This window comes from Caulobacter sp. Root487D2Y (assembly GCF_001427165.1).
Taxonomy (GTDB): Bacteria; Pseudomonadota; Alphaproteobacteria; order Caulobacterales; family Caulobacteraceae; genus Caulobacter.
The window spans coordinates 165,070-222,313 of the sequence record NZ_LMFD01000013.1; the positions used below are offsets into that span (position 1 = coordinate 165,070).

The 57,244-nt window shown below is 69.4% G+C and carries 46 protein-coding genes and 1 pseudogene (1 of these 47 cut by a window edge); 29 read left to right on the forward strand and 18 right to left on the reverse strand.

The window, feature by feature from the left end:
- The 7 genes from ASD38_RS19765 to ASD38_RS19790 all read left to right on the forward strand — a co-directional run.
- On the forward strand, window positions 1-388 hold the 3' portion of the coding sequence (locus ASD38_RS19765; RefSeq protein ID WP_056462762.1) for a heme lyase CcmF/NrfE family subunit. The gene continues 1,589 nt to the left of window position 1, outside the view; only the last 388 of its 1,977 coding nucleotides appear in the window; its start codon lies off the left edge, out of view; its stop codon occupies window positions 386-388.
- Entirely contained in the window at window positions 385-849 is a 465-nt protein-coding gene (locus ASD38_RS19770) for a cytochrome c-type biogenesis protein (protein ID WP_056462765.1), read from the forward strand. Before ASD38_RS19765 ends, ASD38_RS19770 begins: the two co-directional genes overlap by 4 nt.
- 145 nt (window positions 850-994) lie before the next feature.
- Entirely contained in the window at window positions 995-2,566 is a 1,572-nt protein-coding gene (locus ASD38_RS19775) for a trypsin-like peptidase domain-containing protein (protein ID WP_056442754.1), read from the forward strand.
- A gap of 140 nt (window positions 2,567-2,706) precedes the next feature.
- The gene (locus ASD38_RS19780) at window positions 2,707-3,378 is read left to right on the forward strand and encodes a response regulator transcription factor (protein WP_056442753.1); all 672 of its coding nucleotides are present in this window, start codon (window positions 2,707-2,709) and stop codon (window positions 3,376-3,378) included.
- Window positions 3,379-3,425: 47 nt separating this feature from the next.
- On the forward strand, window positions 3,426-3,647 hold the full coding sequence (locus ASD38_RS19785) for a hypothetical protein (RefSeq protein ID WP_056442751.1): 222 nt from the start codon (window positions 3,426-3,428) through the stop codon (window positions 3,645-3,647).
- Complete coding sequence (locus ASD38_RS23520; RefSeq protein ID WP_082560821.1) at window positions 3,648-3,962, forward strand: type II toxin-antitoxin system RelE/ParE family toxin; 315 nt, start codon at window positions 3,648-3,650, stop codon at window positions 3,960-3,962. It begins immediately after the preceding gene.
- A gap of 3 nt (window positions 3,963-3,965) precedes the next feature.
- The gene (locus ASD38_RS19790; protein ID WP_056442748.1) at window positions 3,966-5,372 is read left to right on the forward strand and encodes a sensor histidine kinase; all 1,407 of its coding nucleotides are present in this window, start codon (window positions 3,966-3,968) and stop codon (window positions 5,370-5,372) included.
- A 24-nt stretch (window positions 5,373-5,396) separates the two neighbouring features.
- Here the strand turns inward: ASD38_RS19790 and ASD38_RS19795 are convergent, their stop codons facing one another.
- From ASD38_RS19795 to ASD38_RS19805, 3 genes are all read right to left on the reverse strand, one after another.
- Window positions 5,397-5,948, reverse strand: coding sequence for a hypothetical protein (locus ASD38_RS19795; protein WP_056442745.1), 552 nt, complete (start codon window positions 5,946-5,948; stop codon window positions 5,397-5,399).
- A 113-nt stretch (window positions 5,949-6,061) separates the two neighbouring features.
- The gene (locus ASD38_RS19800; RefSeq protein ID WP_056462767.1) at window positions 6,062-6,961 is read right to left on the reverse strand and encodes a M56 family metallopeptidase; all 900 of its coding nucleotides are present in this window, start codon (window positions 6,959-6,961) and stop codon (window positions 6,062-6,064) included.
- Window positions 6,951-7,319: a BlaI/MecI/CopY family transcriptional regulator gene (locus ASD38_RS19805; protein ID WP_035078147.1), complete on the reverse strand. Its 369-nt coding sequence runs from the start codon at window positions 7,317-7,319 to the stop codon at window positions 6,951-6,953. Before ASD38_RS19805 ends, ASD38_RS19800 begins: the two co-directional genes overlap by 11 nt.
- Window positions 7,320-7,453: 134 nt before the next feature.
- On the opposite strand from ASD38_RS19805, the gene ASD38_RS19810 reads away from it, so the two are divergent.
- The 4 genes from ASD38_RS19810 (at window position 7,454) to msrQ (ending at window position 13,293) form a co-directional block, all read left to right on the forward strand.
- Window positions 7,454-8,584, forward strand: a complete 1,131-nt coding sequence (locus ASD38_RS19810) for a threonine aldolase family protein (RefSeq protein WP_056462771.1) — start codon at window positions 7,454-7,456, stop codon at window positions 8,582-8,584.
- Window positions 8,585-8,623: 39 nt separating this feature from the next.
- Window positions 8,624-11,512, forward strand: coding sequence for a bifunctional [glutamine synthetase] adenylyltransferase/[glutamine synthetase]-adenylyl-L-tyrosine phosphorylase (locus ASD38_RS19815; RefSeq protein WP_156390813.1), 2,889 nt, complete (start codon window positions 8,624-8,626; stop codon window positions 11,510-11,512).
- Between the two features lie 219 nt (window positions 11,513-11,731).
- Window positions 11,732-12,652, forward strand: a complete 921-nt coding sequence (gene msrP, locus ASD38_RS19820; RefSeq protein ID WP_056442734.1) for a protein-methionine-sulfoxide reductase catalytic subunit MsrP — start codon at window positions 11,732-11,734, stop codon at window positions 12,650-12,652.
- Window positions 12,652-13,293, forward strand: coding sequence for a protein-methionine-sulfoxide reductase heme-binding subunit MsrQ (msrQ, locus tag ASD38_RS19825; protein ID WP_056462775.1), 642 nt, complete (start codon window positions 12,652-12,654; stop codon window positions 13,291-13,293). Before msrP ends, msrQ begins: the two co-directional genes overlap by 1 nt.
- Before the next feature lie 132 nt (window positions 13,294-13,425).
- Here msrQ and ASD38_RS19830 read toward each other — a convergent pair whose 3' ends face one another.
- From ASD38_RS19830 to sfsA, 4 genes are all read right to left on the reverse strand, one after another.
- Entirely contained in the window at window positions 13,426-14,676 is a 1,251-nt protein-coding gene (locus ASD38_RS19830; protein ID WP_056462777.1) for a dipeptidase, read from the reverse strand.
- 199 nt (window positions 14,677-14,875) lie between these two features.
- On the reverse strand, window positions 14,876-15,637 hold the full coding sequence (gene radC, locus ASD38_RS19835; protein WP_056442723.1) for a RadC family protein: 762 nt from the start codon (window positions 15,635-15,637) through the stop codon (window positions 14,876-14,878).
- A 92-nt stretch (window positions 15,638-15,729) separates the two neighbouring features.
- Window positions 15,730-16,560, reverse strand: a complete 831-nt coding sequence (gene map, locus ASD38_RS19840) for a type I methionyl aminopeptidase (protein WP_056442720.1) — start codon at window positions 16,558-16,560, stop codon at window positions 15,730-15,732.
- A 12-nt stretch (window positions 16,561-16,572) separates the two neighbouring features.
- Complete coding sequence (sfsA, locus tag ASD38_RS19845) at window positions 16,573-17,286, reverse strand: DNA/RNA nuclease SfsA (protein WP_056462778.1); 714 nt, start codon at window positions 17,284-17,286, stop codon at window positions 16,573-16,575.
- A 167-nt stretch (window positions 17,287-17,453) separates the two neighbouring features.
- Between sfsA and ASD38_RS19850 the strand changes: the two genes are divergently transcribed.
- Complete coding sequence (locus ASD38_RS19850) at window positions 17,454-18,215, forward strand: competence/damage-inducible protein A (RefSeq protein WP_056462781.1); 762 nt, start codon at window positions 17,454-17,456, stop codon at window positions 18,213-18,215.
- Here ASD38_RS19850 and ASD38_RS19855 read toward each other — a convergent pair.
- Window positions 18,212-18,661: a helix-turn-helix domain-containing protein gene (locus ASD38_RS19855; RefSeq protein WP_327020191.1), complete on the reverse strand. Its 450-nt coding sequence runs from the start codon at window positions 18,659-18,661 to the stop codon at window positions 18,212-18,214. The genes ASD38_RS19850 and ASD38_RS19855 overlap by 4 nt on opposite strands.
- A 58-nt stretch (window positions 18,662-18,719) precedes the next feature.
- Between ASD38_RS19855 and ASD38_RS25170 the strand changes: the two are divergent.
- The 4 genes and pseudogenes from ASD38_RS25170 to ASD38_RS19870 form a co-directional block, all read left to right on the forward strand.
- Window positions 18,720-18,908, forward strand: a pseudogene (locus ASD38_RS25170) (LuxR C-terminal-related transcriptional regulator); the annotation flags it as partial.
- A gap of 175 nt (window positions 18,909-19,083) precedes the next feature.
- Entirely contained in the window at window positions 19,084-19,443 is a 360-nt protein-coding gene (locus ASD38_RS19860) for a hypothetical protein (protein ID WP_056462784.1), read from the forward strand.
- A gap of 199 nt (window positions 19,444-19,642) precedes the next feature.
- Complete coding sequence (locus tag ASD38_RS19865) at window positions 19,643-19,987, forward strand: hypothetical protein (protein ID WP_056442708.1); 345 nt, start codon at window positions 19,643-19,645, stop codon at window positions 19,985-19,987.
- Between the two features lie 61 nt (window positions 19,988-20,048).
- Window positions 20,049-20,495 (forward strand): hypothetical protein, encoded by a 447-nt coding sequence (locus ASD38_RS19870; RefSeq protein WP_056462787.1) that lies wholly within the window; start codon window positions 20,049-20,051, stop codon window positions 20,493-20,495.
- A 20-nt stretch (window positions 20,496-20,515) separates the two neighbouring features.
- Here the strand turns inward: ASD38_RS19870 and ASD38_RS19875 are convergent, their stop codons facing one another.
- The 5 genes from ASD38_RS19875 to bcsA all read right to left on the reverse strand — a co-directional run bounded on the left by ASD38_RS19875 (window position 20,516) and on the right by bcsA (window position 30,413).
- Window positions 20,516-20,800, reverse strand: coding sequence for a hypothetical protein (locus ASD38_RS19875; protein ID WP_056442702.1), 285 nt, complete (start codon window positions 20,798-20,800; stop codon window positions 20,516-20,518).
- An 85-nt stretch (window positions 20,801-20,885) separates the two neighbouring features.
- Window positions 20,886-21,980 carry a glycosyl hydrolase family 8 gene (locus ASD38_RS19880; protein ID WP_200946027.1) on the reverse strand — a complete coding sequence of 365 codons (1,095 nt, stop codon included), beginning with the start codon at window positions 21,978-21,980 and terminating at the stop codon, window positions 20,886-20,888.
- 26 nt (window positions 21,981-22,006) lie between these two features.
- Window positions 22,007-22,519: a cellulose biosynthesis protein BcsD gene (gene bcsD / locus ASD38_RS19885; protein ID WP_056442699.1), complete on the reverse strand. Its 513-nt coding sequence runs from the start codon at window positions 22,517-22,519 to the stop codon at window positions 22,007-22,009.
- On the reverse strand, window positions 22,516-26,070 hold the full coding sequence (locus ASD38_RS19890) for a cellulose synthase subunit BcsC-related outer membrane protein (protein ID WP_082560822.1): 3,555 nt from the start codon (window positions 26,068-26,070) through the stop codon (window positions 22,516-22,518). The genes bcsD and ASD38_RS19890 overlap by 4 nt, the downstream gene beginning before the upstream one ends.
- A complete protein-coding gene (gene bcsA, locus ASD38_RS19895) occupies window positions 26,067-30,413 on the reverse strand; it encodes a UDP-forming cellulose synthase catalytic subunit (RefSeq protein WP_056462794.1) in 4,347 nt (1,448 codons plus the stop codon). The genes ASD38_RS19890 and bcsA overlap by 4 nt, the downstream gene beginning before the upstream one ends.
- A 187-nt stretch (window positions 30,414-30,600) precedes the next feature.
- Between bcsA and ASD38_RS19900 the strand changes: the two genes are divergently transcribed.
- Window positions 30,601-31,404: a TOBE domain-containing protein gene (locus ASD38_RS19900; RefSeq protein WP_056462926.1), complete on the forward strand. Its 804-nt coding sequence runs from the start codon at window positions 30,601-30,603 to the stop codon at window positions 31,402-31,404.
- 112 nt (window positions 31,405-31,516) lie between these two features.
- Here ASD38_RS19900 and ASD38_RS24770 read toward each other — a convergent pair whose 3' ends face one another.
- Window positions 31,517-31,948 carry a helix-turn-helix domain-containing protein gene (locus ASD38_RS24770; protein WP_235523905.1) on the reverse strand — a complete coding sequence of 144 codons (432 nt, stop codon included), beginning with the start codon at window positions 31,946-31,948 and terminating at the stop codon, window positions 31,517-31,519.
- 227 nt (window positions 31,949-32,175) lie between these two features.
- Between ASD38_RS24770 and ASD38_RS19910 the strand changes: the two genes are divergently transcribed.
- Window positions 32,176-32,853: a FadR/GntR family transcriptional regulator gene (locus ASD38_RS19910; RefSeq protein WP_056442687.1), complete on the forward strand. Its 678-nt coding sequence runs from the start codon at window positions 32,176-32,178 to the stop codon at window positions 32,851-32,853.
- On the opposite strand, the gene ASD38_RS19915 is transcribed toward ASD38_RS19910, so the two are convergent.
- On the reverse strand, window positions 32,824-33,417 hold the full coding sequence (locus ASD38_RS19915; protein WP_235523906.1) for a gluconokinase: 594 nt from the start codon (window positions 33,415-33,417) through the stop codon (window positions 32,824-32,826). The two genes, ASD38_RS19910 and ASD38_RS19915, sit on opposite strands and share 30 nt — an antisense overlap.
- Window positions 33,418-33,584: 167 nt before the next feature.
- Here ASD38_RS19915 and ASD38_RS19920 point away from each other — a divergent pair, with 167 nt between their 5' ends.
- The 5 genes from ASD38_RS19920 to ASD38_RS19940 all read left to right on the forward strand — a co-directional run bounded on the left by ASD38_RS19920 (window position 33,585) and on the right by ASD38_RS19940 (window position 45,515).
- A complete protein-coding gene (locus ASD38_RS19920) occupies window positions 33,585-36,593 on the forward strand; it encodes a glycosyl hydrolase family 28-related protein (protein WP_056462797.1) in 3,009 nt (1,002 codons plus the stop codon).
- 29 nt (window positions 36,594-36,622) lie between these two features.
- Complete coding sequence (locus tag ASD38_RS19925; RefSeq protein ID WP_056462800.1) at window positions 36,623-39,673, forward strand: glycosyl hydrolase family 28-related protein; 3,051 nt, start codon at window positions 36,623-36,625, stop codon at window positions 39,671-39,673.
- Window positions 39,674-39,865: 192 nt separating this feature from the next.
- Window positions 39,866-42,871 (forward strand): TonB-dependent receptor plug domain-containing protein, encoded by a 3,006-nt coding sequence (locus ASD38_RS19930; protein ID WP_056462802.1) that lies wholly within the window; start codon window positions 39,866-39,868, stop codon window positions 42,869-42,871.
- A 273-nt stretch (window positions 42,872-43,144) separates the two neighbouring features.
- Window positions 43,145-44,227, forward strand: coding sequence for a LacI family DNA-binding transcriptional regulator (locus tag ASD38_RS19935; RefSeq protein WP_056462804.1), 1,083 nt, complete (start codon window positions 43,145-43,147; stop codon window positions 44,225-44,227).
- Window positions 44,220-45,515, forward strand: coding sequence for an MFS transporter (locus ASD38_RS19940; protein WP_056442674.1), 1,296 nt, complete (start codon window positions 44,220-44,222; stop codon window positions 45,513-45,515). Before ASD38_RS19935 ends, ASD38_RS19940 begins: the two co-directional genes overlap by 8 nt.
- A 25-nt stretch (window positions 45,516-45,540) precedes the next feature.
- Here ASD38_RS19940 and ASD38_RS19945 read toward each other — a convergent pair whose 3' ends face one another.
- Together ASD38_RS19945 and ASD38_RS19950 are read right to left on the reverse strand one after the other, a co-directional pair.
- Window positions 45,541-46,533 carry a dipeptide epimerase gene (locus ASD38_RS19945; RefSeq protein ID WP_056462807.1) on the reverse strand — a complete coding sequence of 331 codons (993 nt, stop codon included), beginning with the start codon at window positions 46,531-46,533 and terminating at the stop codon, window positions 45,541-45,543.
- Between the two features lie 136 nt (window positions 46,534-46,669).
- Complete coding sequence (locus ASD38_RS19950; protein WP_056442669.1) at window positions 46,670-47,338, reverse strand: helix-turn-helix domain-containing protein; 669 nt, start codon at window positions 47,336-47,338, stop codon at window positions 46,670-46,672.
- 241 nt (window positions 47,339-47,579) lie between these two features.
- On the opposite strand from ASD38_RS19950, the gene ASD38_RS19955 reads away from it, so the two are divergent.
- From ASD38_RS19955 to ASD38_RS19965, 3 genes are read left to right on the forward strand one after another with little or no spacing between them, the layout of a single operon-like run.
- On the forward strand, window positions 47,580-49,670 hold the full coding sequence (locus tag ASD38_RS19955; protein WP_056462810.1) for a TonB-dependent receptor: 2,091 nt from the start codon (window positions 47,580-47,582) through the stop codon (window positions 49,668-49,670).
- Between the two features lie 19 nt (window positions 49,671-49,689).
- On the forward strand, window positions 49,690-51,672 hold the full coding sequence (locus tag ASD38_RS19960) for a serine hydrolase domain-containing protein (protein WP_200946028.1): 1,983 nt from the start codon (window positions 49,690-49,692) through the stop codon (window positions 51,670-51,672).
- Between the two features lie 7 nt (window positions 51,673-51,679).
- Complete coding sequence (locus tag ASD38_RS19965; RefSeq protein WP_056462817.1) at window positions 51,680-53,068, forward strand: peptide MFS transporter; 1,389 nt, start codon at window positions 51,680-51,682, stop codon at window positions 53,066-53,068.
- A 33-nt stretch (window positions 53,069-53,101) separates the two neighbouring features.
- Here ASD38_RS19965 and ASD38_RS19970 read toward each other — a convergent pair whose 3' ends face one another.
- Window positions 53,102-54,115 carry an AraC family transcriptional regulator gene (locus ASD38_RS19970; protein ID WP_056462820.1) on the reverse strand — a complete coding sequence of 338 codons (1,014 nt, stop codon included), beginning with the start codon at window positions 54,113-54,115 and terminating at the stop codon, window positions 53,102-53,104.
- 134 nt (window positions 54,116-54,249) lie between these two features.
- On the opposite strand from ASD38_RS19970, the gene ASD38_RS19975 reads away from it, so the two are divergent.
- From ASD38_RS19975 to ASD38_RS19985, 3 genes are read left to right on the forward strand one after another with little or no spacing between them, the layout of a single operon-like run.
- Window positions 54,250-55,224, forward strand: coding sequence for a quinone oxidoreductase family protein (locus ASD38_RS19975; RefSeq protein WP_056442655.1), 975 nt, complete (start codon window positions 54,250-54,252; stop codon window positions 55,222-55,224).
- Between the two features lie 17 nt (window positions 55,225-55,241).
- Window positions 55,242-56,129, forward strand: a complete 888-nt coding sequence (locus ASD38_RS19980; RefSeq protein WP_056462823.1) for a TauD/TfdA dioxygenase family protein — start codon at window positions 55,242-55,244, stop codon at window positions 56,127-56,129.
- Window positions 56,130-56,182: 53 nt separating this feature from the next.
- The gene (locus ASD38_RS19985) at window positions 56,183-57,238 is read left to right on the forward strand and encodes a 3-keto-5-aminohexanoate cleavage protein (protein ID WP_056462825.1); all 1,056 of its coding nucleotides are present in this window, start codon (window positions 56,183-56,185) and stop codon (window positions 57,236-57,238) included.
- The last annotated feature ends 6 nt before the right edge of the window (window positions 57,239-57,244 follow it).

Consider the following 57,244-nt stretch of genomic DNA (forward strand, 5'->3'; position numbering starts at 1 on the left):
GAAGCTGGGCGCCTATGAGCTGGTGCTGACCGACGTCGGCACGGTCGAGGGCTCCAACTACATCGCCGAGCGCGGAACCGTGAGGATCACCCGGGACGGCGCGCCGGTCTGCGAGGCCAAGCCCGAGCGCCGGTTCTATCCCGCCGGCCGCCAGACCACCTCGGAGGTGGCGATCTGCCCCAAGGTGCTGGACGACCTCTATGTCGTGCTGGGCGAGCGCCGGGCGGGCGAGGGCGGCCAGCCGGCCTGGCTGGTGCGGGCCTTCGTCAATCCGTGGGTGCGGCTGATCTTCCTGGGCCCGCTGGTCATGGCGATCGGCGGCCTGGTGTCGTTGTCGGACCGCCGGCTGCGGTTCGGCGTGGCCAAGCGCGCGGAGACGGCGGCGTGAAGCGGCTGCTGATCGCCCTGGCCGCCATCGCCTGCATGGCCGGCGCCGCCGCCGACCCGGCCGAGCGTCTGCCCGACCCCGCCCAGGAGGCCCGGGCCCGCGAGATCTTCCGCGAGGTGCGCTGCCTGGTCTGCCAGAACGAGTCGATCGATGATTCCGAGGCCGCCCTGGCCGGCGACCTGCGCCAGGTCGTACGCGACCAAGTGAAGCAGGGACGCAGCGACCAGCAGATCCGCGCGTTCCTGGTGGAGCGCTACGGCGAGTTCGTGCTCCTCAAGCCGCCGTTCTCGCCCGGCAACGCGCTGCTCTGGGCCACGCCCGGGATTGCGCTGATCTTGGGCGGCGTGCTGATGGTGCTGCTCCTGCGCCGGCGACCCACGCCGGCGGCCGACGGTGAAGATGCGCAGACACTTTCCCAGGTGGAGGAAGCGCGTCTTCAGGTGTTGTTGAAGGACGAATGACACGATTGCGCCGCGATGACGCCGCAAGACCATCTTGAGCGTGGGCGCATGATCTCTTCGAAGACCATTGCGCCTTTCGCCAGCGCAACTAGGTTCTCAAGCCAAGGACCCGGCGCCGCGCGCCGTGGGTGAGGAAAGACGTAAGATGGCTGCTAGGAAGTCTGGTTTCTTTGTCGGTGCGGTCGCCGGCGCGGGCGTGGCCTGCGCGGCGCTGGCCGGGGTCGGCATGCGCATGGCGCCCGCTGGGGCGGCCGAGCCGGCCCAGGTGATCCGCACCTCGGGCGCTCCGGCCCCGATGTTCGCGCCGCCGCCCGGCGCGCCGATGTCGTTCGCCGACATCTTCGAACAGGTCTCGCCCGCCGTGGTGCAGATCGACGTGACCTCCAAGGCCGCCGCGGCCCCGCGCCTGCGCATCCCCGGCCTGGAAGGCTTCGACATCGTGCCGCGCGGCCAGAAGCCGGGCGAGGAGGGCGAAGAGCCCGCGCCGGGGCCCAAGCAGCAGTCCTCGGGCTCGGGCTTCTTCATCTCGGCCGACGGCTATCTGGTCACCAACAACCACGTCGTCGCCGACGCCGATGACGACGGCATCAACGTCGTCCTGAAGGACGGCCGCGAGCTGAAGGCCACCATCGTCGGTCGCGACGAAGGCACCGACCTGGCCGTGCTGAAGGTCGTCGATCCCAAGGCCAAGGGCGCGGCGTTCCCCTATGTGAACTTCGAGAACCAGGCCAAGCCGCGGGTCGGCGACTGGGTGATCACCATCGGCAACCCGTTCGGCCTGGGCGGCACCGCCACGGCCGGCATCATCTCGGCCTACAACCGCGACCTGGGCGACAGCTCGTCGACCTTCGTCGACTACATCCAGATCGACGCGCCGATCAACCGGGGCAATTCCGGCGGTCCGTCGTTCGACATCTACGGCCGGGTGATCGGGGTCAACACCGCGATCTTCTCGCCGACCGGCGGCTCGGTGGGCATCGGCTTCGCCATCCCCGCCGACGTGGCCGAAGCCACCGCCAAGCAACTGATCGCCGGCGGCAAGGTTGTGCGCGGCTACATCGGCGCGCAGATCCAGCCCTTCACCAAGGAAATGGCCGACGCCCAGGGTCTGGGCGACGTCAAGGGCGCGATCGTCGCCGACCTGGTGCAAGGCGGTCCGGCCCAGAAGGGCGGCCTGATGCCCGAGGACGTGATCACCGCCGTCAACGGCGTGGCGATCAAGAGCGGTTCGGAACTGACCCGCGAAGTGGCCAAAGGCCGGCCGGGCGACACCCTGAAGCTGTCGGTCCTGCGCGGCGGCAAGCCCCGCACGGTGGAGATCAAGTCGGGCGTGCGTCCGACCGAGAAGGAGCTGGCCCTCAACGACGACGACACCGACGAGGGCGGGGCCGACGCGCCGGCCAAGCCGCAGGTCCAGAAGTCGGAAGCCCTGGGCATGAGCCTGGCGCCGATCGACGACGCGGCGCGCCGCACCTACAGCATCGACCCGGCCGTCCGCGGCGTGCTGATCGACGGCGTGAAGGCCAATTCCGACGCCGGCGAGAAGGGCCTGCGCAAGGGCGACGTGCTGACCAGCGTCAACGGCGAACCCGTCACCTCGGCCGCCCAGGTGGCCTCGGCGGTGGACGCGGCCAAGAAGCTGCAGCGTCCCAGCGTCAACCTGCGGATCATCCGCGCCGGTCGTCCGACGATCGTGCCGCTGAAGATCACGCCGTAACGCAATGACGTAACGGTGGTGCGCGGGGGCTTTCGCCCGCGCGCGGATCACGTCACCATCGCCGGGACGTGACGACAACACGATAGAGGGCGTCATCGATTCGCACGGTGGCGCCCTTTCGTGCATCTGGGGATTTGCGCATGCGTATTCTGATCATCGAGGACGATCTCGAGGCGGCGGCGGCGATGAGCCACGGCCTGACCGAGGCCGGCTACGCCTGCGTCCACGCCCCCGACGGCGAGGCCGGCCTGACCGAGGCGGGCAAGGGCGGGTTCGACGTGATGATCGTCGATCGGATGATGCCCAAGAAGAACGGCGTCGAGGTGGTCGAGACCCTGCGCCGCGAGGGCGACCAGACGCCGGTGCTGTTCCTCTCGGCCCTGGGCGAGATCAACGACCGCGTGGTGGGCCTGCGGGCCGGGGCCGACGACTATCTGGTCAAGCCCTACGCGTTCGCCGAACTGATGGCCCGGGTCGACGCCCTGTCGCGCCGCCGCGAGACGGGCGCGGTCGCGACCACCCTCAAGGTGGGCGAACTGGAAATGAACCTGATCAACCGGACGGTCCATCGCCAGGGCAAGGAGATCGATCTCCAGCCCCGGGAGTTCCAACTGCTGGAATTCATGATGCGCCACGCCGGCCAGTCGGTGACCCGCACCATGCTGCTGGAGAAGGTGTGGGAATACCACTTCGACCCGCAGACCAACGTCATCGACGTGCACATTTCCCGGCTGCGCTCGAAGATCGACAAGGGCTTCGACCGGGCCATGCTGCAGACCGTGCGCGGCGCGGGCTACCGGCTCGATCCGTAGGCGGCGTCTAGGTTTTGTCGTTGGCCGACCCGTGATAGGTTGGACCCATGAACAAGCTGGCCCAGCCCGTTCCCGATGACGACGAGCTTTTCGGCCCGGAGCTTTCCGAGGCCGAGATGGAAGCGTGGATCGCGCGCAACCGCGATGCGATTAATGAGTCGCTCCGGGAAGCGCGTCAGGAGTTCGCGGAAGGCAAGGCCGAGCCATGGGATATGGACGACATATTGGCCGATCTTCGTGCCGAGTTCGCAAATAATTCCAAGCCCTGAATGACGTCGCCCACGGTCGTAAGATCCGCGAAAGCTCGACGAGACATTCGAGAGCTCTATACGTGGATCGTAGAAGACAGCGGTTTGTCGCGAGCGGAAATGGTTGTCGATCGTTTCGAAACTGCTCTTCGCCGTCTCGCGCGGCGCCCGCTCATGGGGCGACTCCGCTCTGACTTCGAAGGCGGCCCGCGATCGTTTTCTGTCGGGCCATGGCTCATCGTGTATGAACCTTTACAGGACGAGAGCGGCATTCACCTGCTTCGTATTATCGATAGCCGCCGCGATGTCGCGGCTCTGCTCGGCAAGAAGAGCTAGCCCATGCGCCTGCCGCGCCTGATCCGATCCACGCCGTTCCGGCTGACCCTGCTGTTCCTGGCCCTGTTCGCGGCGGGCGCCAGCGCGTTCATGGGCTACATCTACCTGGCCACGGCCGGCGAGGTGAACCGGCGCGCCGACGCCGACATCACCCGCGAAATGGAGAGCCTGGAGGCCGCCTACCGGGTGGGCGGGATCAACGCCCTGAACCAGACCATCGTCGAGCGCGCCACCGGCGAGCGGCCGTTCCTGTATCTGCTGCTCGACAAGGAGGGCAAGCGGATCTCCGGCTCGATCGAGGAGTCGCCGATCGACGACTTCGAGGGCCCCGGCCCGACCTGGGAGACCTTCAAGCTCACCGAGACCGACATCGACGGCGCCGAGGTCAAGCGCGCGGCGCGGGGCGTGCAGGAGCGCCTGACCGGCGGCGAGGCCCTGTTCGTCGGGGCCGACGTCCAGGAGTCGGAAGGCTATGTGATGAACATCGTCCGGGCCCTGCGCGGGGCCGGGGCGCTGGTCATCATCCTGGGCCTGACCGGCGGGTTGCTGATCAGCCGCAACGTCTCGCGCAGCATGCAGGGCCTGGTCGACGTCGTGAACGCGGTGCGGGCCGGCGACCTGCACGCCCGGGCCCAGGTGCGCGGCACCCGCGACGAGTATGACGAGCTGGCCGAGGGCCTCAACGACATGCTCGACCGCATCGAGCGGCTGATGGGCGGCCTGCGCCACGCCGGCGACGCCATCGCCCACGACCTGCGCTCGCCCCTGACCCGCCTGCGGGCCCGCATGGAGGTGGCCCTGATCGATGCCGAGAACGGCAAGGGCGATGCGATGGCGGCGCTGGAGACGGCCCTGGTCGACGCCGACGGCGTGCTCAAGACCTTCAACGCCGTGCTGGCCATCGCCCGTCTGCAGGCGGCCGGCGAGGCGCCCAACCAGGAAGTCTTCGACGCCAGCGAACTGGCCTCGGACATGGCCGAGCTCTACGAGGCCAGCTGCGAGGACAAGGGCCTGGACTTCAAGGCCGAGATCGTCCCCGCGCTCAGCATCCGGGGCAACCGCGAGTTCATCGCCCAGGCCCTGGCCAACCTCCTCGACAACGCCATCAAGTACACGCCCGAGGGCGGGGCGGTGATGTTGCGGGCCCGGCGCACCTCGTCGGGCGAGCTGGAATTCTCGGTCACCGACACCGGCCCCGGCGTGCCCGAGGCCGACCGCGCCCGCGTCGTCCAGCGCTTCGTGCGCCTGGAGAACAGCCGCAGCGAGCCGGGGGCGGGCCTGGGCCTGTCGCTGGTCCAGGCGGTGGCCGCCTCGCACGACGGGCGGCTGGAACTGGCCGAGGGACCGGGCGAGTACGGCGGCTTCGGGCCGGGCCTGCGCGTGGCCCTGGTGCTGCCGCGGGTGGAGTAGGGGGCAAGTGATCGCCGCCTCGACCTATTCCGGACGCCCGTACACCACGTCATGGCATCGCTCCCGCCCCAGCTTGGTCGGGCAGAATCCCGTCTCCTCCGAGCCGTCGCGGATCACCACGTAGCGGTCGCGCCGGCAGGCCCACCATTCCTGCTCGAAGTCGGGGCGGTCGTCCTGCTTGAACACCGGCTCGTCGCCCTGGGCGTAGAAGCGGGTCATGCCCGTCAGGCCGCCGAAGCTGCCCCAGCCGTTGACCAGGCCGCAGACCCGTCCGTCGCGCCGCGCCCAGACCTTGCCCAGCTCCAGGGCGTGCGGCTGGGCCAGGCGGGCGATCAGCCGAGGCTTGACGCTGGCCCAGCGCACCCGCGCCATCGACCTGGCGGCGATCAGCTGGGCGCCCTCCCTGGCCGGGGCCTTGGGCTCGACCTCCAGCTCGTACTGCACGGTGAACATCACCATCAGGCCCACGGCGAAGGTGATCAGGGCCATGACGCTCAGCTCGAAGATCCTCACCGCCAGCGCCTTGCGATGACTGCGAGGGCCTCGGTTCGCCGGCATCCTGAGAACGAAGGTCATGGTCGGCCCCACCCCTCCACGCCAAGCGTGGATTACATCTGTAGTCTTCGAAAGTTACAGATGTAATCCAGACCGTCAAGCCACGGACGCGGGGCCGCGATCGATCGACGGGATCAGTGGTTGAGCTTGGGCAGGGTGATGCCGTCGACCGGGCTGTCGCCGACGAACCGGCCGGGCCAGGAGATCTCCTGGCTGGGCAGGGGGCCGCGCGGGGTGACCGTCCACACGCCCAGGGCGGTGATCACCGCCATCAGGGCGATCGCGGCGGCGCCGGCGGTCTGGCGGCGATAGCTGGGCTCGGGCCGAGCCAGCAGCTTGACCCGCAGCAGCAGCGGATGGGCCGCGAAGAAGCAGGCCAGGGGCGAGCCGGTCCGGCGCGTGTGCGCCTCGACCAGGGCCTGGGCATAGGTGCGCCGCAGGTTGGGACGCAGGCTCAGGACCGAGGCGTCGCAAGCCATTTCCTGGTCCAGCCGCGCGCACAGGGCGCCGACATGGATCAGCGGATTGCACCAGCCCAGGACCTGGATGGCGGCGATGGCTAGGTTGGCGACCGGGTCGCCGCGCTTGATGTGGGCGCGCTCGTGCAGGTCGACGATCTTGCGCGCCTGTTCGTCGAAGCGGGCGGCGAAGTCGGCGGGCAGCACGACCCGGGGCCAGAAGACGCCCATGACCGCCGGACCGGCGCGGCCGGCCTGGGCCCGGGCCCGGAAGGCGCGTTCCTGCAGCAGGATCACCGTGGCCAGGGCGACGCAGCCGGCCAGCCAGACGGCCATCACCATCACCGCGCGCTCCTCGCCCATCAGGGGCGGGGGAGCCCCCGAACCCAGGGTCTCGGACAGGCTGGGGAACACCGTGGCGATCGCCGCGACGGGGACCAGGGCCCACAGGCGATAGGCCAAGCCGGCGCCGAACGCCGCCCGCATTGGGCCGCGCAGCAGCAGGACCAGCAGCACCGCGGCGGCGGCCGCCGCCTGGGTGCGCAACAGGGTCAGGGCCAGCAGTTCAGCCATCATGTTCGAGACCCTCGATCAGAGTCTTCAGTTGCTTGATCTCGTCGGTCGACAGGGCGCGGTGCTGGGCGAAATGCGCCACCAGCGGCGTCAGCTGGCCGTCGAAAAGTCGGTTCAGCAGGCTCTGGCTCTCGGCCTGCACATAGTCGGCGCGCTGGATGATCGGGGCGTAGCGCGCCCGGCCCTCGATGCGGTCCGAGCGGATCGCCTTGCGCTTCAGCAACCGGTTGATCAGCGTCTTGACCGTCGCCTCGCCCCAGCCTTGCGGCTCGGCGACCTCGGCCATGATCTCGTCCACCGTCAACGGATGGCGCGTCCACAGCGCGTCCATGATGCGGCTTTCGGCCTGAGTGATGTTCATGGCGTTCCGATCTCCGACTCCAACGATTACGCCTGTAACATCGGCTGTCAAGCGACGGCGATCATGAGCAAGCTTTAACGTCGCGGCCGCACCCGGCGATGGTATGCGGGTTCTGTCGCCAACGAGGGTTTCCGATGGATCGTCGCCATTTCCTGTCGCTGTCCCTGGTCGCCGCGGCGGCCCCCGCCGTGAGCTGGGCGCGGCAGTCCGCCCCGCCGTCGTTTCCCCCTGTCGACGCCCGCAGCGTCTGGCTGGTCGGCGACAGCGCGCCGCCCGATCCGGAGCGCGGCGCCCGACGACTGCTCGAACTGATCCAGCGCGGCGGCAAGCTCCGCGACTCCTACCTGGCCAACGGCGCCGTCGCCGAACTGGAGGCCCGGTTCGCCAAGCTGCTGGGCAAGGAGGACTGCGCCTTCCTGGCCACCGGCACCCTGGCCAATCACCTGGCGGCCCGTGTTCTGGCCGGCGACGCCTCGCGGGTGATCGTCCAGCACGAAAGCCATCTCTATCGCGACGAAAGCGACGCGACCCAGCTTCTGTCGGGCCTGAACCTCGTGGCCCTGGCCGAGGGGCGGGCGGGGCCGAGCCTCGCCGAGATCCGGGCGGCCGTCGACGAGGCCGAGAACGGTCCCTATCCGCTGCGCGTCGGGGCGATCGTCCTGGAAAGCCCCGTGCGACGCCTGAAGGGCGAGATGATCGATCCGGCCCTGATCCGCGAGATCTCGACCTACGCCAGGGCCAAGTCCATCAAAATGCACCTGGACGGCGCGCGCCTTCTGCTGGCCCCGCCGGGTTACGACATCGCCGGCACGGCCGCCCTGTTCGATACCGTCTATGTCTCGCTCTACAAGTATCTGGACGCGCCGTTCGGGGCGGTGCTGGCCGGCTCCAAGGCCGACATCGCCAAGGTCCGCGACCTGCGCCACCGGTTCGGCGGGACGATCTACCAAGGCTGGCCCTGCGCGATCCTGGCCCTGGGCGCGCTGGACGACTTCGAGGCCCGCCACCGCGCCGCCTTCGCCGCCGCTGACCAGCTGTTCGCGGCGCTGCAGGCGCGGGGGTTGGCGAAGCTGAAGCCCGCGCCGAACGCCTCCAACATCCGCGAGCTGGTGCTCCAGCCGAAGATCGCCGAGGGGGTGTTCGACCGAATGCGCGTCGCGGGCGTGCGGATGCTCAAGCCCGAGGGCGGCATCGTTCAGGTCTATGTCAACGACACCATCACCCGTCGTCCGATCGAGGAGTATGTGAAGCTGTTCACCGGCTAGGGGATGACGAAGCCGGGAGCGGCGGCCACAGTGGCCGCCATGACTCGCCTGCTCGAACGCCTCACCCCCTGCGGCCCCGTGGTCGATCCCAAGGCCGCCGAACGGGCGCATGAGACGATCACGCGACGGGTCGGCGAGGCCGCGCCCCTGGTCGAGGCCGCCTGGCCCGCTTTGGCTCCGGTGTTTTCCGCCTCGCCCTATCTGACCGGCCTGGCGCGGCGCGACGCCAAGCGGCTGCCCTCGATCCTGGACGGCGACCCCGAGGCGCGGCTGGCCAGCATCCTGGCCGCCGCCGAGGCCGTGGGGGCCGAGCCGGACTTCGAGACCGCCCGCCGCGCGATGCGCGAACTGAAGGCCGACCTGCACCTGCTGACCGCCCTGTGCGACCTGGGCGGGGTCTGGGACCTGGACGCGGTCACCGCCGCCCTGACCCGCTTCGCCGACGCGACCCTGCACGCCTCCCTGGCCCAGGCCGTGCGGCTGGAGGTGGCGCGCGGGGCCTTGACCCATGTGGGCGAGGGGCTGGACGGCCCGGCCCCGGGCCTGTTCTGCATCGCCATGGGCAAGCACGGGGCCTTCGAGCTCAACTATTCCAGCGACATCGACTTCTCGATCTTCTACGCGCCCGAGGCCTTGCCGGTCGCCGAGGGCGTCGAGCCGCAGGGCGTGGCCGTGCGCATCGCCAACCACCTGGGCCGGCTGCTGGCCGAGCGGACGGCCGACGGCTACGTGTTCCGCATCGACCTGCGCCTGCGTCCCGACCCGTCCTCGACCCCGCCGGCCATGCCGATCGACGCGGCCCTCGATTACTACGAGAGCGTCGGCCAGAACTGGGAGCGCGCGGCGCACATCAAGGCGCGGATCTGCGCCGGCGACTTCGGGCACGGCGCGGCGTTCCTGGCCGAGCTGCAGCCGTTCATCTGGCGCAAGAACCTCGACTTCGCGGCCATCGCCGACATCCATTCGATCAAGCGCCAGATCCATGCCTACAAGGTGGACGACCGGCTGACCGCCAAGGGGGCGGATCTGAAGCTGGGGCGCGGCGGCATCCGCGAGATCGAGTTCTTCGTCCAGACCCAGCAGCTGATCCTGGGCGGCCGTCATCCGGACCTGCGCAGCCCGCGCACGCTGGAGGCCTTGACCGCCCTGTCGGACGCCGGTCACGTCACGCCCGAGGACCGCGACTATCTGATCAAGGCCTACCGCGACCTGCGCGCCCTGGAGCATCGGGCCCAGATGATCGCCGACGACCAGACCCACAAGCTTCCGGAGTCCGACACCGACCGCAAGAAGGTGGCGGCCCTGTGGGGACACGGCGCGCTGCGCGGTTTCGACGCCGTGGTCGGCAACATCCTCAAGGGCGTGAACCGTCGCTACGGCGCGCTGTTCAAGGGCGAGGAGGAGCTGTCGTCGCGGTTCGGCAGCCTGGTGTTCACCGGCGTCGAGGACGATCCGGAGACCCTGGCCACGCTCAGGCGCATGGGCTTTTCGCATCCGGAAAGGGTGGCCGCGACAATCCGCGGCTGGCACCACGGCCACATCGCCGCCACCCGCACCGCGCGGGGCCGCGAGCTGTTCACCCGCCTGGCGCCGCGCCTGCTGGACGCCGCCAACGCCACCGGCGCGCCCGACGACGCCTTCAACCGGTTCGGCGACTTCTTCGCGGGCCTGAGCAGCGGCGTGCAGATCCAGTCGCTGTTCCTGGCCCAGCCGCGATTGTTCGAGCTGATCGTCGAGGTCATGGCCTTCGCCCCGCGCCTGGCCAGCACCCTGGCGCGGCGGCCCACGGCCCTGGACGCCCTGCTGGACCCGGCCTTCTTCGGGCCGATGGAGATGCCCAAGGACGCCCCCTGGGATCCGGCCGATTTCGAGGGCGCGATGGACGCCGCGCGGCGCCTGTTCCGCGACCAGAGCTTCCGGATCGGGGTGCGGGTGATCAGCGGCACGGCCGGGGCCCGCGACGCCGGCGCGGCCTTCGCCGACCTGGCCGACGTGATCGTCCGGGGCCTGGCGCCCGCCGCCCTGGCCGAGGTCGAACGGCTGGGCGGCGGCTTCCCGGGCCAGGTCGCCGTCGTCGCCCTGGGCAAGGCCGGCTCGCGGGAGATGACCGCCAAGTCGGACCTGGACCTGATGACGCTGTACGCCGCCGACGATCCGGCCGGCCAAGGGGACGCGGTCTCGGCGATCAAGGGCTGGGCGGCCGACAGTTTCTACGCCCGTTTCACCCAACGCCTGACCTCGGCCCTGTCGGCGCCGACCGGCGAGGGCACGCTGTACGAGGTGGATCTGAAGCTGCGGCCGTCAGGCACGAAGGGGCCGGTGGCGGTCAGTTATGCGGCGTTCGAGGATTATTACGAGCGCGAGGCCGAGACTTGGGAGCTGCAGGCCCTGACCCGGGCGCGGGTGATCTGGGCCTCGTCCGCCGCGTTCCAGGCCCGGGCCGAGGCGGCGATCGCCGCGGCCCTGCGCCGGGCGCGGGACCCCCGGAAGACCGCCGTCGACGTGCTGGAGATGCGCCAGCTGATGGAGGACGAGCGGCCCGGCAAGGGCGACTGGGACCTCAAGCTGACCCCCGGCGGCCTGGTCGACATCGAGTTCGCCGCCCAGTTCCTGCAGCTGGTCCACGCGGCGGGCGGCGGTCCCCTGGCGCAGAACACCGGCGAGGCCCTGGCGGCCCTGGGCCGCGCGGGCCTGGGCGACCCGGCGGCGCTGGGCGCCCTGGAGGCGGCCTGGCGGCTGGAGCAGGACCTGTCGCAGCTGCTGAAGGTGGCGCTGGAGGACGGCCACGACCCGGACACCGAGCCCAAGGCGTTCCGGACGCTGCTGGCCCGGGCGGGCGGGGTGCGCGAGTTCCGGTCGCTGAAGACCAAGCTGGCCAAGGCGAAGCTGGAGGCCCGGGGGGCGTTCGAGGCGGTGGTGAGGGGTTAGTGGCTCACGGACTTGCCCCCACCTGACCGCTTCGCGGTCTGTCCGCCCCCATAGGGGGCGGAGGACGCGCGACGCCGGCGGCGGTTCCTCTTCCCCCTGTGGGGGAAGACGGTCGCGAAGCGACCCGTAGGGGGCAAGTGGTCACATTCCACAGACTTCCTGTAACCATTCCCGCTCCCAGCACGTATCCTCCAAGGTAGCCCCCCTCGGAGCCCGCCCATGCTGATCCGCCACGCCCCCGACCTGACCGACAATGACGTCACCGACCGGAGCCTCTATCTGCGGCGGCGCGAGTTCATCGGCGGGGCGGCGGGACTGGGTCTGCTGGCGGCGGCCGGGACGGCCAGCGCGCGGGGCCTGACCTACGGGCCGGGCTTCTCGACCACCGAGACCCCGACCTCCAGGAAGGACATCACCAGCTACAACAACTTCTACGAATTCGGGGTCAACAAGGAGGATCCGTCCGAGAACGCCGGCGCCCTCAAGACCCGGCCCTGGACGCTTCGCGTCGACGGCGAGTGCGAGGCGCCGACCAGCTTCGCGATCGACGATCTGATCAAGGCCAACAAGCTGGAGGAGCGCATCTACCGCATGCGCTGCGTCGAGGGCTGGTCGATGGTGATCCCCTGGGTGGGTTTCCCGCTCAAGGACCTGCTGGCCCAGGTCAAGCCGACCTCGAAGGCCAAGTTCGTCGCCTTCGAGACCCTGAAGCGGCCCTCCGAAATGCCGGGCCAGCGCTGGGACACCCTGCAATGGCCCTATCGCGAGGGCCTGCGGATCGACGAGGCGGTTCACCCGCTGACGATCCTGGCCGTGGGCCTCTACGGCGACGTCCTGCCCAACCAGAACGGCGCGCCGATCCGGCTGGTCGTGCCCTGGAAGTACGGCTTCAAGGGCGCCAAGTCGATCGTGCGGATCAGCCTGGTCGAGAAGATGCCGCGCACGGCCTGGAACGATCTGGCCCCGCGCGAGTACGGCTTCTACTCCAACGTCAATCCGGCCGTGGACCACCCGCGCTGGTCGCAGGCCACCGAGCGCCGGATCGGCGAGTTCCGCCGCCGCGAGACCCTGCCGTTCAACGGCTACGGCCAGTACGTCGCCGACCTCTATCGCGGCATGGACCTGAAGCGGAACTTCTGATGGACGCCTCGGTGAAGCGGCCGGTCCGGAGCAAGCGCCCCTCCAAGACCCGGGACAACCTGGTCTACGCCGTCGTCTGGCTGGCCTGTTTCGCGCCGCTGGTCTGGCTGGCCTGGCGGGTGTTCAGCGACGACCTGGGGGCCAATCCGATCGAGACCCTGATCCGCCAGATCGGCGTCTGGGGCCTGCGCCTGCTGCTGGTCGGCCTGGCGGTGACCCCGGCCGCGCGCATCCTGCGGAAGCCGCGCCTGGTCCGCTTTCGCCGCACGATCGGCCTGTTCGCCTTCAGCTACATCTGCCTGCACCTGCTGACCTATATCGGCGTCGACCTGTTCTTCGACTGGGGGCAGCTGGTGAAGGACATCCTCAAGCGGCCCTTCATCACCCTGGGCATGCTGGCCTTCACCCTGCTGATCCCGCTGGCCGTGACCTCGACCAACGGCTGGGTGCTCCGCCTGGGCCGGGCGGCCTGGCAGAGGCTGCACTGGCTGATCTACCTGATCGTCCCGCTGGGCGTGGCCCACTACTACCTGCTGGTGAAAGCCGACCATCGGCCGCCGCTGATCTATGCGGCGATCCTGACGGCGCTGATGCTTTGGCGGTTCTGGGATGCGTTTCGGAGACGGGCGGCGGGACGCTAGGTCCTCCCCCGTGGGGGAGGTGTCGGCGAAGCCGACGGAGGGGGGAGTGATCGGCAGGCGACCACAACCTGGATCGAAGCCTTAAAACTCCCCCCACCGGCCTTCGGCCGCCTCCCCCACAGGGGGAGGGTCTTACTTCGCCGCCTTGGCCGCGTAGTCCTGAACCTGGCGCACCACCCGCAGCACGTTGCCGCCCCAGATCGCCGCCAGGTCGGCGTCGGTGTAGCCGGCCGCCTTCAGCCGGGCGGTGACCTTGGGCAGGTCGGCGACGTCCTCGAAGCCGACCACCCCGCCGCCGCCGTCCCAGTCGGCGCCGATCCCCACGTGCTCGGGCCCGACCACCTTGAGGGTGTGGGTCAGGCTGGCCATGAAGTCCTCGAAGCTGGCGCGGACCGGCGGGAACTTGGCGTCCACCTCGGCGCGCTTCTTCAGATAGGCGACGATCTCGGCCTCGGTGGCGGTTTCGCTGTCGGGCGCGGTTCCCAGGGCCTTCAGGGCGGCCAGGCGTTCGGGGCTGGCGTTGGTGTTCTTCAGATAGACCGAGTTGATGCAGATCACCCCGCCCGCGTCGGCGATCTTCTTCAGGCGGCCGTCGTCCAGATTGCGCGGATGGTCGTAGATCGCCTTGGCGCCCGAGTGCGAGGCGATGATCGGGACCTTCGACAGCTGCACGGCCTGGTCGACCACGTCGTCGGAGGCGTGGCTGACATCGATCACGATGCCCAGCCGGTTGGCCTCGGCCAGCCAGCGCAGGCCCAGCGGCGAGAAGCCGTGCCAGATCGGCTTGTCGGTGGAGCTGTCGGCGAACTGGTTGTTCTTGAAGTGCACCGGCCCGGCCAGGCGCACGCCGGTGGCGTGGAAGGTCTGCATCAGGGTGAGGTCCTCACCCATCGGCCAGCTGTTCTCGATGCTCTGGAAGACGAACTTCTTGCCCGCCTTGTTGATCCGCTCGGCGTCGTCGGCGGTGTAGGCCAGCTCGAACTTGTCGGCATGGGCCGCGACCATCTCGCGGATTTCGGTGGCGCGCTCCAGGGCGAAGTCGCGGGCCCCGCGATAACCCTCGGCGGACAGGGCGCCCTGGGGGGTGTAGATCACGAAGAACCCGCCATCCAGGCCGCCGGCGTTCATGCGCGGCAGGTCGACCTGGGTGCCGTCCGCCTTGACCTCGTGACGGTCGACCATGCTCCAGCCCTGGCGCGCGAAATGCTCGGGCGTGTCGAGATGGGTGTCGAGGGTCAGGACCTTTTCATGGAGCGCCCAATCTTCCTTCGAGATCTTGGCGGCCTTGGAGACCGGAGCGTCGGCGGCCCAACTGGCGGGAGGAGGGGCGGTGGCGGCCAACAGGGCGGCGGAGCCGAGGAGAACGGTCAGCAGGCGGGACATCTTGACTCCGACGTGGCGTGTTACTTGCGGCCACGCTCGGGGATCGGGGAGGCGGGGTCAAGGTGTTCCTCCCCCTGTGGGGGAGGTGATCGCGAAGCGATCGGTGGGGGGAGTCGCGTTAGCGGTCTTGCCCCGGTGGAGCCCAATTATCCCCCCTCCGTCGGCTGCGCCGACACCTCCCCCACAGGGGGAGGATTTCTCAGAACAGCCCCAGCGCCTTGAAACTGGCCACCCCGTCGCGGCCGACCACCAGGTGGTCGTGGACATTGATCTTCAGCGCCTTGCCGGCCTCGACGATCTGCTTGGTCATCTCGATGTCGGGCCGCGACGGCGTCGGGTCGCCGCTGGGATGGTTGTGCAGCAAGATAATGTTGCTGCTCGACAGCTCCAGCGCCCGGCGCATCACCTCGCGCGGATAGACCGGGGCGTGGTCGACCGTGCCGTGGTTCATCACCTCGTCGGCGATCAGCTGGTTCCGGTTGTCGAGAAACAGGACGCGGAACTGCTCGCGCGGTTCGTTGGCCAGGGCGACCCGGACATAGCCCAGCAGCGCCGTCCAGGACGAAATCACCGGCCGCTTGGCGATCTTGTCGCGACCGGCCCGCAAGGCGGCCTCGTGCAGCAGTTTCAGATCGACCGCCGCGGTTTCGCCGACGCCCGACACGGTCTTCAGCTCCTCGATCGAGGCCGAGATCGTCGCCCCGAACGAGCCGAACCGCGCCATCAGCGCCTTGGCCATCGGCTTGACGTCGCCGCGCGCGAAGGTGCGGAAGAGATAGAGCTCCAGCAGCTCGTAGTCGGGCAGGGCGGAGAGGCCGCCGGCCTTGGCGCGTTCACGCAGACGCTCGCGGTGGCCCAGCGCGTGTTTGGGGGCGTGGCTGGGCGGGGACTTGGGCGGCGCGGCGTCCGCGACGCCTGTCGCCTTGGACTCCGTCGCCCTGAGTGATCTGCCGCTGACCATCCCGACCTCGTCATGCGAGCAGGAAGTAGGTCAGATCAATTGGGGGTTGTCGAGTCATTGTAAACCCTCTCCCTCTGGGAGAGGGTGTCTTTCTACCCGCCCAGGATCGCGGGCTGGAACAGTCCCGTCGGCGAGGCGGTGAACACCTCGTAGCCGTCCTCGGTGACGCCGATCGAGTGCTCGCACTGGGCCGACAGCGACTTGTCGCGGGTCACGGCCGTCCAGCCGTCGCCCAGCACCTTCACCGCCGGCTTGCCCAGGTTCACCATCGGCTCGACGGTGAAGAACATGCCCGGCTTCAGCACCGCGCCCTGACCGGGGCGGCCGAAGTGCAGGATGTTGGGCGCGTCGTGAAACACCTTGCCCAGGCCGTGGCCGCAGAAGTCGCGCACCACGCTGCAACGTTGCGCCTCGACATAGGACTGGATGGCGTGGCCGATGTCGCCCAGGGTCGCGCCCGGCTTCACCGCGTCCAGGCCGCGCTTCATGCCCTCGTAGGTGATCTCGACCAGGCGGCGGGCGCGCGGGCCCACTTCGCCGACGCCGTACATCCGCGAGGTGTCGCCGTGCCAGCCGTCGACGATCACGGTCACGTCGATATTGACGATGTCGCCCTCGCGCAGCGCCCACTCGCCGGGGATGCCGTGGCAGACCACGTGGTTGCGCGAGATGCAGACCGTCTTGGGATAGCCGCGATAGAACAGGCAGGCGGGCAGGGCGCCGTGGTCGAGGATGAACTCGCGGGCCAGGGTGTCCAGATGGTCGGACGAGACGCCGGGCTGGACGTGCGGGATCAGCATGTCCAGGCATTCGGCGGCCAGCTTGCCCGCCTTGCGCATGCCTTCGAAGTCGGCGGGCTTGTGGATCTTGATCGCGCCGGTGCGGGTCTCGGCTTCGATCTCGGCCGTGTCTTCAAGGGTCATGGCGGTCTGGTCTCAAACTGACGACGCGTCCCGCCAGGGAATGCGCCGGGAAATACGGATCTCGTTCGGGCTTATGTCGCAACGATAGCACAGAACTTCAACGCCCGCGCGGGCGGCGTCGCTCAAACCCCCGGCGTAGACGGGATCGAGGTCATCGCAGGCGGCGAAGCTGTCGCAGTCGGTGCGCTGGACCACGAACAGCTGCACAGCCCGCGCGCCCTTGGCGACCTCGGCCGCCAGGTCCTTCAGGTGCTTGGCGCTGCGGGCCGCCACGCAGTCGGGGAACTCGGCCAGGGTCCCGTCGCGGCGGTAGTGGCAGTTCTTGACTTCCAACCAGCAGGACGGCCGGTCGGGGTGGGTCAGCAGGAAATCGACGCGGCTGGCCTCGCTGTACTTCACCTCCGGGCGGATCACCGCGTAGCCGGACAGTTCGGGAATCGCGTCGGCCGCCAGCGCCTCGGCGACCAGCCGGTTGGGGTTCATGGTGTTCACCCCGACCAGCCCCTCGTCGGCCTCCACCAGTTGCAGCGTCCAGGCCAGCTTGCGCTTGGGATCGCCCGACCACGACACCCAGGCCGCCAGGCCCGGGTCCTTCAGACCCAGCATGGCCCCAGGATTGGGCACGTGCGCGGTGATCTCGCGTCCGTCGTCCAGCACCATGTCGACGAAGAAGCGCTTGTAGCGCTGGACGATCACGCCGCGCGCCATCGGTTGCGGGAGAAGCATGGGGGCCTTAAGTCGGACGGTGAACCTGCGCTGCTTTGCGCAAAGTCCTCGTCCTTCGACAAGCTCAGGATGAGGACTTTGGTCAAGCGGCGGTAGAATTCGTCCTCACCCTGAGCTTGTCGCCAAGACGGCTTGGGGGCGAGGACGCGCCCAGAGGAGCCTCCCGCATGGTCGATCGTGTCACCGCCGCCGTTCTGATCATCGGCGACGAGATCCTGTCGGGCCGCACCCAGGACGTGAACCTCAACGCCATCGCCAAGTACCTGGCCACCTACGGCGTCGATGTCTGCGAGGTGCGGATCGTGCCCGACGTCGAGCGGGAGATCGTCGACGCGGTCAACGCCCTGCGCACCCGGTACGACTATGTCGTGACCACCGGCGGCATCGGCCCCACCCATGACGACATCACCGCCGATTCGGTGGCCAAGGCTTTTGGCGTGACGGCGCCCGAGCATCCCGAGATCATGGCCCTGCTGCGCGAGCGCTGGGGCGAGCCCAACGCCGCCCGCCGGCGCATGGCCCACGTGCCCGAAGGCGGCGTGCTGGTGAAGAACCCGGTCCAGGGCCCGCCCGGCTTCCAGATCGGCAATGTCTTCGTGCTGGCCGGCGTGCCGGCGATCATGCGCGGCATGCTCGACGACGTCGGGCCGCGCCTGCGCACCGGGGCGGTGGTGATCAGCAAGACGGTCCGCGTCACCGGCACCGGCGAGGGCACGATCGCCGCGCCGCTGGAAGCGGTGGCCAAGGCTCATCCGGACCTGTCGATCGGCAGCTATCCGTTCTTCGCCCCGCCCGACGTCTACGGCGCCAGCCTGGTGATCCGCGGCCGCGATCCGGCCGAGGTCGACGCGGCGGTGGAGGAACTGGTGGCCTCGCTGACCGAGGCCGGGGTCAAGGGGATCGAGCGGTTGGAGGCGGGAGCAGCCTAGGCCGCGCCCGCCGTCTCGTCCGGCTCGACCAGGGTCTTGGCCACGGTCAGGATGGTCTTGCGTCCCTTCGGCGTGGCCTGGCTGTAGGCCCGCAGCAGGTCGATCGCGCCCGGCGTCGAAAGCGCCGTCAGCATGGCCACGTCCTGTTCGGCCACGACGTCCTCGCCCACCAGGCTGCCGACCGTCGTGTGCAGCCTGGCGGCGATGCGCACCAGCATCGAGGCCGAGACCCGGTTGGCGCCGCGTTCGTATTTCTGGACCTGCTGGAAGGTCAGCCCCAGCGCCTGGGCCAGCTCATCCTGGCTGATCTTCAAGTGCCGTCGTTGAACCCGGATGCGGGTTCCGACCGCGACGTCGATGGGGTCTGGACCTGTCGGCGTGTTCAAGGCGCGTCCCAAACGGAGATGACGATGCGGAACTATCGGCTTGGCCTTGGCCGGCCGCAATGCATTCTTGCACCGCAGGCGGCGCGTCGGGCGCACGCGGTGATCGATCTCGAGCGTGATGGACAGGTCCTCGATCCCTTCGGCGCCCAATATCGAGCTGCTTACCCAGCGTGAGCGGGAAGCCCTGCGCTGGGTCGCCGAGCACAGGCTTTCCAAGGAAATCGGCCCCTTGATGGGGGTTTCCAAGTCGCGCGCCGACGCCCTGGTCGAAAGCGCTTGCCGCAAGCTGGGCGTCAGCGGCCGCCGCGCCGCGGCCCGGGCGCTGACCGCCCACGAACAGATCGCCGCTCCCGCTCCGCGGCCCCCCGCGACCGGTCGGGCCGGCCATGGGACTGAATCCCACAGCGACTCAATGGGACTGTCGTCCGTCCCGCCGCCGCCGTCCGCTGCCGTCTCGACATCCCCAGAGACGGACGAAGATCATGATCACGAGCGTGACGAACGACAACGAGGCGACCCATCTGACGGGGGCTCGCCTGGGCCAGCTGGTCCGCAAGGCGCTGCAGATCCGCGAGGCGGCCGAGGCCTTCGACTCCGGCTTTCCGCCCTTGGCGAACCGACCGCCGATGCCGGTGTTCGCCTGGACGGAGCTGGAGCGCCAGCTGCTGAGTCTCTCGCCCGGGGACCTGGCGCCGCTGATCCGCGACCTGGTCTCGGCGGTGCGCAAGGAGGCCCTGCCCAAGCCGCCGGAGATGGTGCTGCGCGAGATCCTGATCATCTCGGCCACGGTCCTGGACGAGGCTTTTCACGAGAAGTGGGCGGACGGCACGATCATGTCCTGAGCCCCGCGATGCGGGTGCTGGCCGTCCTCGCCATCGCCGCCGCCTGCAGCCTGCTGATCGGCGCCCTCTTGGGGACGCGGCAAGTGGCCCACGTCTTCCAACACCTGCGTTACGGCTGACCCCGGGGCTGAACCCGCGCGGGCGCCGGGCGCCCGTCATCCGTTCAGCAATGCGCCCAAGGGCGCGGGGAGACCGCCACATGAAACGCCGCATCGTCGCCGAGCAACTGGCCAGCCGCCTGTTCACCACCGAGGAGGCCGTGGACACCACCCTGGCCCTGATGGGCGACCTGATCGCCGCCATGCCGCGCGCGCGGCTCGAGGCGGGTCTGGCCGCCGGCGTCGGCCAGCACGCCGTCGACCGCGTGCTGGAGGCCGCCTCGGGCATGGCCCACGCCCGTCGCGCGCTGATCGCCGCCCACGAGGCCCTGGCGCGGACCAAGGACCAGGTGGGGCTGCGCCGCGTGACCCTGGTGGGCGGCGGCGACAAGGACGAGGGCGACATTCCGCGCACCGGTCGGCTGCGGGAGGTCGGGAGCGCCTAGCCAAGGCCCTTGGCGCGATCTCGATTCGTGAGAAACATGTCGCTCCTGGCGCGGGGGCGGCATGTTTCAGTTTTTTTCGGACCTCTTCTCGATCTTGCCGACCCAGATCGCCGCCACGGTCATGCTGGCCGTCTGCGCCCTGGCCCTGCTGATCGGCCGACGGCTGGAGCGCTGGCTGGCCGTGGCCACCGTCGTCGCCTGGTTCATCTCGGCCGCCGTCCAGACCCCCGACCGCGCCGCGGTGCAGTGGGGGATCTTCACGGTCGACATCGTCTACCTGCTGTTCCTGATCGCTCTGTGCGCGGTCGAGCGCCGGGCCTGGATCCTGTTCATGACCGCCTTCCAGCTGCTGGTCGTGCTGACCCACGTGGCCTTCATCATCGACCTGACCCTGATGCAGTGGAGTTTCTTCTCCACCTACTACCTGTGGAGCGACGCCGAGCTGGTCGCCTTCGCGGTCGGCGTGGGCCAGGCCGGCTGGGGGCGGTGGAGCGCCCGGAAGGTCTGAGTTGGCGCGGGCGGCCGGGTTCAGCCCTTGGTGGCGGCCTGGCACTTTTCGCGCATGCGGTCGAAGATCGACTCCAGCGCGGTTCCGGCGGCGGGTTGGGCTTCGACGCTGCCGCTCGACAGATATCTTCGGAACACCTTGCTCCTGGGAGCGGCGGGGGCGGGGTTGTCCGCCCAGGTCGTCAGCTCGCGTTCGAGCTCGACGTATCCGACGGCCGGCGACGGCACGTTCGGCGGCTCGAACTCCCGATAGGGGATGTTGGTCTGGTTGATGTTGCGGAACAGTTGCTCGACATCCTTGCTCATCACGCCGGTCCTGTTCTGCCCCTTGAAACCCTGGTTCCACGGTCAAGAGGCGATGTAGTGTTAACCGCCGTTAAGCTCAACCGGGTCAAGGCCTGACGGGACCTTGTGACGCACCCCGGGAACGGCGCTCCCGAGCGGCCTGTTCGGCGAGAAGGCCCAGGGCGGCGGAATAGTAGTCCTCCGGCGCGGGTTTGAGTTTCTGGGCCGGCAGATCGGCGACCAGGCGCGCCACCGCCTGGCCGCCCGGCGACAGGGGAAAGGCCGCCTTGGCGCCGGTTTGAACGTCGATCCACGCCGGGGGCGGCCAGTTCGCGCCCTCGTACCGTCGCCAGAAGCGCGCGGAAGCGGTCGCGGGGGCCTGGCCGGCGACCCCTCCCCACACCAGGTAGAGCGGCGCGCGAACGGCGTCGAAGCCGAAGCGAGGCGGATGGCCGGGATCGGGCGTGACGGCGCCGGAAGCGCTGATCCGGACCCAGTCGGCGGGAAGAGACTGAGCGCCGAACTGGGCGTCGCGCGCCACGGTGAGGCCGTCCTGGATCAGTCGGTCCCAAGGGCCGGCCGGATCGGCGGCGGCGAAGGCCTGCAGGGCCGGCAGGACGAAATAGGACGGGTTGTAGATGACGGCGTCCTGCTGGCGGAAGCCGTCCAGGCCCGGCAGAAGCACCCGCCGCCCGCCGATCTCGGCGACCAGCCTCTTGGCGATCGCGGCGCGGATCGCCGCGGAATCGGCCGCGTAGCTCCGGTCGTTCCAGCGTCTGGAGGCGCGCAGCAGCGCCCAGGCGATGAGGATGTCGCCGTCAGTGGCGTTGTTGGGATCCGCGCCGCTTCGGGGGACTCTCGGATCATAGCGCCAGCGGAACAGCCGCACGTCGTCGCGCATGAGGTTCACGCCGGTCCAGCCCCACAGCCGGTCGAAGGCGGCGCGATCGCCGTGCGCCTCGGCCAGCAGCATGCCGTAGCCCTGACCCTCGCTGTGACTGACGCCGCCATTGCCGGTGTCGATCACCCGCCCGTCCGCGGCGAGATAGTCGGCCTTGAACGTGCTCCAGCCATCCTGGTCCCTCATCGCGCAGGCCCCTTGGGGCGGACCCAGCAACAGGATCGCCAGAAGGGCGCGGAGCGCCGGACCTTTTCGCGCGAAATCGACGCCGGTCCGCATCAGGGCCGCCAATCTGGACATGGGTTTGACGATCACGGGCGACGCCATCAGGGCGGAACGCGCACGACGTCGACGCCGTGGCGAAACTCCAGCGGATCGTTCTGTTCCGAGACCCGACGCACCACGGAGACGGGACTGCCCTGGGCGAGCATCCATTCGCCGTAGATGCCCTCCATGATCGCCGCCGTGCCGAGGGGCCAGACGGTGTTGGTGGGATCCTCGAACGCGTTGGGATAGGCGCCATGGGTGATGAAAATGGTGTCGTCTTCGGGGATCAGCCTCACCCAGCCCCACTCGATACGCGTCCAGGCCTTGTTCATCTCCGCCTCCAGGGCCTCGATGGTGTCGGTCTTGGGCAGGACCATGAGTTCGGCCATTCGGCGACCGATCTGGCGCAGGAAGCCGCGGACCTCCAACGGCTCGGCGCCCGTGTTCAGCTCGATCGCGAACGCCGAAAGGAATGTGCTCCACTGCAGCGAGCAACTTCGGACGGCGTGATAAGCGTGATCGCGGGCGAGCACCTCCGCCGGAGAAAGGCGTTTGGGAGGAGTGTTGGTCATGGCGCCTGTCGCCCTCCGATCAGCTGCTTGAGATAGAGCCTGGCCTTGGCCTCGTCGTAGTCGCCGAAGGTGTCGAAGCTGAGCGCCCCGCCGACCGTGGTCGCCCAGCCCATCTGGTATTCGGCCGCGGCCGAGCCGGCCATGCCGAAGCCGCTCTCGCTGCGGGCCGGGAACCGGGTTTTTATGCTGCGATCGATCGAGGCCAGGGACTCCAGGGTCCCCTGCAAGGCCGGGTCGAGCGGAAAGACGTCGGCCGCGTCCTCGCGGTAGGTCTGGTAGCCCGGCGCCGCGCGCAGCTCGAAGTTCCAGGTCGCGCGGGTGAGGCGCATCTGCATCGGCAGGCTCACGCTGGTGAACTGCTGGGGGCTGAAATAGCCGCCGTGCCCGAGGGTGAAGAGGTTCTGGTTGTTGTCGTAGGCCTGGTGATTGAGGTTGGCCCCGATCTGGAACTCGGCGCCGCTGGTCCGATAGGGCCGGATGTAGCCGCCGATGTTCATCTCCCAACCGCTGTTGTCAGCCACGTGGCGGCCGTCGTACCGGCTGGCCGAGAGGTCCGCGTAGAGGCCTGTCGCCTGGTTGTCGTAGGACAGGCCGCCGCCGACGGTGGACCGCATCACCTGACCCCATTCCTTGCCCGTGACCGGATCGACGGTGGCGGCGTAGCTGGTGACGCTGTCGGTGACCGGGCGGCGCTCGACCTTCAGCTTGGCGCGGCCGGCGCCGCCGACCGCCGGGGCCCAGCTCACCCCGCCCGCGGCCTCGACGTTCGAGAATCCCAGGGGCGTCGCGCCGACATCGGCGGTCAGGCCGCCGATCGCGTAGCGCACGGTCAGGGCGGCGCCGGCGGCGGTCTGCGGGCCGGGGTCGGGAACGTCTTCCTCGTCGATGATCGGCGTCCCGCCGGGCGGCACGGGCTGTTCCTGGTCGAGGATCGCGACGGCGGTGGGGATCGGGTTGGCGCCGAAGCGCTGGCGGCCGTCCAGCGAGGCCGTTCCGCCATCGATCGCGGTCGGCGCGATCTCGAACGACAGTCGCCCGCGTCCCAGCACCGAGGTCGAAAAGCTGGCGACGCCCGCGACCTCGCCCAGCTGGCTCAGCCCCGCCTCGCCCGAGCGTTGCCGGAACGTGGTGGAGACGTCGATCTGCGGCGCGGCGTCACGGCGCAGATCGGCGATCTGGCGGTCGATGCCGGCGGCCTTGGTCTCCTGGGGCGTCGTCGCGACCGGCGCGGGGCTTCGCTTGGCGACCGGAAACGACGGAAAGCCGAACAGCGACGAGGACGAGCTCGGCGGCGCCGCAGGGGCGGCGGGACCGACGCCTGGCGGCGGGGCGGCCCACGGCGAAGCCGCCGCCGGCGCTTCCATGGGCGTCGAGGTCGGCGACAGCCAGGCGACCGGCGCGGCGGGACGCGCGGGCGACGGCGAGCTCGAGCGATTCAGGAAGGGATTGGGGCCCAGGCCGCCGGTCTGACCGCGCACGCCGCCGCCGTGGGCGCCGAGCGCCTTGGCGGTCTGCAGGGCCTCCAGCGCCGCGCGGCGATCGCCCGCCGCCGTCTCGATCCGCGCCTTCAGCAGATAGAAGTCGGCGTTGTCGGGCGAGCGCGCCATGGCCAGGCGGAGATTGTCGCGGGCCCCGGGCAGATCGTTGAGGGCCAGGGCCGCCTCGGCGATTCCCGCCAGGGCCTCGGGGTCGCCGGGCTTGAGGCGCAGCAGGGCCTCATAGGCCTGTCTGGCCTCGTCGGGCATGCGGCCGGTCAGGTAGAGCCGGCCCAGGGCCGCGAGAATTCGCGGATTGTCGGGGGCGATCGTCGAGGCCTCGGAAAGGGTGTCGAAGGCGCCGGCCAGGTCGCCGGACAGCCGCAGGCGGTCGGCCCGCTCGGCGGCCAGGGTCGCGGTCAGCCCCGCCACGGCGCGGCGGTTCTCGGGCGTGGGCGCGGCCTTCGTCGAGGCCTGACGGATCAGGGCCGCGGCTTCGGCGTCCCGCCCAGCCTTGGCCAGCACCGAGACGAAGCCCTCATAGGCGGCCGGCGCGGCCGGGACGTCGACCACCAGCGCCTGCTGGGCCGCCGCCAGGGCGGGCTCGACATCGCCCAGGTCGTACAGGGCCGACGCGGCCTCGCCGGCGGTCCCTATCGGCAGTCCCGGCCTGGCCAGCAGCGCGCGCAGGCCGCTGGCGGCCTCGTAGCCGCGCCCGGCGGCGGCCTGCCTGGCCTGCTGGATCACCGCGCGATCGCGCAGCGACTGGGCCAGGGCGTCCATCTGGGCGGTGCGCTCGGCCGGCGGGATCTTCTCGAGGGCGGCCAGGCCGTCGCGCGGCCGGTTGCGCCGGTCGGCCCAGAGCGCGGCGGCGTGCAGCGGCTCGGCCCCCACGCTTGAGGCCAGCGGCGACATCAGCCCGTCCGCTGAGCTGGTCTCGCCGCGTTCGAGCAGGAAGCGGGCGTAGTCGAGTCGGAGCCAGGGCTCGGACGGGAAGGCCGCCAGGGCGGTCTCGAAGGCCGCGCGCGCGCCCGTCAGGTCGCCCGCCGCCCAGGCCTCGTCGGCCCTGGCCTGGGCGATCCGCGCCCGGGTCGAGACCGAGCCCGTCGCGCCGCCGGGCGTCCTGGCGGCCAGGGCCTCGGCCTCGGCGATCTTGCCCTGGGCGACCAGGGCTTCGACGAGGCCGGTCTGGATGTCGGGCGAGTCCGGCGCGTTGCGCGCCGCCTGGCGATAGGCGGCCTCCGCCTCGGCCAGGCGGCCCTGCCGCGCCAGGGCGTCGCCGAGCAGTTGCTGGGCCAGGGCGACGTCGCGGCCGGAGCCGTTGGCCAGCGGCGCGACCAGGCGCTCGGCCTTGGCCGCGTCGCCGGCCGCCAGCGCGGCCTGGGCCGCGCGCAGGCCGCCATAGAACCGCGCGGACGCCAGGGCCTCGCGCCAACGGGCCTTGGCCTGGGGCGACCCGGCGCTGGCCTTGGCCAGCAGCGGCTCGGCCTCGGCGAACCGCTCCTGGCGCAGGCGCACCACGCCCAGCCCGCCCAGCGCGTCCTGGTCGCCTGGACGGATTCTGAGCGCGGCTTCGAAGTCGCGCGCGGCGGCGTCCAGCTGGCCCTTCTCGAGCGCCGCGAAGCCTGCGGCCCGCAGGGGGCCCCCGCGATCGACCGGCGCCGCCGGTCGAGGCGCTGGCGGTGGGGCGGCGGCGGCGGCGACGGGAGGGGGCGCCGGGCGCGCGCTCGGCGGGGCGGCGACGGGGGCCGCCAGCTGGCGAAGTCGGGGATCGTTGGGCGCCGCCCGGCGCAGGCGGGCGGTCCAGCGCTCGGCGCCGGCGACATCCCCGTCCTCGCGCGCGTAGCGGGCCATGGCCGCGAGGGCGTCGGCGTTCTTGGGGTCCGCCGCCAGGGCGCGCTGCAGGGACTGTCCCGCCAGATCCTTGCGGCCGCGTTCGCGCCAGAACGCGGCCTGGCGCACCAGCGCGTTCACGCCTTCCTGACTGGATTGGCGCGCGAGGCCCGTCTGCGGCGCCGCCGCGGACGTGGCCGCGACGGCCGCCAGCAACCAGGGAAGGAGACGGCGGCGGCTCATGCCCCTTCGACGTCCTTCAGCCGTCGCCGCTCGTGGGCCTTGAGCCACAGCAGGATCGGTCCGGCCAGCACCAGAACGGCGCCGGCCAGGGCAAGGGCCAGCAGCAACGGATGACCGCTCAGCCACCAGGCCGCGCGGTAGAAGTAAGGCATCGTGCCGGCCCAGAACGTCGGTCCGACGCGAAAGCTGGCGAGGGTGTCGTCGGACTGGACGACCAGATCGCCCTTCACCTCGGCGTTCTGAGTCGGATCGGCCAGCCTTTGCACCAGCTGGGGCAGGCGTTCGGTGCGGTCCGAGAGCAGGGCCACCACCACCCGGTCGCCGCCGTACGGCGAGCGGAAGCTGGTCATGCCGCTGAAGGTCTCGGCGCCGACGAGGACGTCGTCGGCCGCGCCGCGCTGGCCGTCGTCGAGCGGCGTGCCGAGCATCGAGAACGCCCGCTCGCGGAAGGTCGCCAGACGCAGGCGCAGACGCGACCCCTCGCTCGAGAACGGCGCGCCTTTCATCAGATGCTCGTTCGCGGTCAGCAGGCTGGTCGGGCCGATCAGCAGCAGGTCGCGGTCGCGCAGGGCCGCCTCGTCGCCGTTGCGGACAATGCCAAGGCGGGTGACCGGCGCGCCCGTCGCGTCCCCGAAGCGGCCCATCAGGCCGAGGAACGCCTCGATCTCGTTGGGTCCGGCGTTGGGCGCCATCACGACCGTGGTCTTCGACAGGTCCGCCATGCGGGTGAAGGGGAATCCGGCGCTGGCGAAGAAGGCCAGGTTCGGCAGCTGGGTGTAGTGGTGGCCGCCGGTCAGATCGATCGTCGTGTCCGGATCAACGCCGCTGCGGACGTTGGTCGGCTGCTGACCCTGGCAGGCGGCGGTCTTGTGGCCCTTGAGGTCGAAGTAGAACTGCAGCTCATTCTGGCCGAACAGCTGATAGGGCGGCAGCGAGACGTCATGCTCGTTGAGCGCGAAGCCGCGCATCAGCCGGGTGCGGAAGCTGTCGACCCCGGTCTGACGGTCCAGCTTGAAGGACTTCAGGTATCGGCCGTTCAGCGAGACGTCGAGACGCGACTCCTCGCGGTTCAGCCACGAGCCCATGGGATAGCGATAGCGCAGCGACATGGGCGCGCCGCTGCGGGGCCACAGCAGTAGGTCCGGCGCGAGACGGAAGGCGGCGGTCACCGGCGCCGGCGGCAGGCCGACGGTCTGCAGGGTGTCGGGATCGATGATCTCGCCCAGCCGAACCTTGCGATCGGTGCGCAGCCAGCGCGGGGCGTCGTAGGGCTGGCGGACGGCGAGCGTCGGCGCGCCCAGGGCCGCGACCGGGCCCGTCAGGCTCTTGGCGGCCACCGCCAGGGACAGGGCCGCCTCGCGTATCTCCGCCGGGTCACGCCCCAGGACCAGCAACAGGGCGCTCGACGGATCGCGCGGATTGGCCACGATCGCCAGGGTCGGGCCGTCGATCGCCGGCAGGGTCAGGCCCTCGATCCGGTCGCCGGCCGTGGCGAACACCACGCCGTCGCCTGGAGGCAAGTCGCCGACCAGGACCGGAAAGCGAAAGCCGAGATAGCTGGCCGCCATGCCGAAATACGAGGCCGTCGCCGCGGCGGCCCGCAGCGCGTCGTCCGAGGGCGGGGCGGCGAAGGCGAACGGCAAGATCAGCGGACCGCTTCCGGCGTCGAAGAACGGCGCGGGCAGTTGGGCCAGCTCGGCGCGCACCGGCAGCCGCTGCAGCCGCAGCTTCAGCGACGAGCGCAGATTGCTGACATTGGCCCAGAGGGACGAGTGGAGCGGGTCCTCGCAGCCCCGGGCGTAGTGGCCGGAAAAGCGGAGGTTCAGGCGGTTGTCGGTCAGGAACAGGGCCGGCTCGACAGGGATCTCGAGCACCGTGCCCCGGGCGCCTTCGCGCGCCAGCGGCAGGGACGCCACCGCCTCGTCGTTGATGAACACGTTGAGCTGCGACAGGTCGGGCAGCAGGGCGGGGGAATAGGCGAAGTTCAGCACCAGGGTCGCGCCGGTCACCACCTCGTCCCGACGCAGGGCGAAGGGGATGCCGGCCTCGCCGTTGACGCCCAGCAGCCGAACGGGACGTCGCGCGCCCATGTCGGCCAGGGTGATGGTGACCTCGCGGACGCCGGCGGCGGCGGCCGCGGGCTTCGGCGCGGCGGTCGGCGCAAGCGCCCGGGCGGGCGCCGGGACCGCGAAGAGCGCGAGACAGGCCAGGAGCGCGCAGAGGGTCGAGACCGTCTTGGCGACATCGGCCTCGCTGGGGGCGACCGGTCGCTGGGCGTAGGGCTCGGGCTGCTTGACGCTCCACCAGAACACCAGGGAGGCGCTGGCGCGCACCAGGTCGATCAGGGAGGCGATCGGATTGGCCGAGGGCGCGGCGGCGTTCGGCTCCCAGGCGTCGGCGCGCCCCATGACCGCCACCACCAGTTCCCGATGCCGGGCGATGGGCATGGACCTGAACTGGATTCGAAGAGTGTCGCCCGTCACCGAGGCGATGCGCGCTGGAAACGTCGTCCAGGCCGAACCGCACAACAGCTGCACGTCGATGGACTGGTTCTTGTCGACCGGGCCGACCTTGGAGACGGCGAAGCCGCCCATCGAGATCTCGTCCGTTTCCGTCTGGACCTCGCGGCCGTCGCCGAACTTCAGGATCACCGGCAGGTGGGCGCCGACCCGGACATAGGTGCGCATCTGGCGGGTCTCGCGGCCGACCGCCAACGCGGTCGACAGGATCAGCAGGCTGAACAGCGTCCAACTGGCGTTGAGCAGCAGGGTGCCCAGGTTCACGCCGAACCCGCCGAGAGAGAGTTTCGTGAAGCCGACGACCAGCCCGAGCACCAGCAAGCCGATGGTCGCCATGTGCGGCCACATCAGCCGGGCGTCGAAATAGCCCTTGTCGAGCAGGCCGCCCTTGTCGGTCACGTTGAACTTGCCGCGCTTGGGATTGAGCAGGGTGGTGATCGTCGGGAGCACCAAGTGGAAGGCCAGCAGGCTTTCGTAGACCTCGCCCCAGAAGGCGCGGCGGTCCTGGCCCTGGATGCGGTTGCTGGTGACGATCGACTGCACCAGATGCGGCGCGGCGAAGGCGGCGATCATCGGAGCCGAGGCGAAGATGATGTTCTGGCCAAACAGCAGGAAAGCCAGGGGCGAGGTCAGGAACACGATGCGCGGCAGCGGGAAGAAGAAGTGCAGCATCGCGTTGAGGTAACAGAGCCTCTGGGCCAGGCTCAGGCCGGGTCCGGTCAGGGGATTGTCGACCCGGAAGATCTGGATCATCCCCCGCGCCCAGCGCGCGCGCTGACCGATGTGCAGGGCCAGGCGCTCGGTGGCCAGGCCCGAGGCCAGGCGGATGTCGAGATAGGCGCTGTTCCAGCCGCGCCGCTGGAGCTTGAGCGCGGTGTGCGCGTCCTCGGTCACCGTCTCGCCGGCGAAGCCGTTGGTCTCCTTCAGCGCCTCGCGGCGGATCACGGCGCAGGAGCCGCAGAAGAAGGCCGCGTTCCAGAAGTCGTTGCCGGGCTGGACCACGCCATAGAACAGCGCGCCCTCGTCGGGGATGTCCTTCACCGTGCGCAGGTTCCGCTGCACGGGATCGGGCGAATAGAAGTGGTGCGGGGTCTGCAGCAGGGCCAGGCGCGGGTCGGCCTGGAACCAGCCGACCGTGATTTGCAGGAAGGCCCTGGTCGGGATGTGGTCGGCGTCGAAGATGCAGACCAGTTCGCCGTCGGTCAGGCCCAGGGCGTTGTTCAGGTTGCCGGCCTTGGCGTGCTTGTTGTCGGTGCGCGCGATGTAGAGGGCGCCGGCCGCCTCGGCGAACGCCTTGAACTCGGGGCGCCGCCCATCGTCGAGCACGTAGACGCGGAAGCGGTCGCGCGGATAGTCCATCGACAGGGCGGCCAGGACGGTGTCCTGCACGATCTGCAGGCTCTCGTTATAGGTCGGGATGAAGACGTCGATGGTCGGCCAGCTGTCGGCCTCGCCGGCGAGCGGGCGGACGGGCCGCGCCAACGGCCAGACGGTCTGGATGTAGCCCAGGACCAGGATGGCCCAGGCATAGAGCTCGGCCAGGAAAAGGCCCAACCCGAAGGCCGCCTCGATCGGCGAGCGAAAGTGCAGGGTCTCGGTGGTGCGCCAGTAGAGATAGCGCGTCGAAACGGCGATCGAGAGGAGGCCGAGCGCTATGGTGACCCGGCGCGAGCCGTGGCGATTCAGCAGAAGGGTGACGACGATCGTCGTCAGCCCGAAGATCGCCTGCGCCCTCAGATCGAGGGTGAGCGTCACGGCGAAGGCAATGACGACAAGCGCCGCCAAACACGTCAGACCGAACGCCGCCGTTTGAAGCAGCCGCATTATCTTGCACGCCCAGCGAGCGCTAAACGTCACCGCGCCCCATTCCTAGAATGGCGCCTGATGGGAAGGCGTTGCGATGGGGTGATTCCCCACTCCACGCGCCGTGGAGACCGGCCTTCGCCTGACCGACGATCGCGCGACCGATCCCGACGTGGCGTCCGGGCCCGGCTTGTCGCATAGATCGCTCATGACCCGACCGCTTCCCATCCAGGCCGTCCTTCAGCTGCGCAAGGGCCCCGTGTCCCGCGTGGGACCCGATCGCATCCGGCTGCTGAGCTCCATCCAGGCCCACGGCTCGATCACCGCCGCGGCCAAGGCGGTGGGGCTCAGCTACAAGGGCGCCTGGGACGCGGTCCAGGCGCTGAACAATCTGTTCGAACGGCCATTGGTCACCGCCCAGCCGGGCGGCCGCCAGGGCGGCGCGGCCCAGGTCACGCCCGCCGGCCTGGCGGTCCTGGCCGCCTACGCCAAGGTCGAGGACGGTCTGACCCAGTTGGTCGAGCAGCTGGAAGAGGCGCTCGGCGGCGCGGACGACGACCTAAAATCCCTGATCTGGAGTTTTGGCATGAAGACCAGCGCCCGCAACGCCCTCCGGGGTGTCGTCGAGACCGTCACCCAAGGGGCCGTCAACGCCGAGGTGACCTTGAGGGTCTCGCCGAGCGTCGCCATCGTCGCCATCGTCACCCGCGAGAGCGTCGCGGACCTGGGCCTGGCGCCGGGCCGCGAGGCGCTGGCCTTGATCAAGTCGAGCTTCGTGATCCTGGCCGCGGGCGACGACGGCCTGCGGACGTCCGCCCGCAACTGCCTGGCGGGCACGGTGATCCGCCACGACGAGGGGGCGGTCAATGACGAGGTCGTGCTGGAGATGGAGCCGGGGAAAACCCTGACGGCGACGATCACGCGCGGCAGCGGCGAGGCCTTGGGCTTCAAGGTCGGCGCCCGGGCCCAGGCGCTCATCAAGGCCTCGCACGTCATTCTCGCCGTCGACTAGGGCGCGCCAGACGTCTCAGCCCGGCGGTCGGATCGAAAGGGTGCGCAGGCCGCGGTCAAAGGCGACCGCGCCATCGCCCTGCCGGACCTTGACCAGTCCGCGGCCTGTGGGCCTATCGGGCGGCCGACCGGGGCCAGTGCGCCAGGGCCTGCGCCGCGATCGCGGCCTGGGTCCGGTTGTGAACGTTGAGCTTGCGCATCAGCGCGGTCATGTGGGCCTTGACCGTGGCTTCGGCGATGCCGAGGTCGAAGGCGATCTGCTTGTTGAGCCGTCCTGAGTTGACGCCTTCCAAGACCTTCATCTGGGTCGGCGTGAGCTCGTCGAACGCCGCCTCCAGATCGCGGTCGATAACGCGGACACCCGTCGTGGTCATTCCAGAACCCCTCTGCTTCATCCCAGCGCAGCCATTCGGCGGTGCGACGCCCGTTTGTTTTGCCCGCCGATCGTGTTCGGCGAATCCGGGTCGCGTTCCGGATGGTAACGCTATCTGTTGGACAAATTCAAGCCCGTTCGGCAATGTGAGCGTGAACATTTGATTGTTCATGCCATTCCGTCGAAATCTGTCATACAGGTTTGATGGGATGCGGCGGCGCGGCGAAGACTTTCCACGGCGACTTGTCCGGCTGCACCGACGGCGCGCGCCGGCCGCCACGGTGAAGTTCGCGCTGGCGTCGCGAGGGCTTGGCCGCCACCTTGGCGCCGGCCGACGGCCGCTTTCTAACGGAAGCGAACGGCGCGATGTTGGCGCCAGTCGAGTTTGGAGACCGAGGGATGAGCGAAGGCCGCCTGGCCGACAGGGCGTATACGGGCATCGTGGAGATGATCAACGCCGACGGGTTGGCGGTCGGCGATCGCCTGCCGTCCGAGGCTCGCCTGGCGGAGATCTTCGGCATGTCGCGCACGATCGTGCGCGAGGCCCTCGTCCGACTGGCCGCCGACAGCATCACCGAGGCGCGCCGCGGGGCCGGGTCGTTCGTCAAGAACCGCCCGTCGGACAAGCTGAGCGCCTACATGCCGCTGTCCGAACTGGCCTCGACCCTGGGCAGTTACGAGGTGCGCTTCGTGCTGGAGGCGGAGGCGGCGCGGCTGGCGGCGGCGCGGCGCTCGGACGAGGAGATGGCCAGCATCGAGGACGCGCTGTCGAAATTGCGCGAGGCGCTGCTGTCGAACGCGCCGGCTCACGCCGAGGACATGGAGTTGCACCGCCGCATCGCGCAGGCCACCGCCAATCCCGCCTTCCTGGTCACGTTCGAGGCGCTGCAGCCCGACGTCGACCGGATCATGCGCGCGGGCGTCGACATCTCGCGATCGCGGCCGCCGGAAGCGATCGCCGAAATGATGCAAGAGCACGAACTGATCGTCGAGGCGATCCGGGCGCAGGACGGCGACAGCGCCGCCCTGGCCATGCGCTGGCACCTCTCACGCGGGCGAAAGCGGTTGATGCCCTGAAGCGCGCGCCGCCCCGCCGGTCCAGCGCGCGTCGTCTTCCAGCCAGGCCTGGGTGATCTCGCACAGGCGTTCGGGCGGCGCGGCGGCGTCGAGCGTGAAGATCGCCTCGTCGGCGCCTGGACGCTCGAGCGTGGCGAGCTGGCTGGCCAGCAGGCTGGGAGGCATGTAGTGGCCCGAGCGATGGGTGAGCCGCCGCAGGAGCTCGTCGTGGCCGGCGTCCAGCAGGACGAAGCGCGTGGGGGCCCCGATGGCGCCGCGCAGGCGCTCGCGATAGCCGCGTCTCAACGCCGAGCAGGCCGCCACGACCCGTCCTCCCGACACCAGCGCCTGGCCGACCGCCAGGCCCAGGCGATCGAGCCAGGGCCAGCGGTCATCGTCCTCGAGGGGCTGGCCCGCGCGCATCTTGGCGACCGCGCGCGCGTCATGAAAGTCGTCGCCCTCCAGGAACGGGCAATCGAGCTTGCTGGCCAGCAGAGCGCCGAGCGTCGACTTGCCGCTCCCGCTCACGCCCATGGCGATGATGGCGAGCCCGGCGGACGGGGCGGGGCGGGATGGCGGCTGCAAGCGGCGTCCTTGAAGGCTGGCTGGCATGCCGAATGACCGACAGGCTGACCGCACGGTTGAAATCGGGTTCTACCGGGCCGCCGATGGGGCGTAACTACGACCATGGTCGAGGATGGCGGGGGGGTGGCGATTCCTTATCGATAAGGGGTTGCGACGAGGAGAGTGGCATGAAGGCGGTCCTTTTAGCGGCGTTTCTGGCGGCTTCGACCCCAGCCCTGGCCTCGACCGGCTCTGTTCTGCTCACCGCCCCCGACGACCCGCGCGCGATCACCGTCACGGGTGTCGGCGACGGCCGCGCGGACGACACCGACGCCGTCCAGAAAGCCATCGACGCCGCGCGCGACAAGACCGGCCATGGCCTCGTCTTCCTGCCGTCGGGCCGCTACCGTCTGAGCCGCAGCATCCTGGTGCCGCCGGGCGTGCGCGTCTTCGGGGTCGGCGCGACCCGGCCGGTCTTCGTGCTGGCGGCCAATACGCCCGGCTTCCAGAAGGGCGTGGGCACGATGATCGTGTTCACGGGCGGCGACCAATACCAGGTCGGCGCCATTCCCGTGCCGGTGCCGACGGTGGTCCCACCGACCGACAAGGTGCGCGACGCCAATTCGGGCACCTTCTATTCGGCCATGGCCAATGTCGACATCGAGATCGGCGCGGGCAATCCGGCGGCGGCGGCGGTTCGGTTCCGCATGGCCCAGCACGCCTTCCTCAGCCACATGAACTTCCGCCTGGGCTCGGCCTTCGCCGGCGTCTACCAGGCCGGGAACATCATGGAGGACGTCCACTTCCAGGGCGGGCGCTACGGGATCGTCACTGAGAAGACCTCGCCGGCCTGGCAGTTCACCCTGATCGACTCGACCTTCGACGGCCAGCGCGACGCGGCGATCCGCGAGCACGAGGTCGACCTGACCCTGGTCAACGTGGCCATCAAGAACACGCCGGTCGGCATCGAGATCGACCGGGGCTACAGCGACAGCCTGTGGGGCAAGAACGTCCGCTTCGAGAACGTCTCGAAGGCCGGCGTCGTGATCTCGGCCGAGGACAACGTCTTCACCCAGGTGGGCTTCGACAACGCCGTGGCGTCCAACACCCCGGTGTTCGCCCGCTTCCGCGACAGCGGTAAGACGGTGGCCGGTAAAGGGAAGGCCTACAAGGTGGCCTCGTTCACCTATGGCCTGACGCTGCCCGGCCTCGGCCAGATGGGCGAGTACAAGACCAATGTGGACATGGCCTCGCTGCCGTCCCTCCCGGCGATGCCAGCTTCGGCTCTTCGCGCCCTGCCGCCGGTGGCCGAATGGACCAACGTCAAGACCCTGGGCGTGAAGGGCGACAGCCAGGCCGATGACACCGCCGCCCTGCAGAAGGCGATCGACACCCATCGCGTGCTCTATCTGCCGATCGGCTTCTACAAGGTCACCGACACCCTGAAGCTGCGGCCGGACACCGTGCTGATCGGCCTGCATCCGGCCCTGACCCAGCTGGTCATTCCCGACGACAATCCGCGCCACGCCGGGGTCGGACCGGTGACGCCCGTGCTGGAAAGCCCCAAGGGCGGGGACAACATCCTCGCGGGGATCGGGCTGTTCACCGGACGCGTCAATCCGCGCGCCTCGGCGCTGCTGTGGCGGTCGGGCGCGAATTCACAGGTGAGCGACGTCAAGATCATGGGCGGCGGCGGCACCCCCACCATGGACGGCAAGCCGCTGGGCGCGGCGCAGGCGCGCAGCGGCGACCCGGTGGCCGACGGCCGCTGGGACGGCCAGTATCCCAGCATCTGGGTGACGGACGGCGGCGGCGGCACGTTCGCCAACGTCTGGAGTCCCAACACCTTCGCCTCGGCCGGCTTCTACATTTCCGACACCAGCACGCCGGGCCACATCTACGAGGTGTCGGTCGAGCACCACGTCCGCAACGAGTTCGTGCTCGACAACGTCCAGAACTGGGAGTTCCTGGCGCCCCAGACCGAGCAGGAGGTCGGCGACGGCCCCGACGCCGTTTCGCTGGAGATCCGCAACTCGCGCAACATCCTGTTCGCCAATTATCACGGCTATCGGGTGACGCGGTCTTACCATCCGGCCGAAACGGCGGTGAAGCTGTTCAACTCGTCGGACATCCGCTTCCGCAACGTTCACATCAACGCCGAGAGCGGCGTCGCCCTCTGCGACGCGATCGGTTGCGGCACCTATGCGCGGGCCAGCAAGTTCCCGTTCGAGAACGCCATCCAGGACAAGACCCGCAAGCTGGAGGTGCGCGAGCGCGAATTCGCCGTGCTCGACGTTTCCGGCCAACCCGCGCCGGCCGCGCCGGCCGGCGACGGGAAGGTGCGCAAGCTGGAGAGCGGCTTCTGGTCGATTTCCGGCGCGACCGTGGGCGCGGACGGCGCGCTCTATTTCGTCGAGAAACGTTTCCAGCGGATCTATCGCTGGACCCAGGCCAAGGGCCTGGAGGTGGTGCGCGACCATTCTCTGGATCCCGTGAACCTGGCGGTCGACAGCTCCGGCAAGCTGTTGGTTGTGTCCTCGTACGGTCCGCAGGCCAGCGTCTATTCGATCGACCCGAACGGGCCCAAGGACCAGATGACGCTGATCGCGCCGACGTCGTCGGCCGCCGCGCGTCCGGGCGCCAAGACGCTGCTGCCGGTTAACTGGTGGAACAACGGCGAGTTCAGGGATCAGTACGACCCGGCCACCGACCATTTCACCACCCTGGCCGAAATGTTCGCCCGCGACGTCGGCGCGCCGAAGGCCCAGGCCTACGTCTCGCCCGACGGAAGCCTGTCGTTGCCCGCCTTCCGGGTGTGGCAGCAGGGGCCGCCCGACCATGTCGGCTGGCGCTGGTCCGACAGCCTGCAGGCCCATGGCCTGATCGGCGGCGCCGTCGGCGAGCGGGTCTTCGTGACCAACGAGTCCGAGGGCAAGACCTATAGCGGCCAGGTCAGCCCCGGCGGCGCCCTGACCGACCTGAAGGTGTTCGCCAATCGCGGCGGCGAGAGCGTCGCGGTCGACGGACAGGGACGGGTGTTCGTCGCCAACGGCCAGATTTTCCAATACGACTCCGACGGTCGGCCGGCCGGTCGCATTGATCTGCCCGAGCGGCCGCTGCAGCTGATCTTCGGCGGCGAGGACAAGCGCACGCTTTTCGTCCTTACTCACCACTCGCTCTACGCCGTGACGCCCTGACCAAGACCTCGAGTACGAAAAGGTTCGCCATGAAAAGCTGGCTTGTTGCGCCGTGCGCGGCCTTGATCGCGCTGTTCCTCACGGCGAGCGATCCGGCGGCGGCATCGGTTTCGACCTTCGTCAAGGCGCCCGACGATCCCGCCGCCGTCATGGTGCGGGGCAGGGGCGACGGCCGCGCCGACGACAGCGCCGCGATCCAGGACGCGATCGACGCGGCCGCGGCCAAGCCCGGCGGCGGCCTGGTCTTCCTGCCCTCCGGCCGCTACCGCATCAGCAAGACCCTGTTCCTGTGGCCGGGCGTCCGGGTGTTCGGGGTCGGGGCCACGCGCCCGCTGATCCTGCTGGGCGACGCGACGCCCGGATTCCAGAAGGGCCTGGCCAACATGGTGATCTTCGCCGGCGCCAAGCGCGACCCGGCGCGCCGCGTGCCGTTCCCGCCGCCGGGCAGCGTGCCGTTCGACAAGGACGTCCCCGACGCCAATTCCGGGACCTTCTACTCGGCGATGAGCAACATCGATTTCAAGATCGGCCAAGGCAATCCGGCGGCGACCGCGATCCGCTTCCATGCCGCCCAGCACACCTATCTCAGCCACATGGAGTTCGACATCGGCTCGGGCCTGGCGGGTGTGTATCAAGTCGGCAACGCGGCTCTGGATCTGCACTTCAAGGGCGGGCGCTACGGCATCCTGGCCGAGAAGACCTCGCCGGCCTGGGGCTTCCTGCTGCTGGACTCCACGTTCGAGGGCCAACGTGACGCGGCGATCCGCGAACACGAAGCTGGCCTGACCCTGGTCAATGTGGCCATGCGTGACACGCCCGTTGGGATCGAGATCGACCGCGGCTACGGCGACTGGCTGTGGGGCAAGGACGTCCGTTTCGAGAACGTCGCCAAGGCCGCCGTCGTCATCTCCAACGAGGCCAACGTCTACACCCAGGTCGGCTTCGAAAACGCTGTGGCTGTCGACACGCCGGTGTTCGCCCGCCTCCGCGACAGCGGCAAGTCCGTGGCCGGCCCAGTGGGGGGCAAGGGCCGCGCCTATCGCGTGTCGTCCTTCACCCACGGCCTGACTCTGCCTGGCCTGGGCCAGGTGGGCGCCTACAAGACCGACATGAAGGCTGAGGCCATTCCCGGCCTGCCAGCTCCGCGCGCGCCCGCGATCCGGGCCCTGCCGGCCATGGCTGACTGGGTCAACGTCCGCACCCTCGGCGCCAAGGGCAACAACGCCGCCGACGACACCGCCGCCATCCAGAAGGCGATCGACACCCACCGCGTGGTCTATTTCCCCGCCGGCTTCTACCACGTCACCGACACCTTGAAGCTGCGCTCGGACACGGTGCTGATCGGCCTGCATCCCAGCCTCACCCAGATCGTGCTTCCCGACCGCACCCCTGGCTATCAGGGCGCCGGCGCGCCCAAGGCGCTGGTCGCCTCGGCCGCCGGGGGCGACGCCATCGTCTCGGGGCTGGGCCTCAACACCGGCGGAATCAATCCGCGCGCCACGGCCTTGCTCTGGACGGCCGGCGCCAATTCGCTGGTCGACGACGTCAAGTTCCAGGGCGGTCACGGCACCGAGCTGTACGACGGGACGCGGTTCAATCCCTACAACGCCAACGCCACGGCCGACCCCGATCCGGCCAAGCGCTGGGCGGGCCAGTATCCCAGCCTGTGGGTGACCAACGGCGGCGGGGGGACCTTCGCCAATATCTGGAGCCCCAGCACCTATGCCTATTCGGGCATCTACGTGTCGGACACCCAGACGCCCGGCCACATCTACCAGGCCTCGGTCGAGCACCATGTGCGCACCGAGATCAGCCTCAACCGGGTCGCCAACTGGGAGCTTCTGGCCCCGCAGACCGAGGAAGAGGCCGGTGAAGGCGAGGAGACCGTCTCGCTGGAGATCCGCGACTCCCACGACATCCTGGTCGCCAACTATCACGGCTATCGCGTCACCCGGACCCGACGTCCGGCGGCGGCGGCGGTCAAGGTCTACAATTCGGGCGACATCCGCTTCCGCAACGTGGCGGTGAACGGCGAAAGCGGCTTTTCGACCTGTGACGAGAACGGCTGCGCGGCCTTCCTGCGCTTGACCAAGTACCCCTACGAGAACGCGATCCTGGACGTCACAAGCGGGCTGGAGGCGCGCGAGCGGCAGTTCGCGGTGCTGGACCTGACCGCCGATCCGCGGCCGACGGCGCCCTCGACCTTCCCCGCCGGCGCGCGGGTGGAGAAGCTGGGCGACGGCTTCTACTCGCTGGGCGGCGGCGCGGTGGATGCGGCCGGGACGCTGTACTTCACCGACCGGCGTCACCAGCGCATCTACAGCTGGTCGGACGAGCGCAAGCTGTCGATCGTGCGCGACAACACGCTGGATCCGATCAACCTGGCCGTCGACGGCTCGGGGAACCTGCTGGTGCTGTCGTCGGACGGCCGCGACGGCACGGTCTACAGTTTCAAGCCGGGCAGTCCCGACACCGAGGTCACGGTGATCCCGCCCACCTCGGCGATCGACCATGCGGGCGCGGCGACGGTGTTGCCGGTCAACTGGTGGAACAACGCCGAGTTCAAGGATCAACTGGATCTGACGACCTACCAGTTCACGACCCTGGCTCAGATGTTCGCGCGGGACATGGCGCTGACCAAGCCTCGCGAATATGTCTCGCCCGACGGCAGCCTGACCTTGCCGGCCTATCGCGTCTTTCAGCAGGGCCCCGCCGACTTCCGGGGGCTGCGCTTCTCGGACTCGCTGGACACCTATGGCTTCACCACGGCCAAGCCGGGCCAGAGGGTGTTCGTCGCCAATAGCTCGGAGAACAAGACCTATAGCGGCCTGGTCGGCAAGCAGGGCGCGGTGACGGACCTGAAGGTCTTCGCCGACCGCGGCGGCGAGAGCGTCGCGACCGACGGGGAGGGACGTGTCTATGTCGCGAACGGGCAGGTGTTCGTCTACGCCCCGGACGGCCGGGAACTGGGGCGCATAGACGTCCCCGAACGGCCGCTGCAGCTGGTCTTCGGCGGCCCCGACAAGCGGACGTTGTTCGTCCTGACCCATCACGCGCTCTACGCGGTGCGACACGACTAAATCGACGACGAGGCGGTCGATCGGCGGGGCCGAGGGCGCGAGTGCGCCTTCGACGCCGCCTTTCGACGCCGCCTGTCTCGTCCACAATCAGCCGACGTACGACCATGGTCGTAATGGCTCACCTCTCCTTTGTCTGACAGCTTCCAGGGAGGCCATCGTCGGTGGTCTCAACGAAAAATCGGAGGCAGCGGGATGAGTGATGAAGGTCGTGCGCGAGGGGGTTCGCGCTTTTTGAACGCGTTGTTCGCGACAAGTGCGGTCGCATTGGCCGTGTCGGCGGGAGCGGCCCACGCGCAGGTGGCTCCGGCCCCCGCGCCGTCGGAACCGGCCGCCACCTCGCTGTCCGAGATCGTGGTCACGGGCTCGCGGATCCGGACCACCGGCTTCACCGCGCCCACGCCGACCCAGGCCCTGGGCCAGGCCGACCTGGAGCGCAACGCCGAGCCGAACGTCTTCACGACGATCGCGCAGCTGCCCTCCTTGCAGGGGTCGACGGGGGCGACCACCGGCACGTTCAGCACGTCGAGCGGCCAGCAGGGCCTGAGCTCGTTCTCGCTGCGCGGCCTGGGCACCATCCGGACCCTGACCCTTCTGGACGGCCAGCGGGTGGTTCCGGCCAACGTCACCGGCGTTCCCGACATCAGCCTGTTCCCCCAGCTCCTGGTCCAGCGCGTCGACGTCGTGACCGGCGGCGCTTCGGCGTCCTACGGGTCCGACGCGGTCGGCGGCGTCGTCAACTTCATCACCGACAAGCGCTTCGAGGGCTTCAAGGCCAATGTCTCGGCGGGCGTCACGACCTACGGCGACAACGAGCAGTTCTTGGTGCAGCTCGCCGCGGGCAAGAACTTCTTGAACGACCGCCTGCACGTCCAGGTCAGCGGCGAATACGATGACGAGGAAGGCGTGCCCGCCGGCGGCTTCGGCGAGGATGCGCCGGGCGACCGTGACTGGTACACGACCGCGACCCTGGTCAACCGCGGCGTCACCAACGACGGCTCGCCGCAGTACCTCTATCGCGAGCACGCCCAGGCCTATCAGTACACCAAGTACGGTCTGATCAGCGCCGGGCCGCTGCAAGGCACGGCCTTCGACGTCAACGGCAATCCGTTCCAGTTCCAGTACGGCTCGAACGGCGTGCCGTCCAAGGCCGCGAACGGCGCGGTCAGCAACTGCTACTCGAACGGCGGCTTCTGCGTCGGCGGCGATCTGTCGGGCAATGTCGGCATCGGCACCTCGCTGCAGTCCGAGCTCAAGCGCCTGAACGGCTATACGCGCGTCGCCTACGACATCGATGACAACAACGAGATCTACGGCACCCTGAACGTCGCCCGCGTCGAGACCGCCAACCAGCCCAATCCGGGCGGCGCCACGACCGGCCTGACGCTGCAGTGCTCCAACCCCTACCTGCCGGCCTCGGTCGCGACGGCCTGCGCCAACGCCGGCATTACCCAGTTCACGTTCGGCACCAGCAACGCCCTGCTGCCCCGGAACATCTCGGTCCATCCGACGCGGACCCAGGTCCGCGCGGTGATGGGCGCCGACGGCAAGTTCAACGCCGTGGGCACGGACTGGTCCTACGACGCCTATTACACGCACGGCGAGAACACGACGAACATCCACGTCAACGACATCATGCTGAACCCGCGCTACCGGCTGGCCATCCAGGCGACCCTGCTCAACGGCCAGATCGTCTGCGCCGATGCGACCGCCCGCGCGAACGGCTGCCAGCCGATCAACGTCTTCGGCGGGCAGACGCCCAGCGACGCGGCCCTGGCCTACATCACCCCGAAGAACGGCCCGTATCAGCACTCGGTCCAGAAGCAGGACGTCGCCAGCATCAACTTCAGCGGCGAGCCCATCCAGGGCTGGGCCGGCCCGGTCGCGCTGGCTTTCGGCGCCGAGTACCGTCGCGAGCAGTACCACGTGCAAGGCGACCCCTACGGCGACGGTTCGGCGGCTTCGCCCTACACCGTCGACTATCCGGCCGACCCGGCCCTGAGCACCGCGGGCAACAACTGGTACGCGGGCAACTATCACTCGGGCGCCGGCAAATACAGCGTGAAGGAAGCGTACGCGGAAGTGAACGTGCCGCTGGTGGACTCGGACGCCGCGGGCAAGGCCAACCTCAACATGGCCGGCCGCTGGACCGACTACAGCAGCTCGGGCACCGTCTACACCTGGAAGGTCGGCGGCACCTGGGACACGCCGATCGACGGGATCCGCCTGCGGGCCGTCACCTCGCGTGACGTCCGCGCGCCCAACCTGTCGGAGCTGTTCGCCGCGCCGGTCACGACCACGCTGCCCAACTTCACCATTCCCTCCACGGGCACGCCCCCGCCCGGCGCTCCCTCCGGCGGTGCGCTGCTGGTGCTCCAGAACGTGGTCGGCAATCCGGACTTGAAGCCCGAGATTGCCAAGAACTTCACGCTCGGCGTCGTCCTTTCGAACCCGAAGTGGCTGCCGGGCTTCAGCGCCTCGGTCGACTGGTACAACATCGTCCTGGACGGCGGCATCTCCAGCCTGAGCGCCCAGCAGGTGGTCAACTTCTGCTATGCGGGCCTGACGCAATACTGCGGCGCCTTCAACTTCTCCCCGCCGGCCGGCGTGACGCCCTATGTCAACGCCCAGGTGTTCAACCTGGCCTCGATCAAGACCAGCGGTTTCGACATCGAGGCCAGCTACCGCTTCGATCTGCCCAGCGTGCCGGGCCACTTCGATCTGCGCGCCCTGGCGACCAACACCCACAAGTTCGTCACCAATCAGGGCTTCCCCGGCGGCTCCGTTGTCGACACCGCGGGCCAGAACTCCGGCAACACGCCGGACTGGAAGGTTCTCGCCGTCCAGACCTGGACCTCGGACCGGTTCATGCTCAGCCTGCAGGAGCGCTGGTTCAGCGACGGCGTCATCGGCGGCCAGTACATCGAGTGCGCCCCCGGCAGCTGCCCGGTCGGCAGAACCGCGACGGATAACAACAACTATCCGACGATCGACTACAACCGCATGGACGGCGCGACCTATGTCGACCTCAGCGGTTCGTACCAGATCAAGGACGGTCTGAAGGCCTACTTCAAGGTCGCCAACCTGTTCAACAAGGACCCGACGCCGTCGCCGCAAACCAACACCGGTCTGGACGCCAACCCGGCGCTCTACGACCTGATGGGCCGGTTCTACCACGTGGGTCTTCGCTACGAATTCTAACTTGAGCCGCCCGTTCCACCTCCCCCTGGGCGCCGCCCGGGCCGGATCGGCTGACCGCCGTTCCGGCCCGGGTCCTTTTTGCCGCCCGAGAGGCCGTGTGGAGCCATCGCCTGAATTTCGGTCCGCGCGGCGCGCCGATCCGCGCCGCCGGTCGCCTAGTGCTTGCGTTCGCGAACGCGTCACGCCCCTATTGCCCCGCGCCGGGGACGAACCTCGGACGGTCGGACAACACGTCGCCGCCGCATCGCCGGCGAACGCCAAGAAGGGTTTCCATTGAGCAGGCCGGACCGCGCCCGGGGCGCCACCATTGTCGATGTCGCCCAACTGGCGGGCGTCTCGCGCATGACGGTGTCGCGGGTGATCCATGATCGCGCCAAGGTCCGGGAAGAGACGCGCATGGCGGTTCTGGCCGCGATCCGCGAGCTGAACTACGAACCCAATCTGGCGGCCCGCAACCTCGTCATGGCCGGCGAATTGCGGATCGGGGTGATCTATTCCAATCCCAGCGCCGCCTTCATGAGCGACTTCCTGATCGGGGTGTTCGAGGAGGCCACCAGCGCCGGGGCCCGGCTGATCCTGGTGCGGGGCGAAGACGGCCAGGCCCCGGCCCCGCGGGACCTGGAGCGGTTGCTGAGCCAGGGCGTCCACGGCGTGGTCCTGGCGCCGCCCCTGGGCGAGTCCGCCGTCGTGCGCGACATGCTCCGCGCCGCCAATCTGCCGCTCGCCGTGGTCGCCGCGGGGCGCCCGGCGAGCGATGCGATCAATGTCCGCATCGACGACCGCCAGGCCAGCCAGGCCATGGCCCAGCATCTGCTGGATCTTGGCCACCGAAGGATCGGCTTCATCTCCGGGAATCCCAACCAGACCGCCAGCGTCGTACGCCTCGAGGGCGCGCGCGCGGCGATCGCGGCGGTCGAGGGGGCTGAACTCGTCCTGGCCCAGGGCGCCTTCACCTACGGTTCGGGCCTGCGCGCCGCCGAGCAGCTGCTCGATCGCGACCCGCCGCCCACCGCGATCTTCGCCAGCAACGACGACATGGCCGCCGCGGCCGTGTCGGTGGCCCACCGTCGACATCTCGACGTGCCTCGTGACCTGACCGTGGTCGGGTTCGATGACACGACCGTGGCCACCACCCTTTGGCCGCCGCTCACCACCGTGCGCCAGCCCGTGCGGCAGATGGCGGCCGTGGCCCTGGATCGACTGATGCGCGTCTTGCGATCGACCGAGCCATCGGCCGAGGCTTCCGCGGACTACGTCCTGGATCACGCCCTGATCGAGCGCGAGTCCACCGCCCCGCCCCGACACGCCGCCCAGGTCCCGGGCGCCAAAGCCCATAAGAGGTCATCGCATGCCTGATCCGTCCGTCGACATGGAGCGCGCCACGGTCGGGCGAGTGACGCGGCATTTGATGCCGCTGTTCTGCCTGATGTATCTGATCGCCTATATCGATCGGCAGAACGTGTCGTACGCCAAGCTCGACATGGTCCAGGCCCTCGGCCTCAGCGAGGCGGCCTATGGCCTGGGCGCGTCGCTGTTCTTCATCGGCTATTTCCTGTTCGAGGCGCCGTCGAACCTGATCCTGGCCCGGGTGGGCGCGCGGGTCTGGTTCGCGCGGATCATGTTCACCTGGGGTCTGGTCACCCTGGCGCTGGGCTTCACCCAGAACGCGACGATGTTCTATGTCCTGCGGTTCCTGCTGGGCGTCACCGAGGCGGGGTTCTTCCCGGGCGTGCTCTACGTCCTGACGCTCTGGTATCCGCAGGCCCATCGCGCGCGGATGGTGGGCCTGTTCATGATCGCCAGCGCCGTCGCCAACGCCGTCGGGGCGGCCGTGGGCGGCCTGCTGTTGGATCTGGACGGCACGCTGGGGCTGGCCGGTTGGCAATGGGTGTTCCTGGTCACCGGCGTTCCAGCCGTGCTGTTGGCGCCCTACGTCCTGTGGCGCCTGCCCAACGGTCCGACCCAGGCCCGGTGGCTGCCGCAGGTCGAAAGGGACTGGCTGGCCAAGGTTCTGGACGCGGAGCGGGGCGGGGTGGTCGACGATCACCGCGGCGCCTGGAAAGCGATCTTCGATCCGCGCGTCCTGCTGCTGGCGGGCCTCTATATCGGCATGCCGCTGGGCGCCTACGGCCTGAGCTACTGGCTGCCGACCATCGTCAAGTCGTTCGGCGTCTCCAACACCGTCAACGGGCTGATCAATGTCATCCCCTGGATCTTCGTCGGCGTGGCGCTGTGGTTCGTGCCGCGCCACGCCGCGCGCCATGGCGCCAGCGCCTGGCACATCGCCGGGCCCTGCCTGCTGGCCGCGGTCGCCCTGACCTTGAGCGTGGTCCTGCCTGGGGCGGCGTTGAAGTTCGCCATGCTGTGCATCGCCGCGCCGGCCATCTTCTCGGCGCAGCCCGTGTTCTGGAGCCTGCCGCCGAGCTTCCTCAGCGGGCCGCGGGCGGCGGCCGGCATCGCGGCGATCAACGCGATCGGCAATCTGGGCGGCTTCATCGCCCAGAACCTGGTGCCGATGGTGCGCGACGCCACGGGCAGCAACCTCGCGCCCATGCTGGCGCTCGCCGCCGTGCTGGTCGTGACCAGCCTGCTGATCTTCTACGCCATGGCCCGGTTGGAGAGGACGCGCGCGAGCGCCGGCTAGGCCGCCGTCGACCGGGCGGGCGCCATCAGCGGTGTCCCCAAATATCGCTGCGGACCATGATCTGTCCGTCGGCGTAGAGGGACGGCGCCAGTAGGTCGTCGGGCAGGAAGATCGGCCCATCGAGATCGACGATGTCGCACAGCTGGCCCAGGACGAAGGCCGGCGCCGTCGACAGGGTCGAGCCGCCCATATTGCCGACCATGACGCCCAGCCTCATGCGCCGCGCCTGGGCGGCGATCATCAGGCCTTCGGTCAGCCCCCCGCATTTGTCGAGCTTGATGTTGACGACATCGAACCGCTCGCCCAGCGCTTCCAGTTCCGCCAGGCTTTGAATGCTTTCGTCCGCGGCCAACGGGATCGGTGACTTCCAGCCTTCCAGCAAGGCCTCGGCCCCGCGCGCCACCGGCTGCTCCAGCAAGGCCACGCCGGAATCGACCAGCATCGCGACCAGGGCGTCGAGGTCCTCGCCGCCATAACCCTGGTTGGCGTCGACGCCCAGCCAGACGTCTGGCCGCGCCCGCCGCACGGCGCGCACGCGCTCGGTGTCGGCGGCCAGATCCCCGTCCAGCTTCAGCTTGATGGCCTTGGCCTGGGCGAACTCGAGCAATTGCTCCAGCAGGATCGCCGGCGGCTCGGCCGGCAGGGTGAAGGTGGTGGTGAGCGGCCGGGGAGTCCCGACGCCCGCCAGGGCCCAGACTGGAAGGCCCAGCTCCAATGATTCCAGCTCCCAGAGCGCGCAGTCGATGGCGTTGCGCGCGCCCCCGGCCGGCAGGATGGCGCCCAGGTCCTGTCGATCGATCCCGCCCTCGATGACCTGACGCTGATCCTCGATCCGGCGCTCGATGTTCTCCGGACCATCATCCAGATAGTAGACGCCCGCGGCCTCGCCGCGTCCGACCTTGCCGTCGCGCGCGATGGACGCCACCACGGCGGGCATCGCCTCGAACAGGTAGCCGGAAATCCGGAAGGGCTTGCGAAAGCGCATCGCCTCGCGACGCAGCGTCAGCGACGCCGTCATGCGAGCGCTCCCCGCGGGCGGCCGGCCTGAAGGGCGTTGCGAGCAAGGCGGGTGGGGCCGCGTCGCGGGGGGACATGATGGAGAGTCATGCCGCCACCATTTCATGGCGACGTCAGTGTTTCAATATCTGAAACATCTATTCGTGCGCGGGCTTCGAATTCTCGGCCGGGGGCGGGGGCGAGCGCCAGTTCTCACTGGCCGATTGCGCCAGGCGCTGAATGCCTTCGCCGGCGCAGACCGAAAGCACCCGGCACGGTTCGTCCCCCACGCGGACATAGGCGTGGGCCATGGCGCTGTCGAAATAGACGGAATCGCCCTCGTTCAGCGCCAGCGGTTCGTAGAGGTCCGAGTGCAGCTCCATGCGGCCGGTCAGGACGTGCAGATACTCCTCGCCGGCGTGGCGGACCAGGCCGCCCATTTCCTCGACCGTGTGGGCGGTGACATCGACGATGATCGGCACCATCAGCTTGCCGCGCAGATCGGCCGCCGGATAGTAGTGCAGGTGGCGCTCGGAGTTGGCGTCGGGCCATTGGCCGGCTCGCGCGACGCTGCGGCGCCCGACGGCGGCCGGCCGCGCGGGCGGCGGCGCGCCGGCCACCAGCAGGCTGATGTCGACGCCCAGGCCCTGGGCCAGTCGGCCAAGATAGTCGTAGGTCATCGACATCTTGCCGTTCTCGAGCTTCGACAGGGTCGAGAACGGCATGCCGATGCGGGCCGACAGGGCGCGCAGAGACAGTCCCTGCTCCTTTCTCGCGGCGCGCAGCGCCGCGCCAGGACTTGGATCGGTCTTCCTCGGGTTCGTCATCGGCGCCTCATGGCTCAAAAACTAGCCGAACGGGCGCCGAAAGGGAATGTCGCAACCCTGTCTTCGAAACATGTTGCAAATACAGAAACACGTGCCATGGTCGATCATCTTTGGGGGGGATGGGTCGATGGCAATGGCATGCAATACGGCTAGGCTCGCGGCGGTCGCCGCGCTTTGGGCGGGACCGCTCGCCGCCCAAACCCTTCCGCCCGCTAGCCCTCCGCGCCAAGCCGGGGCGGCGGTGCTGGACGAGATCGTCGTCACCGCGCAAAAACGCGAGGAGCGCCTGCTCGACGTGCCGCAATCGGTGTCCGTCCTGTCGGCGCAGACCTTGGCCCAGGCTCACGCCGAGCGGTTCTCCGACTACCTCACCCGCATCCCCAGCGCCGCGATCGTCGAAAACCAGGCGGGCCAGGCGCGGCTGCTGCTGCGCGGCATCAACACCGGCGGGGTGGGCGCCACGGTGGCCACCTATGTCGACGAGACGCCCTACGGGTCGGCCACCGCCCTGGCCAACGGCGCGGTCCTGGCGCCCGATCTCGACCCGTCCGACCTCGAGCGCGTCGAGGTGCTGAGGGGGCCGCAAGGCACGCTCTACGGCGCCAATTCGCTGGGCGGTCTGGTCAAGTACGTCACCGCGGCCCCCAACACCACGGCGACCCAGTTCAGCGCCGAGACCAGCGTCGAGGACGTCGCTCACGGCACGACCGGCTGGTCGGCGCGGGCGGCCGGCAACCTTCCCCTGTCGGAAACCGCCGCGGTGCGGGTCAGCGGATCCTACCGCGAGGATCCGGGCTATATCGACGATCCTCGCCTGGGCCACGACGTCAATGACGGCGAGACCTATGGCGGACGCGCCTCCATCCTCTGGCGCCCGATCACCGACCTGACCCTGCGCGCTTCGGCGGTGGCCCAGAACATCCGCAGCAACGGTCCGAACGGCGTCGACGTCGACCCGGTCACCCTGGAGCCGGTCTCGGGCGCGCTCATCCAGAACCGCACGGTGCGTGAGCCCAACGCCATCGATTATCGGATCTACAACCTGACCGGAGAATACGATTTCGGCGCGGTGGCGCTGACCTCGTCGACCAGCACGAGCACCTTGGATCAGGTCCAGGTCCAGGACGCGACCGGCGTCTATGGCGACCTGTTGACCGGCGCCTTCGGCACGCCCCTGGGCGCGCCCCTCGACCAGCGCATGGCCCAGCGCCGCTTCACCCAGGAACTGCGCCTGGCCTCGTCCGGCGCCCAGGCCCTCGAATGGACCGTCGGCGGCTACTACACCCGCGAACGCAACCGGCTGGACCAGGTGCTGAACGCCGTCGACGCCGACACCGGCGCGCCGGCGGCGGGCCTGTCGGGCTTGGCCGTGGTCGGTCTGGCTTCGCACTATGACGAATATGCCGGCTTCGCCAACGGCACGCTGCACCTGTCGCCGCGGTTCGACGTCACCGCGGGCGGCCGCTACAGCCATAACCGGCAGAGCGCGGTTCAGACGACCTCCGGCCTGCTGGTCGGCGGCGATCTGGCCCTTGACGCCAGCTCGTCGGACAATGTCTTCACCTATTCGATCGCGCCGGCCTTCAAGCCCAATCGCGACACCACGATCTATGCCCGCGTCGCTCGCGGCTACCGGCCCGGCGGGCCCAATGTGCTGCCGCCCGCCGCGCCCACGGCGGTGCCGCGTCAGTTCGGGGCCGACACCACCACCAACTACGAGCTGGGCGTCAAGGCCGACCTCCTTGACCGCAGGCTGTCGCTCGAACTGACCGGCTTCCTGATCGACTGGAAGAACATCCAGCTTTTGGCCGACGTCGGCGGCTTCGCCGTCAACACCAACGGCGGCAGCGCCCGCAGCAAGGGCGTCGAGCTGGCGCTGACCGCCCGGCCGGTCGCGGGCCTCACCCTGGGCGCCAACGGCGCCTATGTCGACGCCCAGCTGACCGAGGACGCCCCCGCCCTGATCGGCGGCGCCTCCGGCGACTGGCTGCCCTACGCGCCGCGCGTCGCCACCACGTTCAGCGCCGACTACGAGCGTCCGTTGAGCGACAAGGTGACGGGACGGGCCGGCGTCAGCTGGCGGCATACCGGCAAGCGACGCTCCGACTTCGATACGAACTACGGCCAGCGCCATCTGGAGGCCTTCGACCAGGTCGACGCCTATGCCGGCGTCACCATCGACCGCTTCCGTATCGAGGCCTTCGCCCGCAATCTGACCGACAGCGACGGCGTCGTCGCGCTGGGCGGGGCCGGCTCGGCGCCCAACGGCGCGGCTTCGGCGGCGGTGGTCCGACCGCGCTCGATCGGCGTCACCCTCGGCGTTCGGTATTAATCCCATGAGGAAGATCGGCATGCGACTTCTCACCAACCTCGCGGCGCTCGTGGCGGCGATCGCCCTGCCGGCCGCGGCCCAGGCCCCCGACGCCCTCAAGCCCGCCGCGCCGCTCGCGCCGGTCCGGACCGCGACCGCCCCGCTCGCCCCGTCGCCGCCCGGCGCGGCCCAGCTGACCGCGGCCGACGTCAACGCCTGGCTGGACGGGCTGGTGCCCTACGGCCTGGATCGCGGCGACATCGCCGGCGCGGTCGTGGTGGTGGTCAAGGACGGCCAGGTCCTGACCCAGCGCGGCTACGGCGTGGCGGACGTCAAGACGCGCCGCCCGGTCGACCCGACCGACACGCTGTTCCGCCCCGGATCGATCTCCAAGCTGTTCACCTGGACGGCGGTCATGCAGCTGGTCCAGGCGGGCAAGCTCGACCTCGACCGCGACATCAACGACTATCTGGATTTCAAGATTCCGCCCGCCTACGGCAAGCCGATCACGCTGCGCCACCTGATGACCCACACCCCGGGCTTCGAGGAAACCGCCAAGCACCTGCTCATCGACGATCCGGCGAAGAACAAGCCGCTCGAGGCGGTGCTCAAGCGCGCGATCCCCTCGCGGATCTATGCGCCCGGAACGATGGCGGCCTATTCGAACTACGGCGCCAGCCTGGCCGGCTACATCGTCCAGCGGGTGTCGGGCGAGCCGTTCGAGGCCTATGTCGACCACCATATCTTCGCGCCGCTGGGCATGACCGAGTCGAGCTTCGTCCAGCCCCTGCCGCCCGCCCTGGTCGGCAAGATGTCCAAGGGCTACCAGCAGGCCTCCCAGGACCCGAAGCCCTTCGAGATCATCGGCATGTCGCCGGCCGGGGCCCTGTCCTCGACCGGGTCGGACATGGCGCGGTTCATGATCGCCCACCTGTCGGACGGCGGCGTGCTGCTCGATCCGCGGACGGCCCACATGATGTACGCCACCCAGAACACGCCGATCCCCGGCCTGCCGGGCATGGCGCTGGGCTTCTATCACGAGGACCGCAACGGCCGCACGATCATCGGCCACGGCGGCGACACCGACCTGTTCCACTCCGATCTGCACCTGTACCTCGACGACCATGTGGGCCTGTACCTGTCGTTCAACAGCGCCGGAAAGGACGGCGCGGCCCATGTGCTGCGCGAGCGCCTGTTCGCCGAATTCACCGACCGCTACTTCCCCGCCCCCAACCCGCAAACCCCCACCCTGGCGACGGCCAAGGCGCACGGCCAGGCCCTGGCCGGCCACTACGGCAGCAGCCGCACCTCGGTCACCAGCTTCCTGAAGCTGCTCGGACTGATCGGCCAGGCCCAGGTGACGCTGAACGACGACGACACCATCAGCGTCTCGGCGCTGACGGCCACCAGCGGCGCGCCCAAGCGCTGGCGCGAGGTCGCGCCCTGGCAATGGCGCGAGGTCGGCGGCGACGATCGGCTCGCCGCCTTTGTCGAGAACGGCAAGGTGACGCGGTTCTCGATCGCCGGCTTCGCCCCGATCATCGAGTTCGTGCCCGCCCCCGCCAGCTTCGACGCCGGATGGATCCTGCCGGCGGCCTCGGTCGCGCTCGGCGTGATCCTGCTCACCGCCCTGGCCTGGCCGGTCCTGGCCTTCACCCGCTGGCGCTACGGCTATCAGCCGGCCGTGATCGGTCGCCCCGCCCTGGCCCGATGGGCGCCGCGCGTCACCCCGTGGCTGCTGTTGGTGGTCTGCGGCGGTTGGCTGGCGTTGGTGATGTCCATCGAGAAGGACGTCAGCGTGCTGGACGGCCGTCTCGACATCTGGATGCGGCTGCTCCAAGGACTGTCCCTGATCGCCATCGTCGGGTCGTTGCTCATGGTCTGGAACTGCTGGACCTTGGCGCGGTCGCCTCAGCGTCGGTGGACGACGCTGGCCTGGGCCGTGCTGGGCGCCGCGTCGGCCCTGTTCGTGATCTGGCTGCTGATCGCCGGACGAACCCTCACCCTCTCGCTGAACTTCTAGGCACGGCATGGCCATCGATCCGCCCGACATTGCCCCCGGGCTGACCGATCCCGGCCTCGCGCCCCTCGCGGGCGGCGAGGCCGGGAGCCGGCGGACGCTGTTTGGCCACCCGCCCGGCCTGACGGCCCTGTTCATGACCCAGATGTGGGCGGAGTTCTCGTACTTCGGCCTGCAGGCCTTGCTGGTCTACTACATGACCCAGCAGCTGCATTTCGATCAGGCCAAGGCGTCGCTGATCTACGGCGCCTATGGCGGCGCGGCTTTCTTCAGCCCCTTCTTCGGCGGGATCATCGCCGACCGCTGGCTGGGGCGGACCAAGAGCGTCATCCTGGGCGCGGTGCTGATGATGTTCGGCCACTTCGCCATGGCGGCCGAGGCTCTGCTGCTGCCGGCCCTGGTGCTGGTGGCCCTGGGCAACGGCCTGTTCCTGCCGCCGCTGGCGGTGCAGGTCGGCGGGCTCTACGGCCCGGACGATCCGCGTCGCGCCGGGGCGTTCAGCGCCTACTACATGGGCATCAACCTCGGCGGCCTGCTGGCGCCGCTGGTGTGCGGTTCGCTGGGCGAGCTGCTGGGCTGGCATTGGGGCTTCGCGGCCGCCGGTGTCGGCATGCTGGTCGGCCTGACGATCTATCTGTCCTGCCGGCGGCTGCTTCCCGTCGATCCCCCAACGACACGGGAGACGACGCGAGAAGCGTCCCGGACGCCGCGCGCGCTCCTGTCGGCCGGCGAGCGCCGCAGTCTCGGCGGTCTGGTCCTGATCATCGGCCTGGTGGTGCTCTTCCGCGTCGCCTACGAGCAGAGCGGCAACGTCATCGCCCTTTGGGTCGCCAACCAGACCGACCGCGGCGTCACCTTGCTGGGCGGTCGGTACGAAGTCCCGGCGACCTGGTTCCAGTCGATCAACCCCCTGCTGATCATCCTGCTGACGCCGGCCCTGATCGGGTTCTGGGCGCGCCGGGCCCAGCGGCGCGGCGCGCCGGACCTGCTGGCCCGGATGAGCTTCGGTTGCGTCATCGCCGCGCTGTCGATGGTCGTCATGGTGGCCGCCGCCGCGGCTCACGCGGCCACCGGGCAGCCGGTCTCGGCCTGGTGGGTGATCGGCTATTTCGTCCTGCTGACCATCGGCGAGCTGCTGGTCATTCCCACCGGCCTGGCTCTGATCGGGGCGCGGTCGCCGGTCCAGGTGGCCTCGATGATGATGGGCGCCTGGTACATCGCCAAGTTCATCGGCAGCGTCCTGGCCGGCGTCATGGGAGCCTATTGGGGCGCCATCCCGGCCACGACCTTTTTCGGCATCGGCGCGGTCGCGGTGATGTCCGCGTCAATTGGCCTGTTCGGGCTAAGCCGGGCCGAACGGCGTGGACGCACAGCACTCCGCGGGTCCGCGAAGCCCTGATGCAGGGCTTGCCAGGCCTTCGCGCGGTTCGTCTCAGAGGTTGAGGAAGTCCGCTTTCCGCCCCGCGCCGGACTGGCGCCAGGCCGTCGCGGACTGGCCGAATTCCTCGGCGAACCAGCGGCTGAACGAGCTCTGGCGGGCGTAGCCGAGCAGGTCGGCGGCGCGGGACAGGGGGAGGGCGGCATTGGCGACGTACCGAACGGCCAGTTCGCGTCGGATGCCGTTGAGCAGGCCCGCGAAGTCCGCGCCCTCGGCGGCGAGCCGGCGCTGCAGCGTGCGTTCGTTGAGCCCGAGATTGGCGGCGACGCGTCCGATGGCGGCCCCGCCGATCGGCAGCATCAGATAGAGGGTCTTCTGGACGTCCTGACTGAGAGGCCGCTCCTCGGTCGCGGGCAGGGAGCGCAGATAGCGTTCGGCCAACAAGGCCAGATTGGGGTCGGCGGACGGATTGGACGCGTCCAGGTCGGCGCGACCGCAGGTCAGGCCGTGAAAGTCGCTGTTGAACTCGCAGATGGGGCCGAAGAGGCGGCGGTGGACGGTGAGGTCGGCGGGAGGCGCATGGGCGAAGTTCGCGCTCAGCGCCCGCCACCGCGGGCCCAGCACGGTGCGGAACATCCGGTACAGAACGCCGATCGCCAGTTCGTAGGACTGTCGCATCGTCCCATGCCCGGTCAGCAGCAGTTCCTCGCGGACGACCACGACGTCGTCATGCTCCTCGACCTCGACCACGAGGGCGGGGTTCACGAGCTGGCGGTAGGCGACAACCGACATCAGGGCGTCGCGCATCGTGGCCTGGTGCGTGATCAGCAGGCTGACGGCGCCGAAGTCCGACAGCCGCCGCGACTCGGCCATTCTCAGCCCGAAGGTCTCGCATCCCGATTCCAGGGCGGAGGCCTCGAGCAGGTCCACCACGCCTTCGGCGACGATGCGCGCGTCCTGGTCGACAAGGACGCGGCGATCGATCCCGAAACGCTTCAGCATCCCGGCGGCGTCGAGGCCGACCTGACCGGCGACCTCGGCGTAGTTCGAGAGCGTGGCGCCCCGCACATGACCCGATCGTTTCATGACGCCTGTCGTGAAATGAAAAGCCGTTGTCGTCAAATGAAAAACGGGTGCGGCGGCCGGCGCTAGTCTCACGTTCAAATAAGGTGGCCCCCAGAAGGCCGCCAAGGGAGAGCGAAGTGAATAAGGCGGTGCGCTTTTACGAGACCGGCGGGCCCGAGGTGATGCGCCTCGAGGATGTCGAGGTGGGCGACCCCGGTCCCGGCGAAGTGCGCATTCGCCACGTCGCCGTCGGCCTGAACTTCGCCGACACCTATTTCCGTTCGGGTCTCTATCCGGCGCCGCTTCCCGCGGGCCTGGGCGTCGAGGCGTCTGGCGTCATCGAGGCGGTGGGCGAGGGTGTGGCGAGCGTCGAGGTCGGCGATCGTGTGGCCTATACCGGAAGCCCGCTGGGCGCCTATTCGACCGCGCGGGTGATGCCGGCCGGTTCGCTGGTGAAACTGCCGGACTCGATCGCCTTCGAAACGGCCGCGGGCATGATGATGCGCGGCCTGACCTCATCCTATCTGATGCGCCGGATCTGGCCGTTGAAGGCGGGCGACACCATCCTGCTCCACGCCGCGGCCGGCGGCGTCGGCCTGATCGTCTCGCAATGGGCCAAGCTGCTGGGGCTGACGGTGATCGGCACGGTCTCGAGCGAGGCCAAGGCGGAACTGGCCCGCGCCCATGGTTGCGACCACATCGTGTTCTACGGCCGCGAGGACGTGGGCGAACGCGTTCGCGCCCTGACCGGCGGGGTCGGCGTCGACGTCGTGCTCGACAGCGTGGGCAAGGACACCTTCGCCGGCTCGCTGCGCGCCGTCCGTCGTCGCGGCCTGGTCGTCAACTTCGGAACGGCCTCGGGGTCGGTTCCGCCGTTCGACCTGCTGCAACTGGCGATGCACGGCTCGGCCTATGTCACCCGGCCGGCGCTGGCCGATTACATCGCCGACCCGGCCGAGCGGGCCGAACTGGCCGGCGAACTGTTCGGCCATGTCGCCGAGGGGCGCATCCGCATCGAGATCAACCAGCACTACGCCCTGGCCGACGTCCAGCGCGCCCATCGCGATCTCGAGGGCCGCAGGACCACCGGCTCGTCGATCTTCGTGCTCTGACCCAGGGGATCCGCGCCATGACGACCACCGCCGCCGCTCCCGCCGTCACCGGCTCCATCAAGGTCAGCAAGCTGACCTGCGCGATCGGCGCCGAGCTTTCGAACGTCAGCCTCGCGGACGCGGCCCATGACGACGGGCTCTTCGCCCAGATCAAGGCGCTGCTGCTGGAGCACAAGGTGCTCTTCTTCCGCGACCAGGACATCAGCCGCGCCGATCACGCGGCCTTCGCCCGGCGTTTCGGGGCGCTTGAGGATCATCCGGCCGTCGGCAGCGACCCGGACCATCCCGGCCTCCTGCGGATCTACAAGGATCTGGACAGCCCGCCGGAGCACTACGAGAACTCTTGGCATTGCGACGCGACCTGGCGCGAGGCGCCGCCGATGGGCGCCGTCCTGCGCTGTGTCGAGACGCCCGAGGTCGGCGGCGACACCATCTGGGTCAACATGGCCAAGGTCTATGAAGACCTGCCGCAGGCCATCAAGGACCAGATCGCTTCGCTGCGGGCCAGCCACTCCATCCAGTGCAGCTTCGGCGCGGCGATGCCCGAGGAGAAGCGCCTGGCGTTGAAGGCGCGGTTCCCCGACGCCGAGCACCCCGTCGTCCGCACCCACCCCGAAACGGGCGAGAAGGTGCTGTTCGTCAACAGCTTCACCACCCACTTCGTCAATTTCCATACGCCGCGGAACGTCCGCTACGGCCAGGACTTCACGCCCGGCGCCGCCAACCTGCTGAACTACCTGATCGGTCGCGCGGCGATCCCCGAGTATCAGGTTCGCTGGTCCTGGACGCCCAACAGCGTGGTCATCTGGGACAACCGCGCGACCCAGCACTACGCCGTCCAGGACTACTGGCCGGCCGTCCGCAAGATGGAGCGCGCCAGCATCGTCGGCGACCGCCCCTTCTAATCACGCCCTTCGCACGCTTTACCGACGCCCCCCCGGCGCCGCAGGAGAGACTGATGAACTTCCTCGACGACTCGCTGTTCCCCGAGAACCAGGAAGACCTGGTCATCACGGCGGCCCCCTATGGACCCGAGTGGCAGGTGTCGGACTTCCCCGAGGATCTGCCGCTCACCATGGACGAGCACGTCCAGACGGCCGTCGATTGCTACAACGCCGGCGCCTCGGTGCTGCACCTTCACGTGCGCGAACTGGACGGCTCGGGCTCCAAGCGCTTGTCGATGTTCAACGAGTTCCTGGGGCGGCTGCGCGAGGCGGTGCCGGACATGGTCCTGCAGGTCGGCGGTTCGATCTCGTTCGCGCCGGAGTCCGAGGGCGAGACGGCCAAGTGGCTGTCGGACGACACCCGCCACATGCTGGCCGAACTAACGCCCCGGCCCGACCAGGTGACGGTCGCGGTCAACACCAGCCAGTTCAACGTCCTCGAGATGATGGAGCCCGACGACCTCAAGACCACCTCTCTCGCGGAACCGGCCCTCTACGAGGCCTATCGCGAGATGATCGTGCCCGCCGGTCCGGGCTGGGTCGAGGAGCACGTCAAGCGGCTGTCGGCCAACGGCATCCAGTCGCACTTCCAGCTGGCCCACGTCGCCCAGCTGGACACCCTCGAGCGCATGATGCGGCGGGGCAAGTTCTTCGGACCGCTGATCCTGACCTGGGTCGGCATCGGCGGCGGCTTCGACGCCGCCAATCCCTATACGCTGATGAACTTCATCCGGGCGGTCCCCGACGGCGCGGTGCTGACGATCGAGTCGTCCATGCGCCACACCCTGCCGCTCAACATGATGGCCATCGCCATGGGCCTGCACGTTCGCTGCGGCAACGAGGACAATCTCTGGAAGCAGGACTGGAAGAGCAAGATGACCTCGGTCGAGCAGGTCGAGCAACTGGTCCGCATCAGCCGCGAATTCGGCCGCGAGATCGCCACCGGCAAGGAAGCCAAGCGCATCTACCGGATCGGCGAATTCTACCAGTCGACCGACGAGACCCTGGCCAAGAACGGCTTCGCCCCGAACCGCCAGCCCGGCCAGAAGGGGTTCCTGCATCACGCCTGATCGCCC

What these genes read in the sequence shown, in the direction of transcription:
- ASD38_RS23520 (WP_082560821.1), top strand. Translation starts at nt 3,648, where the DNA reads ATGACGTCGCCCACGGTCGTAAGATCCGCGAAAGCTCGACGAGACATT.
- ASD38_RS24770 (WP_235523905.1), bottom strand. Translation starts at nt 31,948, where the DNA reads ATGAACAATCAAATGTTCACGCTCACATTGCCGAACGGGCTTGAATTT.
- ASD38_RS19815 (WP_156390813.1), top strand. Translation starts at nt 8,624, where the DNA reads ATGACTCGCCTGCTCGAACGCCTCACCCCCTGCGGCCCCGTGGTCGAT.
- ASD38_RS19910 (WP_056442687.1), top strand. Translation starts at nt 32,176, where the DNA reads ATGAGCGAAGGCCGCCTGGCCGACAGGGCGTATACGGGCATCGTGGAG.
- ASD38_RS19965 (WP_056462817.1), top strand. Translation starts at nt 51,680, where the DNA reads ATGGCCATCGATCCGCCCGACATTGCCCCCGGGCTGACCGATCCCGGC.
- msrP (WP_056442734.1), top strand. Translation starts at nt 11,732, where the DNA reads ATGCTGATCCGCCACGCCCCCGACCTGACCGACAATGACGTCACCGAC.
- ASD38_RS19810 (WP_056462771.1), top strand. Translation starts at nt 7,454, where the DNA reads ATGGATCGTCGCCATTTCCTGTCGCTGTCCCTGGTCGCCGCGGCGGCC.
- ASD38_RS19850 (WP_056462781.1), top strand. Translation starts at nt 17,454, where the DNA reads ATGGTCGATCGTGTCACCGCCGCCGTTCTGATCATCGGCGACGAGATC.
- ASD38_RS19930 (WP_056462802.1), top strand. Translation starts at nt 39,866, where the DNA reads ATGAGTGATGAAGGTCGTGCGCGAGGGGGTTCGCGCTTTTTGAACGCG.
- ASD38_RS19980 (WP_056462823.1), top strand. Translation starts at nt 55,242, where the DNA reads ATGACGACCACCGCCGCCGCTCCCGCCGTCACCGGCTCCATCAAGGTC.
- ASD38_RS19780 (WP_056442753.1), top strand. Translation starts at nt 2,707, where the DNA reads ATGCGTATTCTGATCATCGAGGACGATCTCGAGGCGGCGGCGGCGATG.
- ASD38_RS19790 (WP_056442748.1), top strand. Translation starts at nt 3,966, where the DNA reads ATGCGCCTGCCGCGCCTGATCCGATCCACGCCGTTCCGGCTGACCCTG.
- ASD38_RS19775 (WP_056442754.1), top strand. Translation starts at nt 995, where the DNA reads ATGGCTGCTAGGAAGTCTGGTTTCTTTGTCGGTGCGGTCGCCGGCGCG.
- ASD38_RS19830 (WP_056462777.1), bottom strand. Translation starts at nt 14,676, where the DNA reads ATGTCCCGCCTGCTGACCGTTCTCCTCGGCTCCGCCGCCCTGTTGGCC.
- ASD38_RS19860 (WP_056462784.1), top strand. Translation starts at nt 19,084, where the DNA reads ATGATCACGAGCGTGACGAACGACAACGAGGCGACCCATCTGACGGGG.
- radC (WP_056442723.1), bottom strand. Translation starts at nt 15,637, where the DNA reads ATGGTCAGCGGCAGATCACTCAGGGCGACGGAGTCCAAGGCGACAGGC.
- ASD38_RS19800 (WP_056462767.1), bottom strand. Translation starts at nt 6,961, where the DNA reads ATGATGGCTGAACTGCTGGCCCTGACCCTGTTGCGCACCCAGGCGGCG.
- ASD38_RS19945 (WP_056462807.1), bottom strand. Translation starts at nt 46,533, where the DNA reads ATGACGGCGTCGCTGACGCTGCGTCGCGAGGCGATGCGCTTTCGCAAG.
- ASD38_RS19880 (WP_200946027.1), bottom strand. Translation starts at nt 21,980, where the DNA reads ATGTCCAGATTGGCGGCCCTGATGCGGACCGGCGTCGATTTCGCGCGA.
- ASD38_RS19925 (WP_056462800.1), top strand. Translation starts at nt 36,623, where the DNA reads ATGAAAAGCTGGCTTGTTGCGCCGTGCGCGGCCTTGATCGCGCTGTTC.
- ASD38_RS19920 (WP_056462797.1), top strand. Translation starts at nt 33,585, where the DNA reads ATGAAGGCGGTCCTTTTAGCGGCGTTTCTGGCGGCTTCGACCCCAGCC.
- sfsA (WP_056462778.1), bottom strand. Translation starts at nt 17,286, where the DNA reads ATGCTTCTCCCGCAACCGATGGCGCGCGGCGTGATCGTCCAGCGCTAC.
- ASD38_RS19865 (WP_056442708.1), top strand. Translation starts at nt 19,643, where the DNA reads ATGAAACGCCGCATCGTCGCCGAGCAACTGGCCAGCCGCCTGTTCACC.
- ASD38_RS19950 (WP_056442669.1), bottom strand. Translation starts at nt 47,338, where the DNA reads ATGACGAACCCGAGGAAGACCGATCCAAGTCCTGGCGCGGCGCTGCGC.
- bcsA (WP_056462794.1), bottom strand. Translation starts at nt 30,413, where the DNA reads ATGCGGCTGCTTCAAACGGCGGCGTTCGGTCTGACGTGTTTGGCGGCG.
- ASD38_RS19795 (WP_056442745.1), bottom strand. Translation starts at nt 5,948, where the DNA reads ATGACCTTCGTTCTCAGGATGCCGGCGAACCGAGGCCCTCGCAGTCAT.
- ASD38_RS19785 (WP_056442751.1), top strand. Translation starts at nt 3,426, where the DNA reads ATGAACAAGCTGGCCCAGCCCGTTCCCGATGACGACGAGCTTTTCGGC.
- msrQ (WP_056462775.1), top strand. Translation starts at nt 12,652, where the DNA reads ATGGACGCCTCGGTGAAGCGGCCGGTCCGGAGCAAGCGCCCCTCCAAG.
- ASD38_RS19940 (WP_056442674.1), top strand. Translation starts at nt 44,220, where the DNA reads ATGCCTGATCCGTCCGTCGACATGGAGCGCGCCACGGTCGGGCGAGTG.
- ASD38_RS19900 (WP_056462926.1), top strand. Translation starts at nt 30,601, where the DNA reads ATGACCCGACCGCTTCCCATCCAGGCCGTCCTTCAGCTGCGCAAGGGC.
- map (WP_056442720.1), bottom strand. Translation starts at nt 16,560, where the DNA reads ATGACCCTTGAAGACACGGCCGAGATCGAAGCCGAGACCCGCACCGGC.
- bcsD (WP_056442699.1), bottom strand. Translation starts at nt 22,519, where the DNA reads ATGACCAACACTCCTCCCAAACGCCTTTCTCCGGCGGAGGTGCTCGCC.
- ASD38_RS19960 (WP_200946028.1), top strand. Translation starts at nt 49,690, where the DNA reads ATGCGACTTCTCACCAACCTCGCGGCGCTCGTGGCGGCGATCGCCCTG.
- ASD38_RS19875 (WP_056442702.1), bottom strand. Translation starts at nt 20,800, where the DNA reads ATGAGCAAGGATGTCGAGCAACTGTTCCGCAACATCAACCAGACCAAC.
- ASD38_RS19890 (WP_082560822.1), bottom strand. Translation starts at nt 26,070, where the DNA reads ATGAGCCGCCGCCGTCTCCTTCCCTGGTTGCTGGCGGCCGTCGCGGCC.
- ASD38_RS19805 (WP_035078147.1), bottom strand. Translation starts at nt 7,319, where the DNA reads ATGAACATCACTCAGGCCGAAAGCCGCATCATGGACGCGCTGTGGACG.
- ASD38_RS19985 (WP_056462825.1), top strand. Translation starts at nt 56,183, where the DNA reads ATGAACTTCCTCGACGACTCGCTGTTCCCCGAGAACCAGGAAGACCTG.
- ASD38_RS19870 (WP_056462787.1), top strand. Translation starts at nt 20,049, where the DNA reads ATGTTTCAGTTTTTTTCGGACCTCTTCTCGATCTTGCCGACCCAGATC.